General features: G+C 33.9%; 32 protein-coding genes (1 of these 32 only partly in view). 27 read left to right on the top strand and 5 right to left on the bottom strand.

What is annotated here, in order from left to right; translation table 11 throughout:
- Together H526_RS0119155 and H526_RS0119150 are read left to right on the top strand one after the other, a co-directional pair.
- Positions 1 to 999: hypothetical protein (locus H526_RS0119155; RefSeq protein ID WP_027394495.1), on the top strand; the 999-nt coding region annotated here is incomplete at its 5' end.
- A gap of 57 nt (positions 1,000 to 1,056) precedes the next feature.
- Positions 1,057 to 8,445: a beta strand repeat-containing protein gene (locus H526_RS0119150; protein WP_027394494.1), complete on the top strand. Its 7,389-nt coding sequence runs from the start codon at positions 1,057 to 1,059 to the stop codon at positions 8,443 to 8,445.
- Between the two features lie 11 nt (positions 8,446 to 8,456).
- Here H526_RS0119150 and H526_RS32525 read toward each other — a convergent pair whose 3' ends face one another.
- Entirely contained in the window at positions 8,457 to 8,579 is a 123-nt protein-coding gene (locus H526_RS32525; protein ID WP_281171960.1) for a hypothetical protein, read from the bottom strand.
- 19 nt (positions 8,580 to 8,598) lie between these two features.
- Here H526_RS32525 and H526_RS0119145 point away from each other — a divergent pair, with 19 nt between their 5' ends.
- From H526_RS0119145 to H526_RS0119135, 3 genes are all read left to right on the top strand, one after another.
- Complete coding sequence (locus tag H526_RS0119145; RefSeq protein ID WP_027394493.1) at positions 8,599 to 16,026, top strand: T9SS type B sorting domain-containing protein; 7,428 nt, start codon at positions 8,599 to 8,601, stop codon at positions 16,024 to 16,026.
- A gap of 5 nt (positions 16,027 to 16,031) precedes the next feature.
- Positions 16,032 to 17,009, top strand: a complete 978-nt coding sequence (locus H526_RS0119140; RefSeq protein WP_027394492.1) for a PorP/SprF family type IX secretion system membrane protein — start codon at positions 16,032 to 16,034, stop codon at positions 17,007 to 17,009.
- Positions 17,010 to 17,282: 273 nt separating this feature from the next.
- Entirely contained in the window at positions 17,283 to 23,834 is a 6,552-nt protein-coding gene (locus tag H526_RS0119135; RefSeq protein WP_027394491.1) for a PA domain-containing protein, read from the top strand.
- Positions 23,835 to 23,883: 49 nt separating this feature from the next.
- Here H526_RS0119135 and H526_RS0119130 read toward each other — a convergent pair whose 3' ends face one another.
- Together H526_RS0119130 and H526_RS0119125 are read right to left on the bottom strand one after the other, a co-directional pair.
- A complete protein-coding gene (locus H526_RS0119130; RefSeq protein WP_027394490.1) occupies positions 23,884 to 24,282 on the bottom strand; it encodes a hypothetical protein in 399 nt (132 codons plus the stop codon).
- A gap of 35 nt (positions 24,283 to 24,317) precedes the next feature.
- The gene (locus H526_RS0119125; RefSeq protein WP_027394489.1) at positions 24,318 to 25,472 is read right to left on the bottom strand and encodes a DNA polymerase III subunit; all 1,155 of its coding nucleotides are present in this window, start codon (positions 25,470 to 25,472) and stop codon (positions 24,318 to 24,320) included.
- A 204-nt stretch (positions 25,473 to 25,676) separates the two neighbouring features.
- Between H526_RS0119125 and H526_RS0119120 the strand changes: the two genes are divergently transcribed.
- The 4 genes from H526_RS0119120 (at position 25,677) to H526_RS0119105 (ending at position 31,992) form a co-directional block, all read left to right on the top strand.
- Positions 25,677 to 26,864 carry a phosphoglycerate kinase gene (locus H526_RS0119120; RefSeq protein ID WP_027394488.1) on the top strand — a complete coding sequence of 396 codons (1,188 nt, stop codon included), beginning with the start codon at positions 25,677 to 25,679 and terminating at the stop codon, positions 26,862 to 26,864.
- Positions 26,865 to 27,083: 219 nt separating this feature from the next.
- Entirely contained in the window at positions 27,084 to 28,715 is a 1,632-nt protein-coding gene (locus H526_RS0119115; protein ID WP_027394487.1) for a LysM peptidoglycan-binding domain-containing protein, read from the top strand.
- A 120-nt stretch (positions 28,716 to 28,835) separates the two neighbouring features.
- A complete protein-coding gene (locus tag H526_RS0119110) occupies positions 28,836 to 29,819 on the top strand; it encodes a DUF4837 family protein (protein ID WP_027394486.1) in 984 nt (327 codons plus the stop codon).
- 46 nt (positions 29,820 to 29,865) lie between these two features.
- A complete protein-coding gene (locus H526_RS0119105; protein WP_027394485.1) occupies positions 29,866 to 31,992 on the top strand; it encodes a Tex family protein in 2,127 nt (708 codons plus the stop codon).
- A 76-nt stretch (positions 31,993 to 32,068) separates the two neighbouring features.
- On the opposite strand, the gene H526_RS0119100 is transcribed toward H526_RS0119105, so the two are convergent.
- A complete protein-coding gene (locus H526_RS0119100) occupies positions 32,069 to 32,410 on the bottom strand; it encodes a hypothetical protein (RefSeq protein WP_027394484.1) in 342 nt (113 codons plus the stop codon).
- A gap of 388 nt (positions 32,411 to 32,798) precedes the next feature.
- Positions 32,799 to 32,990: a twin-arginine translocase TatA/TatE family subunit gene (tatA, locus tag H526_RS0119095; RefSeq protein ID WP_027394483.1), complete on the bottom strand. Its 192-nt coding sequence runs from the start codon at positions 32,988 to 32,990 to the stop codon at positions 32,799 to 32,801.
- Between the two features lie 209 nt (positions 32,991 to 33,199).
- Here tatA and H526_RS0119090 point away from each other — a divergent pair, with 209 nt between their 5' ends.
- The 18 genes from H526_RS0119090 to H526_RS0119005 all read left to right on the top strand — a co-directional run.
- Entirely contained in the window at positions 33,200 to 34,069 is an 870-nt protein-coding gene (locus H526_RS0119090; protein WP_027394482.1) for a M23 family metallopeptidase, read from the top strand.
- Positions 34,070 to 34,078: 9 nt separating this feature from the next.
- A complete protein-coding gene (locus tag H526_RS0119085; RefSeq protein ID WP_027394481.1) occupies positions 34,079 to 35,578 on the top strand; it encodes a GH3 auxin-responsive promoter family protein in 1,500 nt (499 codons plus the stop codon).
- 25 nt (positions 35,579 to 35,603) lie between these two features.
- Entirely contained in the window at positions 35,604 to 37,295 is a 1,692-nt protein-coding gene (locus H526_RS0119080; RefSeq protein ID WP_027394480.1) for a DUF6909 family protein, read from the top strand.
- A gap of 5 nt (positions 37,296 to 37,300) precedes the next feature.
- Positions 37,301 to 38,293: a hypothetical protein gene (locus H526_RS0119075; protein ID WP_027394479.1), complete on the top strand. Its 993-nt coding sequence runs from the start codon at positions 37,301 to 37,303 to the stop codon at positions 38,291 to 38,293.
- Between the two features lie 4 nt (positions 38,294 to 38,297).
- Positions 38,298 to 39,311, top strand: a complete 1,014-nt coding sequence (gene rfbB, locus H526_RS0119070; RefSeq protein ID WP_027394478.1) for a dTDP-glucose 4,6-dehydratase — start codon at positions 38,298 to 38,300, stop codon at positions 39,309 to 39,311.
- Between the two features lie 40 nt (positions 39,312 to 39,351).
- Entirely contained in the window at positions 39,352 to 40,209 is an 858-nt protein-coding gene (gene rfbA / locus H526_RS0119065; protein WP_027394477.1) for a glucose-1-phosphate thymidylyltransferase RfbA, read from the top strand.
- A gap of 2 nt (positions 40,210 to 40,211) precedes the next feature.
- Positions 40,212 to 40,757 (top strand): dTDP-4-dehydrorhamnose 3,5-epimerase, encoded by a 546-nt coding sequence (rfbC, locus tag H526_RS0119060; RefSeq protein WP_027394476.1) that lies wholly within the window; start codon positions 40,212 to 40,214, stop codon positions 40,755 to 40,757.
- 73 nt (positions 40,758 to 40,830) lie between these two features.
- A complete protein-coding gene (locus H526_RS0119055; protein WP_027394475.1) occupies positions 40,831 to 41,886 on the top strand; it encodes a GumC domain-containing protein in 1,056 nt (351 codons plus the stop codon).
- A gap of 50 nt (positions 41,887 to 41,936) precedes the next feature.
- On the top strand, positions 41,937 to 42,800 hold the full coding sequence (gene rfbD / locus H526_RS0119050) for a dTDP-4-dehydrorhamnose reductase (protein WP_211237849.1): 864 nt from the start codon (positions 41,937 to 41,939) through the stop codon (positions 42,798 to 42,800).
- The gene (wecB, locus tag H526_RS0119045) at positions 42,797 to 43,921 is read left to right on the top strand and encodes a non-hydrolyzing UDP-N-acetylglucosamine 2-epimerase (RefSeq protein ID WP_027394473.1); all 1,125 of its coding nucleotides are present in this window, start codon (positions 42,797 to 42,799) and stop codon (positions 43,919 to 43,921) included. Before rfbD ends, wecB begins: the two co-directional genes overlap by 4 nt.
- Positions 43,922 to 43,923: 2 nt before the next feature.
- Positions 43,924 to 45,138 carry a UDP-N-acetyl-D-mannosamine dehydrogenase gene (wecC, locus tag H526_RS0119040; RefSeq protein WP_027394472.1) on the top strand — a complete coding sequence of 405 codons (1,215 nt, stop codon included), beginning with the start codon at positions 43,924 to 43,926 and terminating at the stop codon, positions 45,136 to 45,138.
- A gap of 129 nt (positions 45,139 to 45,267) precedes the next feature.
- Complete coding sequence (locus H526_RS0119035) at positions 45,268 to 48,030, top strand: heparinase II/III family protein (RefSeq protein WP_027394471.1); 2,763 nt, start codon at positions 45,268 to 45,270, stop codon at positions 48,028 to 48,030.
- Positions 48,027 to 49,076: a dTDP-glucose 4,6-dehydratase gene (rfbB, locus tag H526_RS0119030; RefSeq protein WP_027394470.1), complete on the top strand. Its 1,050-nt coding sequence runs from the start codon at positions 48,027 to 48,029 to the stop codon at positions 49,074 to 49,076. Before H526_RS0119035 ends, rfbB (H526_RS0119030) begins: the two co-directional genes overlap by 4 nt.
- Before the next feature lies 1 nt (position 49,077).
- Entirely contained in the window at positions 49,078 to 49,773 is a 696-nt protein-coding gene (locus H526_RS0119025; RefSeq protein ID WP_027394469.1) for a hypothetical protein, read from the top strand.
- Between the two features lie 108 nt (positions 49,774 to 49,881).
- Positions 49,882 to 50,757 carry a glucose-1-phosphate thymidylyltransferase RfbA gene (gene rfbA, locus H526_RS0119020; protein ID WP_027394468.1) on the top strand — a complete coding sequence of 292 codons (876 nt, stop codon included), beginning with the start codon at positions 49,882 to 49,884 and terminating at the stop codon, positions 50,755 to 50,757.
- Positions 50,750 to 51,823 carry a DegT/DnrJ/EryC1/StrS family aminotransferase gene (locus H526_RS0119015; RefSeq protein ID WP_027394467.1) on the top strand — a complete coding sequence of 358 codons (1,074 nt, stop codon included), beginning with the start codon at positions 50,750 to 50,752 and terminating at the stop codon, positions 51,821 to 51,823. The genes rfbA (H526_RS0119020) and H526_RS0119015 overlap by 8 nt, the downstream gene beginning before the upstream one ends.
- A gap of 10 nt (positions 51,824 to 51,833) precedes the next feature.
- A complete protein-coding gene (locus H526_RS0119010) occupies positions 51,834 to 52,577 on the top strand; it encodes a dTDP-4-amino-4,6-dideoxyglucose formyltransferase (protein ID WP_035086059.1) in 744 nt (247 codons plus the stop codon).
- A protein-coding gene (locus H526_RS0119005; protein ID WP_027394465.1) for a TDP-N-acetylfucosamine:lipid II N-acetylfucosaminyltransferase family protein crosses the window boundary here: on the top strand, positions 52,570 to 52,609 show its 5' end (the start). The gene runs 1,076 nt beyond the window's last position; 40 of the gene's 1,116 nt are visible here — the first part of the coding sequence; the start codon lies at positions 52,570 to 52,572; its stop codon lies beyond the right edge, outside the window. The genes H526_RS0119010 and H526_RS0119005 overlap by 8 nt, the downstream gene beginning before the upstream one ends.

The following is a 52,609-nucleotide window of genomic DNA, read 5'->3' as shown; positions in this document are numbered from 1 at the left end:
AGACAAAGACAAGAGGCGGAAGCTGCAAGATTAGCTGAAGAAGAGAGACAAAGACAAGAAGCTGAAGCTGCAAGATTGGCAGAAGAAGAAAGACAGAGACAGGAAGCAGAGGCTGAAAATGATGGTGGTGAAGATTTAGAAGAAATACAAAAGGAGTTAGATAATAGTAGTAGAATTACTGATAAATTAATTGCATCGAGAGATTCTCTATTAACATCATCAAAAAACTTGGATAAGAGAGAGTTTAATAAACTTTTGGAGTCTTTAGTAAGTATGAGTGATGAAGCTGAAGAGGTTAAGAAAAACAATGACCCTACAAGCTCTAAAAGACTTACTTCTAAAAATAGATTTATAAAGTTCGCCGAAGCAACAAGACCCGAAGCTAAGTATGCTACTAAATATATACCAGGATATCCAGAAGGATTTTATTTGATTGGTAATGTGTTTAGAGGAGGAACTTACGCAGAAAGTTTTACTAATAAGTTAAAAGATTTAGGATTTAATGATTCTCAGGTAATCTTAAATCCGGAAAACCAATATCAATATGTTGCGATTAAGTATTATGCTAATAAAGAGGAAGCGGCAGAGAATTATTTAAACAACATAGGAAATAAATACTTTGGTGATATGTGGATATTAAATATTGCTAAGAGTAGGGTAGAATCTTTAAAAAGGCTAGTACAAGAATCAAGATTGATTAAGGATACAGTAAAAGATGACACGGTTTTAACGGAAAGTTTATCCTATATCGGAGGACATAATATAGAGAATGGTTATTATTTAATAACCAATATTTTCAAAAGAGAAAATTATTTTGAAAGAGGAATGGAAAGACTGAAATCTCAAGGTTTGGAGCCTAAGTTTTTTAGAAATCCAAAAGATAATTACATATATGTTTATTTAAACAAATTTGACACATTAGATAATGCAAAACAAAGTTTATTTTCTAACGTAAATAATACATATAACGGCGATCTATATATATTAAAAATAGAATAGTGAGCACCCCAAAAAAAATATTAGAATGAATAACTCAACTCAAATAAAAAGCAGCTTATGAAAACACTATTCCCCAAAAAAGCTGTACTGTTAATATTATTTATTATCAGTACCATAAGTAATATAAGTGCGCAAGAATCGGTCCCTCTTACTCCAAGACCAGGAGCTCAATTCAATAATATTAGAGGAAACATGGTAATGACCGGTAATGATATTGTCGGTGTAATAGAAGATGATAATGGGACCACCTTTACCAATCCAAATAGGAATTATAATGGTAATGATAATAATGGTAACTATGTTACGGCTTTTATAGATGTTGATAATGATGACTCTACTTTTAGCTCTAGTGAAGCGGGTTTAACTGTACCTAGAGAAGATTGTAGCCGTTTAGTATATGCCGGATTATATTGGTCGGCTAATTATTATATGGCAAGAGGTAATAGTCCAAATAATTTTAGTAATAATGAAATATCTAGTAACTCGGATACCAATACAGCTTTAATAATTAATAACGGTCCTCTCGCTCAACAGTATACTGCCAGAAACTCGGAGTTTAGTAATGACAATTCTGATATACAAAGAAATCCTGTAACTTCATATTTAGTAGTAGCTCAACCTGTCAATGGTTGTGGGATTACTAATGGAGCTCAGCTATCGGGGAATATAGCTGTGATTAGAGATGGTGGAAGCTGCTCACTAAGAGAAAAAGTAGTTAATGCACAAAATGCAGGTGCGGTTGGAGTTGTAATAGTAAATGATGGAGGGCTTTTGCCTAGACTTACAGGGAATGGTCCGGCAATAAACATTCCTTCTGTATCAGTAGGGAATGATGATATAAATAATGCCAATTTTGCCGGTGGAGATTTAATACCTTTACTACAGGCACAGAGTAATGTAGTTCTAGCTACGCTATCAACGGATGAAGGAAATGATATTTTAAACAACCTACCCCTTACAGATCCAAGAAAACAGGGTCCTGCAGATTTTAGAGATATAAAATTTAAGGTACCAGGAGGAACATATGTAGATGTAACGGCAAGCAGTGTTGTTTTTGATGGATATAGAAATACACCTACGAATCCTTTAGGAGATAATGCAAATGACGAACTTCCTTATGTTTGTTATGCGGATGTAACAAGTTTATTAGATCCTGACAATAATTTTGGTACTTATACGGTAGCTAACATGAATGCTACACAAGGTTTTACCAGTGGTGGTGATGGTGCCTGTGGAGGTTGGTTTATAGTTGCTATTTATGAAGATCAACAAGAATCGGCTAAGTTTATTAGTACGAGTGATGGGTTTGTTCAGATTTTTAGTGGTCAAACTCCATTACAGTTTACCTATAGTGGGTTTACGACACCTACAGGAGCTAGTGAACCTGTTAATGTAAGATTTGGTACTTCTTCATTAGAAGGTGATACTAGTTTGGGTGGAGATGAATTAAGAATAGTGAATACATCTGGAGGACTTACTGCCTTAGGACAAGGAAATGCAAGTGCTAATCCAACGACTAATTTTTTTAATGGATCTATATCTTTTGATGGTAATTATATTACAGACCGAACTCCTAATTCGGAGAATACGCAAGGGTTTGATATGGATTATTTTGAACTTCCAAATGTCACAAAAGATCTTGTAGGTAATGGACAAACATCTGCGACGTTTGAGTTGTTCACAGATCGAGATCGATATAGTGTTTTTTTTAATGCTTTTTCTGTTACTATTATAGAGCCTGAACTAAGAATTATTAAAAAGGTTTTTGATTTAGATGGTACTACGGAAATAACCGGAAATAATGTCGAACTGGGAGATGAAGTTTTTTACGATTTAGAAATAGAAAATATTGGTAATGAAGATTTTGTTGATGGAACAGTTATTATCACAGATATATTACCCCCTAATACAAATCTATTAGGAGTAGTTGATGCCACGTTACCACCTGGAGTAACTTATACAGAAACGTCACCAGGTGTACTAGAGTTCAATATACCTGCAAGTATTGTAGAAACTAGAAATGACGAACCAGTTGGAGTTGGAGATGGGCCAATTTTTATACGATTTAGAGCACAATTAGTAAGTAGTTGTGAAGAATTAAGAGATGCTTGTTCCGATGTTATTACAAATTCTGCCACGGCTACCTATACTGGATTACAGTCTGGTACTCTTGGAAGTACTACTAGTAGCTCTCAATTAGGAGTTTGTGGAGATCAATTAAACGAAGCTTCTAATATACTTGTTAATGTTCCTGCATGTCAATTAGACGTAACTTTTTGTGATGATGAGTTACTTTTAGTTGCAGGTACAGGTTATAATCAATATACTTGGTCGGGGCCTGGTATTGCTACACCTGTAGTTACTACGGTTAACTTTTTTAATGTACCAAACCCTCAAACAGGTGTTTATACAGTTATTAAAGAAGATACAGATGGTGTTGACCCTAGTTGTATGTCTCTTACAGAAGAATTTACAGTAACTGCTTTTAGAGATATTACGAATCCTGTTCTGGATTATGTAAATGGCACGACCATAGTTACTGAAGATTGTAGTGGTGTTCCTATACCGCAAATTTTATTATGTGGTGATCAGACACAATTACTCGAAACTAATTTTGATCCTTCTAGCTTAGATGATATTTCTTGGCAACGACTAACCCCTTCGGGATCATGTGTTTTAGATCCTAACGATCCTTGTTCCCTGTTAGATGGTAATTGTACTGATGCCAATTGGGTTGAGGTTGCAGGAGGAGATACAGAGGATTATACTGTTTCTGAAGCAGGTGATTATAGAATTCTTGCAGAGTTTGATGGTGGATGTATTATACCATTTTATTTTAGTGTATTTAAGAACGATTACCAGCCAGACTTAACCATGAACCCAATAGAATGTGGTAGTGATGGTAGTGTTAGTGTAATAAATGTACCTACTAATTTTGCGTTTAGTTTAACATCTGGAGGTCCTTATACAAATACCACTGGTGTTTTTCCTATATCTACTGCCGGTGATGTTACTGTGTATGCGATTGATACTACTTTTCCAGGATGTGAGTATTCTGAAACAATAAATGTTCCTTCGATTGACCCAACATTTAGTGTTACAGGAGTTGACCCATCTTGTGTTAATGATGATAATGGAACAGGTTTTGGAAGAATTAATATAACTGTTACAGGTGGAATACCTGAATATCAATATACGATTTCAAGTGCTGCATTAGGAGCCGCAGATCCTATAATTGTACCTAATAGTAGTGCAAACAACGGTAATTATACACAAAATAATTTACCAGCAGGTACGTATACTGTAGAGGTAATTTCAAATAGGCCGACACCAGAGTGTGTTTTTGATGCAACTGTTACGATTAATCCTGCTCCAGCTTTTGACGCGGAAGTAGTATTATTAGCACCTGAAACTTGTGATAGTGGAGCTTTAGTTCAAGTAAATGTTTTAAATGGTTCAGGTGATTATTTATATGATAACGGTGATGGTAATTTTGTAGCGTGTAATATTTTCGAGATTCCTAGTCCTGCAAATCCAGCTACTACATATACATTTAGAATAAGTGATAATAGTATTCCTAGTGGTTCACCAGCTTGTGTTATTTCTGCAAGTATTGATAATATATCACCATATGAGCCAATTGTAATTGACAATGTTACTGTTACTCAACCTCCTTGTCCTGGAGATACAGGACAAATACAGGTAGATGTTTCACCAACGGTAGCAGGAAGATTATATACATATCAACTTTGGGATTGTGCTGCGGATCCAAATTGTGGTAACGGTATTAGTGATCCTGCTGATCCGAGTGATGAAGATCCAAGTTTATGGACTTTGGTTAATGATATTAGTTCTACAGGAAGTCAAACGATTACATTTACGGGAGTTCCTGATGGTAATTCATATGTAGTTCAAGTAACCCATGCTAATACTACACCTGCAATTACAAATCCTGACTGTTCTTTTCCAGTACCAGAGGCAATAATATGTCCAGTTACACAATATGGATTTTCTATTAGTTCCCCAACAGGAATCACAGCTGATGTGACTCTTGAAAGACCACTAAGTTGTATCGTTGGTAGCGAAGACGCTATTATTCAAGTAGATAATATAGCAGGAGGTTCTGGTTCTTATGAGTGGAGTTTAGATAATGTTACTTTTACAAATGTAACAACTACTCCATTTGATATTTTGGTAAGTATAGATGGTTCTTATACAGTATACATTAGAAACCAAGGAAGTGCAGATTGTGCTGCTCCTTTTGTTATAGACGTACCTGCACTTGTTCCTATTGACTCTATTACTTTTACACCAGGAAATGGTGATTGTACTTCTCAAAGTTCAGAAGTTAGTTTCGAGGCGCAACCTCCATTATCAGCAGTTGATATAGCTGCTGGAGTGGTCTACGAATATGATGTGTCTCCTGACCCTTCAACTGGAACAGGTGCTACAGGAAACACAGGTTTTTTAACTACGAATACTTATACAATAGCTCAAGGTATTACGTATACCATTACCGCCAGAAGAAGTGATGATCAATGTACTTTTAATGATGATTATAGAGTAGATGTAATTGATCCTATAGATATAACAAGTGCTGTAGAAACTACTCCTGTTGTTTGTGTTGGAGAAAACAATGGAGCCTTATCTTTTACAGTAACAAATAGCACTTCTTTTGATTACACCGTTACATTGGGTGGAACTACAGTTGATTCTGGTAACGGTATCACTACAAGTCCGGTAAATGTTACTGGCTTAGTTGCGGGAACATATACAATAACGGTTACAGATACGAATCCTGGAGGTTCTGGCTCACCATTAAACTGTTCTGATACAGCAACGGTAGATGTAACAGAACCAGCAACACCACTTACTTTTACAACAGTAGCTACAGAGACAAATTGTGGTGCCAATACAGGTACTATTACAGTAACTGCAAGTGGTGGTAGAGGAAACTATCAATACAGATTATTGGATAGTGGAGGCGGAGTAATCGTAGATTATCCTAACACTAATAATATATTTACAGGGCTTGCAGTAGACACATACACTATTTTTGTTAGAGATGGTAATTCTGCAGCCGCTTGTGAGATTAATAATACTGAATCAATTACGCAGTCTGCTTCGCCAACAATAGCACTGGCAACAGGAGGAGATAATTGTTACGATGGAACAGATCAAGCAACGCAATGGGTAACAATTACTCCTGGAATACCTACTCCTTTAGGTCCTTTTGAGTATAGCCTTAATGGAGGAACTGGAGTTGCAATAACGTTTTTACCAGTTGCGACACCTGCTCCGGCAAATACTTTTGAAATTCCTAATCTTACACCAGGAAATTACACGGTAATTGTTACAAATACAGCAACAAATTGTTCGACTGCAGCATTGGCATTTACAATAAATCCGGAGTTGACGATTACCGCTGATTTGGCAAATGATATTAATTGTAATGAAAATGCTAATATAACCTTTACTCCTGCAGGAGGAAGTACGGTGTATACTCAGTTTGATTTATATGCTCAAGGTTCACCACCAACATTGGTGCAAGCAAATATTACATCTCCTCATACAATTTCGACACCAGGAACATATGTTGTTCAGGTTACGGATGATCAAGGATGTACAGCTTTTTCTAATCCAGAAACTGTTACAGCATACGAAGCTATTGCTACAAGTGCTCCTGTAGTTACAAATCCAGATTGTCCTACAGATAACGGAAGTATAGAAATTACGGTTACCGCGGGAGAAGGACCATTTACTTATGTACTGGATGGAGATGCAACCACTACGCAAGGACCAACTGGAACCGGACCAATAACGTTTAACAATGTTCCAGTAGGACCACATACAATAACTATAACTGATGGATCAGGAGCAAGTCCTGCTTGTACCTTGGATGTCAACGCTACAATTGTTGCTCCAGTTGCAATAACAGCAGATATAGCTATTACCCAAGAATATAGATGTGATGCTACGGGATCAAGTACAACTCCTCAATTAGGAACGATTACGGTATCTAATCCTGCAAACGGTACACCGCCATATGCATATAGTATAGATGGTGTAGACTTTAGTAATACAACAGGAATATTTACAGGATTAACAGATGGTACTTATACATTGTTTATTAGAGACGGAAATACAGTTTCTTGTCCAATAAACTTAGGTCAGTTAACAATTGATCCATTAGTACAAGTTACTGATCTTTCTTTTGCTGCGACACAAGTTCAATGTCCTGCGTTAGAAGCAGATGTTACATTGACTCCAACTCTAGATGGAACGAGCACTGTAATGTATGAAATTACAGCTCCAATAACAGTAGGTCCTCAGGTATCTAATGTGTTTACAGGGTTAACTTCTGGAACGACATATACTTTTTTAGCTAGAACAGATACGGATGGATGTGTATATACTGAAACTTTTACGGTTCCTACTATTGATTTAATAGCAGTGAATGCTACCTTAGTTAATGAGCCATTATGTAATGGACAAAGTACAGGAGAATTATCATTTACAGTTTCAGGAATTGATTTAACAACAGAGACTTATGAATACGAGGTTTCTATAGGAGGAACTATTGTTGCGCAAGCAACAGGTCAAAACACAGCAACTATTCCAACAGGAGATATATTGGCAGCTGGAACATATGATATTTTAGTTACAGATGAAAGAACTAATTGTACAGCAACAGATCAAGTAATTATTGGAGAACCTGATGTTATTACGTTTACTATAGATCCTATTGATCAAGATTGTGTTGCTAATACAAGTACTGTTACCATTAGTAATGTGATGGGTGGAAGTGGTGTTGGTTACACTTGGATATTAAATGATTCAGGAGGAACAGCTGTTGGTCCAAGTAGACCAGTTACTGATCCTTATTTAAATGTTCCTAATGGAACAGGGTATCAAATTATAGTAACGGATAGTAATTCTTGTGTATCTGCTACACAAACTTTAGATATTAATCAATTACCACAGATAGCAGCTACAGTAGATACGGGTTCTGATTTCTGTTTGGATGATGGGACAGTAAGTTTTACGATAAACATTGACGGAACAAACTCTGGAACCCCAGATTATATATATAATGTTGCATTAGGTGGAACGATAGTGATACCAGACACTAATGTGGGTGCCGTTACTACTTTTACTACAACGCCTGCATTAACACAAGCAGGTACGTATACAATTACAATAACAGACAGTAATGGTTGTCCAGTAACACTTACTGAAACTATTGCAGAGGCGGTTTCACTTGATGTTACCCAGGTGGCGGATATTACTTGTAATGCTGCAGGTACTCCTGTTGATGCTTCTTTTTCTTTTGTTGTGAATGGAGGATACACGCCTTATGACATTGCGGTTTCATTTAATGGAGGTGCTTTTGTAGATCATATTACTAATGGTACTACACCATTTGTAGATTATGTAGCTACTTAAGGAGCTGGAACTTATATTTTTAGAGTTACTGATGATAGAGGGTGTACATTTACTACTTCTCCTTTTACAGTTACAGATCCGGTTGCTCCGACAATCACAGCACCAACTGTAAATGTAGATTGTTTTGGTGACACAGGTACTGCTGTAGTAACTGTGACAGGAACAGAAACCCCTTATGAAATTGATTTCGGAAATACAGGAACATTTGTGGCAATTACAGGTACTCAAATAACTTTCCCTAATTTAGTAGAGAATACTTATAACTTTACTGTAAGAAGTAGTAGAGGATGTTTATATCCAGGAACTGTAGAAATTGCTGCACCGGACGAAATTTTGGAGGTAAGTAGAACAGAAACACCTGTTACTTGTGGTGGATCTGTTATTGTTACAGAGTTAGGAGCGATAGATTTAGAAATAGGTGGTGGTTCAGGAACATATACTTATACATTGGTAGATGCAAGTGATGTTTCAATAAGACCTATTGTTCCTTCTACTAATACTACTTCAACGAATCCTGTTGTACTAAGTGCTTCAACAACAGTTCGATTCGAAGGATTAAATTTTGGTCAGTATTTCATCTTTGTAGAAGATGATAATGGTTGCGTTTCTAACCCGGATCCTATAGGGCCGTTTAATATATTTTCACCACCAAGTGATTTAGTTCAGAATGTTGTTGCAACTGGTAATTGTCTTGCCGGTGTAATTTTTGATATAGATGTTGTTGGAGGTGTTGGTCAGGATAACACTACAAATCCACCTTTAGGATTTGATATTCGTATTGTTGGAGAAACTGGACCTTTAGGTACGTTTGTTCCTTTAAATGATGAACCATTGAACGCTACGGTTACAACTCCTACTAACCCAATAAGAATTCATCGATATGGAGGAATGACTGCTGGTGCTTTTGATGTTCTTCAATTTAATAGAACTTATATCTTAGAAGTAAGAGATAACGCTACGGGTTGTTTGTATCAGGAGTTGGTGCCACCTGTAACGCCTCCGTCTGATCCAGATATTATTAATTTTGTATCGACGGATGTTACATGTAATGAGGTGCCAGCACTGGATGATGGGGAAATAAGTTTTGATATTTCTGGATATGATGCTACTGTTACATCTGTTTCATGGGAAGTATTTGATCAGTTTACAAATGTTTCTTTAGGAGCAGCTTTTTCTGGTACTTCGGCGGTAGTATCTCCTGCGACAGTTCCAGTTACAATTTCTAATTTCCCACCAGGGAGATATTATGTGATTGTTAGAGAAGATGATGGAACTTTATGTTCGAACAGAGTAGATTTTGAAATAGATATCCCAGATCCATTAATTTCTGTAGCTACTAATCTTACTCCAGCTAATAGTTGTGGTACTAATGCACAGGTAATAATGGATACTGATGGTGGTACACCTTTTGGAATACCACCAACTACGGATGGATATACATATGCTGTAGTGGCCGATGGTGCTGGTGATCCAGGTACGTATCCATTAAATGATAACACAATTGATCTAGGTAATACTGCGGGAGATTTTGATATTTGGGTAGCAGATCTTAATGGATGTAGTTTTGGCCCTGTAGATGTTACCGTAGTGGTAAATCCACTACCAACTGTTACAGCGAGTTTTATTGATGATTGTGCATATGATAATAGTAATGTAATTGATGTAGATGGTACAGGTCTTGGAACATTATTGTATCAAATTGATGGAGGAACTGCGGTTACAGGTAGTATAGATAATAATAATCACCAATTTATTGTATCTACTCCTGGATCGTATATAATAACAATTACAGATGAAACAGGTTGTTCTGTAGATACGCTTCCGGTTGTGGTTTATGACGAACTAGTTATTAGTGCAGCATTTACAACTGCTCCAGATTGTGAAAACCCTACAGGTGTTATTACTACAACAATTACATCAGGTGTTGTACAAGGGACATTAACATATGTACTACAAGACGGAACTGGAACACCAACAGGAAATGTAACGGGTGATGTTAATGGAATTTATACTGGTGTTGCTCCAGGTGATTATATCGTAGTTGCTACGGATGATGGACGTGGAACTATTGCACCATTTTGTTCGTTCTCTGCTCCGGTAAGTATAGATGCTCCGACGCCTCCAGTACTTGTACCTGAAACTACTTTTGTTACTTGTATAGGTGATACGGATGGTGTTATAACGGCAGCATTAACAGCTGCATCGACGGATGCTGACCCAGCGGTTATTTATGAATATAGAATTTCTGCACCGATAGCAGATGTAACTCCATTCCAAACAAGTCCTGTATTCTCAGGTTTAGGTATTGGAACATATACTATTGAAGTAAGGGTTACTAAGCCAAACGGAGCTTTAAATGTGATTTGTTTGGATACTGAAGATTATATTATAGACCAACCTTCACTTCCTGTAGCAACTGTAGCATTGGAGACACCTTATGGATGTACTGGTGCTGCGATAAATCTTCCTGTAATTACTGTAGATAACTTTGCTGGAGGTAATTCACCATACACTATATCTTATACAGATCCATCAGGAAATACAGTTGGACCAGTAGATCCAGCTACATTGGATACTGATCTTGGTTTAGCAGGAATTCAGATTATAGCAAACGAATCTGGTAATTATACATTTACAGTATTTGACAGAAATGATTGTCCTAATGTCCTAGTACCATTTAATATTCCTGCGTTCCCTGTAATGACAGACGCGGTAGTAAATCTAGTAACAGGTATAAATTGTACTACCAACACCGAAGAGGTTACGGTTACAGTAACTGGAGGAACAGGTCCGTTTGATTTTATAGAAATCAATGGAGCAGTACCATCTCAGATAGGAGTTGCTTCCGGAGGAGCTACAACTACAAGTGGTTCATTCTTTTTACCTGGTGTAGGTAATTATATCTTTAGAGTGTTTGATCAAGGAACACAATGTTCTATAGAGACATTACCTTATGAAATTACTCCTTATGACACAATAGAGGCTAATATTGCTGTGGTTACTCCAAATATTTTATGTTTTGGTGATGCTACTGGTAATGTAGAGCTTACTGTTACAGGGCATACAGGTCCTTATAATTATACAGTAACAAATACGACTACAGGAACCGTTACAGGCCCTATAGGTGCAGATACCACTGTACAGAACCCTATTACCATAACTGGTTTAGAAGCAGGAAGTATTCAGGTTTCAATTATAGATCCTGTTTCTACTTGTAATGATACGTCTAATGTTGTCAATATTGCTCAACCTACAGAATTACTATTAGCCTTAGATTCTAATACTAATGCAAATTGTAATGAAGATGGAAGAGTTGTAGTAACAGCTTCTGGAGGAACATCTCCTTATACTTTTACTGCAACAGATGTGCCAAGTGGAGGAACATTTACAACTACAAACACAACAGGAATATTTGATTTACCTGTTACGGGCACTAGTACCGATTATACAATTAGTGTTGTGGATGATAATTCCTGTACTTCTAATCCTGCTTCTATAGTGGTTACGGTAAATAGAACTGATAATCCTGTACTTAATCCACTTACGGTGGATGATGTATGTACTCATGATGGAAGTTATGTAATATCTGCATCAGGAACTAGTAATGTTCCGGTACCGCCAGGTTCAGGAATATTAAGATTCCAATTAGATACAGGTGTTATAGAAGATGCTAATAACGGAAGTACTGCGCATACATTCACTGTAGCTACTCCTGGAACTTATACGGTTACTGCATATGATGAAAATGGATGTCCTTCTAATGTGGAATCAATAACGATATTACCAGAATTAACTGCTACTGCAGATTTCACGACGGACCCTACTTGTAGAGATGTTGATGGAACAATAACAGTAACAGTTAATGGTGGATCAGATTTTGCTGTCAATCCAGGTAATTTCACTTTTACCCTAAGAGATGAAGCTACAAACGCAATTGTTGCTGGACCTCAGGTAGGAAATAATATTTTTACTCCAATCGCTGCGGGTGATTATATAGTGGAAATTACAGATGTTAATATCGCTGCGATTACTACGCCGTGTACAATTACAATAGATGTTCCAGAATTAACGGTGCCGTTGGATCCTATTCCATCTGCAACGTCAACTGCTGTATCATGTATAGGAGCGACTGATGGAACAGTTACCGTGACATTACAAACAGGTACTGATTTAGATGGTCCTTACACATATCAAATATATGTTGATGATGGAACAGGAAACCCTGATTTAGCGCAACAGGTTGGAGTTGATCAAATAGATAATCCAGTATTTACTGATTTACCATTTGGAGATTACGTAGTTGTGGTAACCTCAGATAGAAGTTGTTCTGGTCAGGTTGCTATTACGGTTGCGAATGCTACGCAAGTTGCTGTAGCAATTTCTCAAAGTGCATATAGCTGTGCTCCAGATAATAGTTCAGTATTCCCTATAATTACTGTAACAATAACAGCTGGAACTGCACCATATAGTATTTCTTATGAAACACCTTCTGGAGTAGTTGTAACTGAATTAGATATCGCTGACGCTAATTTAGGTACTCCTGAAATAGATTATGAAATTACTGCTGATGAAGAAGGAGATTATTTAATTTCAGTTACGGATAGTAATAGCTGTGCTACAAATCCTGTAACTGAAACGGAAACAGTAGCACCATTCCCAATAATGACAAATCCTGCTGTTGCTATCGTAACAGATATCACTTGTGCTGTTGATGAAGAAGTTACTGTATCTGTACAGGGAGGTTCAGGGGATTTCTTGTTTGAATTAATTGACAATACTGGTACAGTGATTAATCCACCTGCACCTGTAGATACACCTGCTGGTGTGTCAACAGCTAATTTTCTGTTACCAAGACCTTTAGGTATTTATACATTTAGAATTACAGATCAGATTACGATGTGTACGATTACTGTTACTCATGAAATTGATCAATTCGATTTTGTAGAATTGGTAGCAGCGGAGGAAACACCTGAAACTTGTTTAGGAGATGCAGATGGTACGATCAATATATCGATAACTGGATATACAGGACCATATAATTTTACAATTCTTGATGAAAATGGGAATCCAACAGCGTTCTCTGGAACAGGAGATACAACAACGGATCCAAATCCATATATTTTACCGGTTAATTTACCACAAGGTGTATATATTGTAGAAATTGTAGAAACCGCGGATCCATTGTGTACAGAACGATCGAATGTTGTTGCAATTACAGGACCTGGTGCACCAATTGTAACAGCTATATCAGCTATCAACACGGTAGAGTCTTGTGTTCCTGGTAGTGATGGATCTTTCCAAGCGTCTGTTACTGGAGCTCAAGGAACAGTTACATATACGTTAACTCCTGGCGCTATTTCTAATACAACAGGGTTATTCGAAAATCTAACTGCTGGATTGTATACGGTTACTGCTGAAGATAGTCAAGGATGTACCGATGATGAGCAGTTTACCATACAGTCACCTAATGCTATAATTGTTGATCCAATAGCGGATAGCAGTGTTACCTGCTTTGAGGATGTTGATGGTAGTATTACTGTTGTTGCTAGTGGAGGTCAAGGACCAGGAACTTATTTGTATACTTTAACATTCCCTGATGGAGTTACTACTAGTGGACCACAGCCTACTAATGTATTCAATAATCTAGGTGCAGGAACTTATACGATTACAGTTTCTGATAATTTAAATTGTACAGCGACAACTACTGCTATTATAAATGAGCCAAATGAAGTTACTGTTAGTATAGATAGTGTTACAGAAGTTACGTGTGATATTAATACAATTGATGTAACAATCAGTGGAACAAGTGATGTAGCAATCATTGAATATTATTACGTTGATCAAGATGGTAATGAAGTAGCAAATGGAGGATCTGGAATTTTTACAGGCCTTGGAGCAGGAGAGTATCAATTCTTTGTAGAGGATGTAAATGGTTGTAGATCTCAATTATCTTCGCCAGTTCCTGTAATACCAATTAATCAGATAATGATTGCTTTAGATACAACTGCTGCAAATATTAACTGTTTTAATGAAGCTACAGCTGTTATTAATGCTACTGTTACCGGAGGTATTGGAGACTATATTTTTGAGTTAACGAATAATACTACTACTCAAACTTGGGGTCCTCAAAATAATAGTGAATTTATTGACTTACCACCAGGAAACTATACATATTTAGTAAGAAGTGATAGAAATTGTGTTGCTCAAGTAGATTTCGATATTATAAATCCTGCGGAGTTTGAAAATATTCCACCTCAAATTACAGATGTGGTTTGTTTCGGAGAGGATAATGGATCTATTATTGTATTTGCGGCTGGAGGTACACCAGATTATTCTTTTGCAATAAGTACAAATCCAGGTCAATTCTTTAACGATGAATCGGACAATGTTCCTAACCAACATACGTTTACCAATTTAGTTCCTGGAACGTATCAGGTATTTGCACAGGATGCTAATGGTTGTGGACAAGTATATGATGTAACTATCGGTGAGCCTGATCAGTTAATGGCTAATATTGTGGGAGCAATAACGCCAGAAACTTGTTTTGGTGATAGTGATGGAGCAGTTACTATCGATATTACCGGAGGTACACCACCGTATTCAACAAATATCACAAATAATGATGGAGATTTTATGGACGGAGTGTTGACTTATATGGACCTTCCAGGCGGAACTACTACGATCTTTATTAGAGATGCTAATGATTGTAGAATAAACTTACCAGTGGATATTCCAGAAGGAGCTATTCTTAATGGAGTAATGAGTCCTAGAGTTGATTGTCCAATAATAAATACAGATGGTTCGATAAATCAACCACCTATATATTACATAGACTTTATTTTAGGCGATGACTCTGTAGACACTGATATTCTTTACAACCTAGTATCACTAGATGGAGGTGTGAGTCCAGGAGATAGTTTATCTCCAACATTCATTGTACAACCAGGAGAATATCAAGGAACTATGACTTATACTCCTACAGGATGTGTGTTTGATTTAGGATCAATAACAATAGAAGAATATATTCCTTTAGCAACACCAATTGCTCAGATGACAAATAATCCTCAGGATCCTAATGAGTATGAAATTATTGTAACAGGAGGTAGTGGAGATTACACTTATTTTGTAGCAATCATACCTAATGGGCAAACGGTGAATGATTTAACCGATGCGGATTATAGAGAATTAGATGATAATATTTTCTCTATTGATGAAACTGCGGAGTATGCATTAAGAGTTGTAGATAATATGGGTTGTGAGGTAGTTGGAGTTCAAGAGTTGATTTTTATTAACATTATCATTCCGAATTACTTTACACCTGATGGTGATGGTACAAATGATACCTGGTATCCTAGACAAGATCCGTTTAGAGATCCATTCTTCTTTGATGATATGGAAGTTAAGGTATTCGATAGATATGGTAGATTATTAGCTGAGTTTGTTGGAGACCAAGGAACCAATAACGGTTGGGATGGAATTTACCAAGGAAGTGAGTTGCCATCAGGAGATTATTGGTTTACCATTATTCTTAATGACATTGATAACAGAGAGTTTACAGGTCACTTTACTTTATATAGATAATAAGTATGAGAACGTACACAAGACATATAATAATAGCTATAGTTTTAATAACAGCTATAGTTGGTAATAGAAGTTATGGTCAAGAGTTTTTTGCACCAGTTCAAAACCAATATATTGCAGATAATCCATATTTAATATCTAGTGCTTATGCAGGTATTGGAGATTGTTGGCAGGTTCGAGCTTCGGGATTTGAACAGTGGGTTGATATTGCTGATGCCCCAGGAACACAGTCAGTGTCTATAGATGGTCGTATTTCTGATCGTTCGGGTGTAGGAGCTATTTTATTTAATGATAAAAATGGAGCAACTTCTCAAAAAGGTGTACAATTATCTTTTGCACACCACTTGACACTAAATGAGTATACCAATCAATACCTATCCTTTGGTATTAGTTATAAGTTTACTCAGTTTGGAATAGACACATCTCAGTTCAATGATGGAGACCCTAATATGCCGCCTAGTGAAAGTTTAGAGAATGTTACAGTAAATAACTCCAACTTTGATATTGGAGTATTGTATCGATTAGGAAGATTCTTCTTAAGTGCTAATGCGGTGAATTTACTACAGAAGCAAATAGATGATTTTAATCCTACGGAACCTTCTTCTATACAGAACTACTATGTGTATTCTGGATATACTTTTTATGATCGCTTTAGCGATATAGAAGTAGAGCCTTCAGTGTTATATCAGAACTTTGCTGGTGATGGTAGAAGTACAGCGGATCTTAATTTAAAAGTACGTAAGTTACATAGAGGAGATTATTATTGGGCTGGAATAAGTTTAAGGTCATTAGTAGATCAGGATTTTAAACCGTTATCTGTTTCTCCGATGATTGGTATTAAAAAATCTAATTTCTATGTTGCCTATGGATATCAGGTAAATGTGAATGAAGTATTTGATGCAAGTAACGCAGCAGGATCGCATATGATTACTTTAGGAATAGATTTCGGATGTAGACAAAGTAAATGTGGATGTACTTATTAAAATAAATCGTAAATAACTACTCTTTTTACTACGATAAAATATAAATATTGGAAACACTTATCTATTAGATAGGTGTTTTTTTTGCCTTTAAAATGTAATTGTTACCATGTTTAAGAACATAAAATAACTGACTGAACCACTATTAAGATTAGTTATAGACATAAAAAAAGAGAATATTAATCTGTATAGGTCAAATAAAAAATAAAGTTATGGTAACATTTTCCTTTGTTATGATACTTACATTAAAAACCAGATTTATCAATTTTAGAAAAAATGAATAAAAAATTACGTCTCGAATTAATAGCGATATGCTTGTTACTTGTTAGCACCACAGTTTTTAGTCAAGAAACTGTTCCTTTTCAGATTAGAAAATCTATCTCAGGTGTTAAAGGAGATTTGATCATGACCGGTAACGATATTGTTGGTATGATTGAGGACAAGGATGGAAATAGATTTACAGATCCTAATGGAAATTATAACGGTATTGATAATAATGGTAATACTGTTACTGCTTATATAGATGTAGATGATGATCCAACTACTTTTAGTTCAAGTGAAGCTAGGTTAACAGCTCCGAGAGAAGAGTGCAGTAAATTGGTATATGCGGGATTATATTGGTCAGCAAATTATTATATGACAAGAGCGAGTAGTCCTAATAATTTTTTGGATGCTGAAATTGCAAGTAATTCCGATACGAATACAGCATTAATTATAAATAATGGCCCACTAGCTCAACAATATGCTGTAAGAAATGCTGAGTTTGATAATGATAATGTCGATATACAAAGAAGTCCGGTAACTTCTTATTTGGTGGTAGCTCAACCTATCGATGGTTGCAGTATTACTAATGAGGCAGAGTTAACTGGCAATATAGCAGTGCTTAGAAAAGGAGGTACTTGTTCTTTAAGAGAGAAAGCTGTAAATGCTCAAAATGCCGGTGCGGTAGGAGTAGTTATTGTAAATGATAATGGTCTTTTACCAAGACTTATTGGGAACGGACCAGAGATAACAGTACCCGTAGTATCTATAGGTAATGACGATATTAGTAATGCTAATTTTCTTGATGAAGATTTAGTAACGCTTCTTCAGTCACAAACTAACGTAGTGTTAGCTACTTTATCTACGGATCAGGGAGATGATGTTTTAACAGACCTTCCCCTTATTGATCCAAGAAAACAGGGGCCAGCAGACTTTAGAAATGTAAAATTTAAAATTCCCGGAGGTACCTATATAGATGTTGCTGCTACTAGTGTGGTTTTTGATGGATATAGCAATACACCTACGAATCCTTTGGGGAATACCGCAAATGATGAGTTTCCTTATGTATGTTATGCAGATGTTACTAGCTTATTGGATCTAGATAATCCTTTTGGAACGTATACTGTTGCCGATATGAATGCAACACAAGGTTTTACAAGTGGTGGAGATGGAGCTTGCGGAGGATGGGTTTTAGTGGCTATTTATGAAGACCCTCAAGATGATGCAAAATACATAAGTATTAGCGATGGATTTGCTCAGATATTTAGTGGAGATGCCCCAATAGAATTTACATATAATGGTTTTATGACACCACAAGGAAATCTACCAGTATCTACTAGATATGGAGTGGCATCATTGGAAGGAGACTTTAGTTTTGATGGAGACCAATTAAATGTATTGAATACAAGTGGTGATTATGTTGCATTAGGACAAGGGGCTGACACGGCTAATCCAGCTACAAATTTTTTTAATAGTTCAATTTCGTCTGATGGAGCATATGTTACGAGCAGAACTCCTAATTCTAGAAATACCCAAGGATTTGACATCGATATTTTTGATTTGCCAAACCCAAGTAATTCGATTATTGGAAATGGTCAAACTTCCGCAGTATTTCAATTAATAACGACTAGAGATAGATTTAGTGTTTTTTTAAATTCTTTTTCTACTACAACAATGGAACCAGAACTTAGTTTGGTACAACGTGTTTTTAACGCAGATGGAACCGTTGAAATTACTGGAGGAAATGTTGAGCTAGGAGACGAAATTATATATGATCTAGAAATAGAAAACGTTGGTAATGAAGATTTCATTGATGGATCGGTAATAATTACAGATATACTTCCGGTAAATACAAATTTATTAGGTATATCTGACGAAACGCTACCACCAGGAGTGACATATTCGGAGACATCTCCAGGAAGATTACAATTTCTGGTACCAAGTAGCCTATTGGAAGTAACAAGCGATGCGATATCCATACGATTTACAACCCAATTAGTAACTAGCTGTAATGATTTAGCAGATGCATGCTCTGACCAAGTTATTAACACAACTACTGTTTCATATACAGGGTTATTCTCAGGAATAGCAATTGTGGATGATAATGGAGTTTCATCAGACAGTTGTAACTCTATACCAGAGGTAATAGGAAATACGATTATAAATTTTGCTCCTTGTCAAATTGATGTGCCATTTTGTGGAGGAGAGTTATTATTAACAGCCGGAAATGGATATAGTAGTTATACTTGGTCGGGACCGAGTATTTCAACTCCTATAGTTACTACGAGTAATACATTTCAGGTTCCAAATCCTCAAACAGGTGTTTTTAAAGTAATAAAAGAAGATGTTGATGGGGCGGATCCACAATGTATAACATCAGTAGAAGAGTTTAATGTCGAAGGTTTTAGCGACATCCAGAATCCAATTTTGGACTATGTTAATGGAACCACTGTGGTAACAGAAGATTGTAATAGTCTTTCTATTCCACAAATTTTACTATGTGGTGATCAGAGCTTATTTTTAGAAACAAATTTCGATTCATCTGTTTTGGATGGTATTTCTTGGCAACGTTTAAGTTATTCAGGTACTTGTCAGGCAAATTTTAATGATCCTTGTTCTTTATTAGATGGTAATTGTACAGATGCTAACTGGGAAGAAGTTACAGGTGGTAATACTTCAAGTTATACAGTTTCAGAAGTAGGGGATTACAGAATTCTTGCAGAATTTGAAGGTGGATGCGTTATTCCATTTTATTTTAGTGTATTTAAAAATGAATATCAACCAGAACTCTCTATGAATCCTATAGGTTGTGATAATGAAGGTAGTGTTAGTGTTGTAAATGTACTAACTAATTTTGCTTTTAGCTTAACTTCTGGAGGACCTTACACTAATACTACAGGAACATTCGTTATTTCTGCAGAGGGAGATGTAACAGTATATGCTATAGATAGTAACTTTCCTGGATGTGAATATGTAGCTACGATTAATGTGCCTTCTGTTGATCCTGTAATTTCTGTAACTAGCGTAGATCCTGTATGTGCAGAAGAATTTGGACAAATAGAAGTTGTTATTACAGACGGAACACCTCCATTCACTTATATTTTGGATGGAAATGTGGAAATTGGCCCCATAGTAGAAGACACAATAACTTTTGATAATGTGGAAATTGGAGATCATGAGATTCAGATAATAGATGGTAACCAATGCGAAAATTTCGAAAATGTTAGTATTAATGCACCTAATGCTATTATTGAGGTGTCTAACGCTATTACGCCGGTAACTTGTGGAGGGTCAGATATTATTACTGATTTAGGAGCTATAGATTTAACTATAAGTGGAGGGACAGGACCATATACATATACCTTGGTAGATGCTGCGAATATAGCAATTACACCATTGATTCCTTCTATTACTATTTCTTCAAATCCAATTTTAACTACGGCTACAGAAGTTCGCTTTGAAGGGCTTAATTTTGGACAGTATTATATTTTCGTTCAAAGTACAGATAATATCAGTGGTTGTAGTCAGGTATCATTTGGACCATATGACATGGTATCACCACCAGATGATTTAATAACTAATATAACTGTAGGCCCTAGTTGTTCAGAAGGTATTATTCTAGATGTCGTTCTGCAAGGAGGTGCAGGTATAAGTCCTCCAACAGATCCGCCGCCAGGTTTTGATATACGCATTGTCGGTGAACCATCGCCAGGTCTTGGAGATTTTGTGCCGCTAAATGATGGTGAAGGAGGATCAACAATAGTAGATGCCAATACACCAATAAGAGATCATAAATATTCTGGTTTAGCATTTTATAAAGCTTACACGATTGAAGTTAGAGATAATGCTACAAAATGTATCTATAGGGAATTAATTTCACCAATTAACCCTCCGTCTGAACCAAAAATTTTGAATTTTACTGTTACTGATGCAAGTTGTGGACAAGTGCCAGATTCAGGAGACGGGGAAATTAGTTTTGAAATTTCGGAATACGACCCATTCGTAACTCAAGTCTCATGGGAAGTATTTTCTCAAATTACGAACGTTTCTTTAGGAGTTGCGTATTCTGGAACTGCAACGAACCTAACTGGAACCAACGTTCCCGTAGCTATATCAAATTTTTCAGCAGGTCAATATTACGTAATTGTTAGAGAAAATGGTACGAGTTGTCCAGCTAGACAAGATTTTGTGATAGATATTCCCGATTCATTAAATTCAGTTCCAACAAATATAACACCAGCGAATAGTTGTGGTGATAATGCACAGATAATAATGCAAACAGATGGTGGTACTCCGTTTGATATTTCTCAGACAGCTGATGGTTATACCTATGCACTTACTACTGATGGGGCTAGTAACCCAGGTGTTTATCCTATAAATAACAATGTAATTGATTTGGGTAACGTCGCTGGTGATTTTGATATCTGGGTTTCAGATGCTAATGGATGTAGTTTTGGACCTGTAGATGTTAGTGTAATAGTAAGCCCACTTCCGACAGTTGTAGCAAGTTTTATAGATGATTGTGTTTATGATAATAATAATGTAATAAGTGTTGAAGGAACAGGTTTTGGTACCTTATTGTATCAATTGGATGACGGAACTGCAGTAGTAGGTAATATAGATAATAATAATCACCAATTTATAGTAGCAACATCAGGAACTTATGTAGTAACGATTAAAGATGAATCCGGGTGTTCAGTGAACACAATCGTTAGGGTTTATGATGATTTAACAATTAGCGCGGCATTTACTACAGCTCCTACTTGTGGTGATGCTAATGGAGTGATAACAACGATGATAACTGCAGGTGCTGCCGAAGGAACATTATCCTATGAATTACAAGATAGCACTGGAACACCTGTTGCTAATACAACAGGAAATTCTACTGGAGAATATACTGGAGTCCCTTCTGGAGATTATATCGTTGTTACGACTGATGATGGACGAGGAACAACTTCTTATTGTTTTTTTAACGCAATGATATCTGCAGAGGATGTTATTCCGATTACGGCAGATATAGCAATCACCCAAGATTATAATTGTGATACATCTGGAGAAATCACAGTCTCAAACCCAACAGGAGGGAATGGTCAATATGAGTACAGCTTAGATGCTATAATTTGGTCGGTAAATAATCAATTTATTGGATTAATAGATGGAGATTATACGGTTTATATAAGAGATTCTAATACAATTACTTGTCCTGTTTTATTAGGAACCTTGACCATAGATCCAATTAATGAGGTAGTAGATCTTGATTTTACAGCTTCAGACATTACTTGTTCTGCTTCTTCTACGAGTATTACAGTAATTGCAACCGGAACTAATGGTGCTAGTATTTTTGAATATAGAATTAGTGCTCCGATAACAACTCCTTGGCAAATGTCAAATACATTTTCTAATTTGGAACAAGGATACACCTACACCTTTGAGGCAAGAACAGATGATAGCTGTAGTTATACAGAAGATTATGGAATAGACCCTATAGCTCCATTAGTTGTAACGGGGGAGTTAGTATCGGATATAAGTTGTAATGGTGATGCCGATGGAATTGTAAGATTGGAAGTTTCTGGAGGAATACCACCATATACGTTTACATCTTCTTTAAATCCAACTTTGTTCTATTCTGATAATGCGGATGGTGTTACTGGTCAACATATGTTTACAGATATTCCTACGGGATCTTATGAATTTTTAGCTCAAGATAGCCTAGGTTGTAGTTTTATTATTCCGATAACACTCATAGATCCATCAAAACTTTTGGTATCCGTGGATATCGATGAAACCGGAACAATTATCGTAAATGCCAGTGGAGGTACACCAGCTTATGCCTATCAATTATTAAGTGCCGATGGAATTACGACGCTCTTCCCAGAACAAACAAGTAATACTTTTGATGTTGATGTTTCAGGTGAATATGTGGTAAAAGCTCTAGATGTAAATCGTTGTGAAGTCCTAGAATCGATTACGGTAACAATAACTAACCAAAATCCAATCATTGATTATGCGGATGAAATTCTATTCTGTGCATTGATAGGACAGGGTTATCCGGTTATTAGTATTCAGGATGAAAATGGAGAAGAGGTCGATGTATCTTTTACCAATGCAGCATCTATTGTATGGCAAAGATTGGATGATATTTCTTGTAATAGACCATTTGATGAAACTTGTCCAACTACAGATGATAGTTGTAGTTCGGATTGGTTTGATTTTGAAACAGGGGCTGATTGTATGGTCTTAGAACCTGGAGAGTATAGAGTAGTTATTACATTTGCTAATAGAGTAGCACAAAGCACGGAAATATATTATTTTAGAGCAGAAGGGAACACATTAGATGTAATAGAAAATGAAAAGACAAATATTCATCTATATCCAAACCCAGCAAATACTTTAGTAAGTATTAATACAGATATAAGTTTAATAAAAGTTTTTGATGTATCTGGAAAGTTAGTGTTACAAAGTATCCAGAGCTCTTTTGATATTAGTTTACTAAAAAAAGGAGTGTATTTTACAGAAGTTGAAACTAGCAAAGGTGCTAAGAAAATTATAAAATTAGTAAAGCAATAACATTAATTGTTTTCATAGTACAAAAGAGCACTTTTATAGTGCTCTTTTTTTATGAGGTAATTACATATAACCCAAAAACAGCTACTATAAAATAGCATGTAATAGTTAAAGCACCTGGATAGTCCTTAGCAACTCGTTGACCAAACAGAAGCATTAAAAGAGTTATACATGCAGCGAACATTGCTGCAATTGCAAATCCAATATGATTATCCATTATTAAATGATAGATACCACCAATACATAGGATTGAAGTGATGATTTCAATAATTAAAACAGACCCTAGAAGGGTCGGTACCATATTTCTTAAAAATGTTTTTGAAAAATGCTCTTTTAACCAACCTAGATTTCCTTTCCAGTCTGCAATTTTATCGATACCAGATTGTAAAAAAGTGATAAGTAAAAACAGTAAAATCGTAATTGAAACAATATGAGTCATAAAATTGTCCATAAAATTGAGTTTAGTTTTGAAATTCTAAAAAATGCTTATAAAGCTTTTTTATGCAATAATCGAGTAAGTTTAATAGATAGATCAGTCAAGATGATTTTTGCGTTACCATTGCGTTCTATATGATAAATTGCGTCTTGTAATTCATTACTTATATCCATAATATTACCACCGTGAATGAATGGTGCGAAATTCTTAAGCTTAAAACCATTAGTTTTGGGTTCGAGGAATACAAGATCTTCTGCATTATAATTTAATAATAATGCTTGTCTAAAAAAATCAAGACAATAGTTTAAAAACCTTTTTTGTGTTTCCCTTCCTGATCCTGCGATAGATTCACTCCAATTGATTAAATCATTAACTGCAGGTTTATTTCCTTTAGCTCTAAAAGCTGTTCGCACCCATTGTATAAACCAGTCTTCAAACTGTTCATCACCACCATCGTGATGTAATAGGTGTAATGCTTTACTATAATCTCCATTTGCTTGGTGTGCAATTTTTAAAGCTTCTGTATCAGAAACATTTTCTGATGCTTTTAAGGCATCTTTTATAACTTGTTCACCCAAAGGAGGAAAGTGTAATACTTGACATCTAGACCTTATGGTTTGTATCAATTGCTCTTCGTCTTCCGTAATTAAGATGAAAACGGTTTTTTCTGGAGGTTCTTCAATTAGTTTAAGCAACTTATTAGAAGCAGCGATATTCATTTTGTCAGCCATCCAGATTAACATGACCTTAAAACCACCTTCGTAACTTTTTAACGATAACTTTTTTACAACATCCAATGCTTCATCAACACCTATCTGTCCTTGTTTTTTTTCAATACCTAGTGAAAGATACCAATCAAAAATACTTCCATAGGGGTTGTCATTTATAAAAGCTCTCCATTCTTCAGCGAAGTGATTGGCAGTAGGGTGTTTTTTTACTTTATCATTAGTGGCCACAGGATATGCAAAATGCAAATCTGGATGTGCTAAATGATCAAACTTTATATTACAAGAAGAATTACCTCCTGTGTTCTCACCTTCTTTATTTTGACATAAAATATATTGTGCATAGGCAATAGCCATTGGTAGTGTCCCGCTACCACTAGGTCCTACGAAAAGTTGAGCATGAGGAATACGACCTCTTTCTACACTAGTGGTGAGGTAGCTTTTGATATGTGAAAGCCCTAATATTTTTGAAAAAAGCATAAAGCAAATATAATTTAATAATGTACAATATGTATCGCGTGTAATAGATATAAATTAAATGTGATTTTTTCATTGAAAGCTCTCTTTTTGCTAAAAATCGATAAAAGTGGAAGTTTGCAGAAAAATTAGTTTAATTTTTCTAATAGTTTTCAGTGTTTTTGAGGAAATAAAATTATTTTCGTTTACCAAAATCAATCCAATCCGATGAAGACAATTAATGATTTCAATTTTGAAAATAAAAAAGCATTAATCAGAGTAGATTTTAATGTTCCACTTGATGAAAATTTTAAAGTAACTGATAGCACTAGAATTCAGGCTGCTAAACCAACTATTATTAAGATATTAGAAGATGGTGGAAGTGCTGTTTTAATGTCACATTTAGGTCGTCCTAAAGGAATTCAAGATGAGTTTTCATTAAATCATATTGTAGATCAAGTTGCGGATGTAATTGGGGTACAGGTAAAATTTGTATCTAATTGCGTAGGAGAAGAGGCGGAAACAGCAGTTGCTCAATTAAATCCAGGAGAGGTATTACTTTTGGAAAACTTAAGATTTCATAAGGAAGAAACAGCTGGTGACACTAATTTTGCAGAACGTTTATCAAAACTAGGAGATGTTTATGTTAATGATGCTTTTGGAACAGCGCATAGAGCACATGCCTCTACAACGATTGTGGCGCAATTTTTTCCAGAAAATAAATGTTTTGGAAGTTTATTAGCAAAAGAAATCGAGAGTATTGATAAAGTACTTAAAAGTGGAGAAAAACCAATTACGGCTGTTCTTGGAGGCTCTAAGGTTTCTTCTAAAATTACAATTATAGAAAACATCCTTGATAAAGTAGATAATTTGATTGTTGGTGGAGGGATGACGTATACATTTATTAAAGCGCAAGGAGGAAAAATAGGAGACTCTATTTGCGAAGATGATAAACAAGAATTAGCATTAGAGATTTTAAAGAAAGCTGAAGAAAAAGGAGTGCAAATACACTTGCCGGTTGATGTAATTGGGGCAGATGCATTTGATAATAATGCTAATACAAAGGCAATGAGTGTAGATGCAATTCCTGATGGGTGGCAAGGATTAGATGCAGGACCAGAAACGATAAAGAATTTTCATCAAGTAATTCTAGATTCTAAGACAATACTTTGGAATGGACCTTTAGGTGTTTTTGAAATGGAAAATTTTGCTAATGGAACAATTGCCTTAGGACATTCTATTGCCGAAGCTACAGAAAAAGGAGCTTTTTCTCTTGTAGGTGGTGGCGATTCTGTTGCTGCGGTAAAGCAATTTGGATTTGGTGACAAAGTGAGCTATGTTTCTACTGGTGGAGGAGCGATGTTAGAAAGTCTAGAAGGAAAAACACTTCCGGGTATTGCTGCTATAGAAAATTAACAATCGACTAAATTATTGTAAGAAAAGTCTTAATAAACTCAAAAGTTATTAAAAATCAGTCGTTTCGACTGATTTTTTTATGTTTTTAACTTGTTGATTTTTTGCGTTTTAGAAAAAAAATGCGATTTTCGCAGCAGCGTTGTTAATAACTTGTTGAAAGTTGACACTATTTACCCTTAAATATCCGTTAGTTTGAGTAATTGTAAACAATATCTGAAAATGATTAAAAATTGTTGGTTTTATCTTAGTTTTCTTTTTTGTCTAGTTTCGTTACAAGCACAAGATACAATCCCATCCGTAAGCTCTAAAGCGAAACCTTCAAGAATAGTAACACTTGATAAAGAATTAACATTACAAAAAGATACAGTTCAGGTAGTAGATACCACTAAAGTTATTAGTGCGGTCGGAGAGCTTAAAACAACTACATTTACTAAAACAAGTGTTAAAGATAGTGTGATGTATGCGATTGAGGATCATCCTCAATTGGCCAAGTTAGATTCTATTTGGAAACAAGAATTGTATAATTCTAGTTTATTTGATACTATTTATAAATCAGTTACCGAATTGGATTATAAGCCTGTCGAATATGTAGATCTTCCAACAGATACATTAAAGGCCAGATTAGCAAGATTAAATGCACGTACACCTTTTAACGTTGAATACAATACCTCATTAGAAAGTGTGATTAAAAATTACCTAAAAAATCGCCATGAGCATCTTGAGAGATTGATGGCATTGAGCGAGTTTTATTTTCCATTATTTGAACAAGAATTAGATAACCAAAATATTCCATTAGAAATAAAGTATTTAGCCATCGTAGAATCTGCGCTAAAACCTAGAGCGAAATCAAGAGTTGGAGCTACAGGATTATGGCAATTTATGTTTGGAACCGGAAAAATGTTTGGATTAGAGGTAAGTTCATATGTAGACGAACGAATGGACCCTATTATGGCTACGCAGGCTGCTTGTAAATATTTGGCAAGTCTTTATCGTGTATTTGGTGATTGGGATTTGGCATTAGCATCTTATAATTCAGGACCAGGAAATGTAACAAAGGCGATCAGACGAAGTGGGGGATACACAAATTACTGGAATATTCGTCATAATCTGCCAAGAGAAACTGCGGGGTATTTACCAGCATTTTTAGCTACAATGTATATTTTTGAATATGCGGAAGAACATGGTTTTAAACCAAGAAAACCAGAATTTGCTTATTTTGAAACAGATACAATTAAAGTGAAGCAGATGATTACCTTGGATCAGGTATCCGAGGTTATGGATATTAATATGGAGGAGTTACAATTTTTGAATCCTTCCTATAAGTTAGATATTATTCCTCACATAAAAGATGAAAACTATGTTTTGCGTTTGCCGTTGGATCAAGTAGGTAAATTCGTTGCTAATGAAAACCAAATATATGCGCTAGCACAAGAAGAGTTTAATAAGAGAGAAAAACCACTCCCTAAGCTTATTGAAGCTAATGATAAAATAAGATACCGTGTACGTAGCGGTGATTTTTTGGGAAAAATTGCCAGAAGATATGGTGTACGCGTTAGCCAAATAAAACGATGGAATGGGTTACGTAGTAACAATCTTAGAATAGGACAGCGATTAACTATTTATCCAAGACGCCCCGTAGTTGATAGACCAAAAAAGAAAATAAATACACAAAAAGCAGTTGCAAGTACGAATCCTAGTAGTTCCGAAACGTATACAGTAAAATCGGGTGATACCTTATGGAGCATTTCACAAAAATTCAAAGGAGTTTCGATAGAGAATCTGCGAAGTTGGAATAATATCAGCGGTACCGGAATCAAACCTGGTATGAAGTTAAAATTATCGAAATCTTAATCGTCATTTATTGATTAAAAAAATGCAATTGGAACGGTTTATGATGTTATAACGCGAAGTATATCCGTTATCTGGATAGTATTATTTTTAATATTATAACATCCCAAGTATATTTGTATTATGAAAAAACTAGCTCTAGCCATCATTTGTGTATTTTGTATAGTAAGTTGTACAGAAACTAAAAAGAATACTTCAGAAAAAATTAATGGTTCACTCGCACAATCCATAGGTAAGATTAATGAACTATCTGTAATTATAGATAATGAACTTTGGACAGGTAGTTTAGGAGATACAATACGTAAGTATTTTGGAGCAGAAGTTCCTGGTTTACCACAAGAAGAACCGTTGTTTTCTATGAGACAAATTCCTCCAGACGTTTTTACTGGTTTAGCTAGAAGATATCGTACGTTTCTAAAAATTCAAGAAGGCGATGAGTCTAAAGTATATGTTGCAAATAATAAATACGCAACTCCACAACTAGGATATGTAATTACTGGAACTAGTCAGGATGAGATTATTCGTCTGATCCAAGAACGGTCAGCAGGTATGATCGCAAAGTATAAAAAAGTAGAAATGCGAGAAAAACAATATCGAATTAAAAAATCGGTAGAATATATTCCGCAGCTAAAAGAAAAAATAGGTATTACGCTTAAAATACCTTCTGCATATCGCATTGCTAAAGAAGAAGATAAATTCTTTTGGTTGCGTAAAGATATTACTAATGGGGATATGAACCTGATGATATATGAACTTCCTCTAGGAAGTATCCCTAAAGATTCTAGTACAATTGCTAAAATTATTAAAGTAAGAGACTCTATAGGAGTATTAAAAATACCTACTAATTCCGGAAAATTTATTACAGAAGAAGCATATGCACCTTATCTTTATGAAACCAAGTTAGATGATAAATTTGCTTTCGAAACTAAGGGAACTTGGGAAATCAAAGATCGTTATATGGCAGGACCTTTTGTAAACTACGCAATCGATGATGTAGCGAATAATAGACAATTGGTAATAGAAGGTTTTGTTTTGGCTCCATCAGTAAGAAAAAGAAATTTCATGTTCGAATTGGAGGCGATTATCAAGTCCATTAAATTTGAGTAGAAATAGGTAATTTTATATATATTTAGCGGTTTAAAAAATGTAATTAATGAATATTGTTTCTTATATCGCTAAACAGGTTCCTGTTTCTGAAAAGCAAATCACCAAAACCATCGAATTATTAAATGATGGTGCCACAATTCCATTTATTTCTAGATATCGTAAAGAGATAACTGGTAATTTAGATGAGGTAGAAATTGGTGAAATTGTAAAGTATAAAACGGTTTTTGAGACCTTACAGAAAAGAAAGGAAAGTGTACTTGCTTCTATAACAGAGCAAGAAGCGCTTACACCAGAGTTACAAAAGCGAATAGAAGCTGCACAAACGCTATCCGAAGTAGAAGATCTATATCTTCCATATAAGAAAAAGAGAAAGACGAAAGCAACCGTTGCTAAGGAGCAAGGACTTGAGCCTCTGGCAAAAATAATCATGGAGCAACGAGAAGAGGAGATTCTTTTTGTGGCATCTCAATATCTTAATGATACGATCATTAATGAAGAACTAGCATTACAAGGCGCAAGGGACATCATTGCAGAGTGGGTAAATGAAAATGAAAAGATAAGAAACAGACTTCGAAGATTATACCAACGTAGAGCAGCAATAACTTCTGTGGTTATTAAGACAAAAAAAAACGAAGACGAAGCTCAGAAATATCAACAATATTTTGAGTGGGAAGAACCATTGCATAAATGCCCTTCGCATAGATTACTGGCCATTCTTAGAGCAGAAAACGAAAAGATAGTAAGAGTAAAAATTACAGTTCCAGAAAATGACGCATTAGATATTATTGATGATGTAATGATTACATCTAATGTAGAAACTTGTACGGATCAAGTATTTTTAGCAATTGCTGATGCATATAAAAGATTACTTGCACCAGCGATTTCTACCGAAGTATTAAATCTAGCAAAAGAAAAAGCTGATGATAATGCAATTAAAGTTTTCGCTCAAAACCTAAAACAATTGCTATTAGCATCTCCTTTAGGCCAAAAAAGAATATTAGCGTTAGATCCCGGTTTTAAATCTGGATGTAAAGTGGTTTGTTTGGATAAGCAAGGAGATTTACTTCATAATGAAAATATCTATCCACATCCGCCACAACGTGAAACGACCAATGCTATAAAAAAGATTAGATCTTTAGTAAATGCTTATAAAATTGAAGCGATAGCGATAGGAAATGGCACTGCTGCTAGAGAAACAGAAGCATTTATTAAAAAAATTCCATTCGAAGGACAGATTCAAGTTTTTATGGTTAATGAAAGTGGTGCATCTGTATATTCAGCTTCAAAAATTGCTAGAGCAGAATTTCCTAGTTATGATGTTACAGTTCGTGGAGCAGTTTCTATTGGAAGACGATTGGCAGACCCTCTAGCTGAATTGGTTAAAATTGACCCTAAAGCAATTGGAGTAGGACAATATCAGCATGATGTTGATCAAAACAAGCTAAAAAATGAATTGGATACGGTAGTGATGAGTTGTGTAAATAGTGTAGGTATTAATGTAAATACAGCCAGTGCACCATTATTAAGTTATGTATCCGGAATCGGAGACAAGCTTGCTGAAAATATTGTTAACTATCGATCGGAAAATGGAGCTTTAGCGTCCAGAGAGCAATTAAAAAAAGTGCCTAGACTTGGAGGAAAAGCATATGAACAAGCAGCAGCGTTCTTAAGAATAACAGAACCAAAAAACCCATTAGATAACTCAGCAGTACATCCAGAAAGATATAAGTTAGTCTCTAAGATGGCTAAAGATGCTGGAGTTTCCTTAAAAGAATTAATAGGAAATAAAACAGCAATTACTAAAATTAGGTTACAAGATTATATTTCTGAAGATGTTGGATTACCTACCTTAACAGATATTGTAAAAGAATTAGAAAAACCAGGTGTTGATCCTAGAAAGAAGGCAACCGTTTTTGAGTTTGATCCAAATGTAAAAACCATTAATGACTTAAAATCAGGAATGAAATTGCCAGGCATCGTAAACAACATCACTAATTTTGGATGTTTTGTCGACATAGGTATTAAAGAAAGTGGATTAATACATATTTCTAAACTTGCAAATGAGTATATAAGTGATGTGAATGCCGTGGTCCAATTAAACCAACATATAACGGTTACTGTGATGAGTGTGGATCTATCAAGAAAAAGGATTCAACTTTCGTTAGTTGATTAAAACGTTTAAATAAAGTCAAAAAAAATACTCCTTTTATATAAAAGGAGTATTTACTATATTTTTTATGCCCCAATAATTACGGTAGTAAACTTACAGTAGCATTTTTTTGAGTGATTCTTGTATTTTCTTCTTTGTTTACAAGATTTGTTAATCTTGTTGTTTTTTGAGTATCTGTATTAAAACCGTTTTTTTCTAATAAAAGGTTATAAAAGTCTTTTTTAGTAGTATTAGTAACTTCTTTCTTGTTTTCCTTGATAGTAATGTCAAAGTTATTTGCCTTTATAAGTGCATTATAAAAATCTACTTTTGATGCTTTAACAGTAGTTGCATTTTCATTAGTGTTTTGAACAGTAGTTTCTTGAGCACTAATAGTTGAGAAAGAAAATAAAATTACGATGGTAAAAAATATAGTTTTCATAGTTTGGGGCTTTATGAAGTTACTTACTTATTTGATTCAAATTTAACACGAAATAATGGTGTTATAAAACATATGAATAACTTTTAGATGAAGTGGTTTTTTATTTCGATGAAATACACAAATCTTATGGTTTTACCGTAAAAACAAAATGCTTTTTGTGTCAAAACAACGATTTTATTGATGTTTTTAGGAGAATATTTTTTATTTATATGCTGTAAATGAGCTAGATGTGAGATTTTTTAAAATGGAGGTATAATTTTCACAAATCGTTAACAGCTGTGGTGTTTTAATTACTATAAGAGTAAGTTCTTTTGGGAAAACAAGGATTTCATTAATAAAAAATGCCCAACTTAATAAGCCGGGCATTTTTCTACTATATACCTATAGGTTATTTTTTCTCTTCTATCTTATTCGGATCTTCTTCTTCTTTAGAGGCGTCTTTAAACTCTTTGATTCCGCTTCCTAAACCTCTCATCAATTCTGGAATTTTTTTACCTCCAAATAAAAGTAAAACCACAGCAACTATCAATGCAATTTGCCACGGGCCTAACATTCCTAAAAATACACTTAATGACATCATGTTCTTAAATTTAGAATACAAAGTTAATAAGATTTAGGTAAAAAAGGCATTTTTAGACAGCTAAAAACTTCTTTTAAGAGAATATTCACACCTTATAATAAGACTATTCACTTTTAAATAACGTTTTAATATAAAATTTGGCATTTTTATCCGCAAGGAGAATATGTATATTTGCGTATCTAACACAACTGTCGATATTAGATTGATGTATGGCTAAAAAGAAAAAAGAACCAAAAAGAATTACTAAGAAGCTATTAAACAAGTATCGATTGGTAATTCTTAATGAAGATACTTTCGAAGAACGAATATCATTTAAGCTGACCAGGCTTAACGTATTTGTATTGTTAATGATTACTTCTATTGTTTTGGTTTCTTGTACAACTATTTTGATAGCGTTTACACCACTGAGAGAATATATTCCTGGATATTCTTCGACCTCTCTTAATCAAAAAGCAACTAGATTGGTTTCTACGGCAGATTCATTAGAAACTGTATTAGCAGTTAATCAGGAATATTATAATTCTATTAAAAAAGTACTTAACGGAGATGTTAAAACTGTTGAGTTTGATATAGATTCTGCTGTACAGTCTCAAAAATTAAATCCAGATGAGGTTGATTTAAACCCATCCGAACAGGATATAAAACTTAGAGAAGAGGTATCTAGAGAAGATAAATATAGTTTGTTTGAGAGTGAAAAATCAAGTACTGATTTTTCGCTTTTTCCTCCTGTTAAAGGAAGTATTACATCTAAGTATAATGTTAATGAGAAACATTATGCCATTGATATTGCTGTACCAAAAGACACTCCAATTAAAGCTGCGGCAGCTGGAACTGTAATTTTTGCAGAATGGACTTCAGAAACAGGTCACGTGATTATATTGGAGCATGGAAACAGTCTTCTTACGGTTTATAAGCATAATGCTTCTTTAACCAAACAGCAAGGCGAGTTGGTAAAGTCAGGAGAAGTAATTGCAACCGCTGGATCTACGGGAGAACTTTCTACAGGTCCGCATTTGCATTTTGAATTATGGAGAGATGGATATCCGACAGATCCATCAAAGTTTATTGATTTTGAATAATAAGATACAATGTCTATTAAATCATTAGGGGCAAAGATTTTTGCAAAGCGCATTCGCAAAAAGATAAATAAATGGGCAAAGAATCCCGTAACTACACAAAAACGTGTTTTCGATAATTTGATAAGTTCAGCGAGTAATACTGCTTTTGGTAAAGACCATGATTTTGGTAGTATAAGAACTCATAATGATTTTATTAAAAAAGTACCTGTTCGGGATTATGAGCAGCTACGTTCGTATGTTGATCGAGTTGTAAAGGGAGAAAAGGACGTATTATGGCCGGGAAAACCGATATACTTTGCTAAAACTTCTGGAACCACTAGTGGAGTAAAGTATATTCCCTTAACACCGGATTCTATGCCAACTCACATTAGAGCGGCAAGGAATGCAATTCTATGTTATGTAGCAGAAAGTAAGAATGCGGCTTTTGTTGATGGAAAAATGATATTTCTACAAGGAAGTCCGGAACTTGTAGAAAAAAACGGAATTAATTTAGGTCGACTTTCGGGTATTGTTGCGCATTATGTTCCCAAATATCTTCAGAAAAATAGATTACCGAGTTGGGAAACGAATTGTATTGATGATTGGGAAACTAAGGTAGATGCTATTGTAGAGGAAACGGTTAATGAAAACATGACTATTATTAGCGGAATTCCTCCTTGGGTACAAATGTATTTTGAAAAACTTAAAAAGAAGACCGATAAACCAATTGGAGAGCTTTTTAAAAATTTCGAATTATTTATATACGGAGGTGTAAATTTTGAACCATATAAGGCTACTTTCGAAAAACTAATAGGAAGAAAAGTTCCCAGTATTGAGCTATATCCTGCTTCTGAAGGTTTTTTTGCTTTTCAGGATACACAAAATGAAAAAGGAATGCTTTTGCAGTTGGATTCTGGGATGTTTTATGAATTTATAAAAGCTGATGAGTTTTTTCAAGAAAACCCCAAGCGATTAACAATCGGCGAAGTTGAAGTTGGAGTAAATTATGTAATGCTTATTTCTTCTAATGCAGGTCTATGGGCTTATAATATTGGAGATACGGTTATGTTTACAGGGACTTCACCATACAGATTAGTGGTTTCTGGTAGAATCAAACACTTTATCTCTGCTTTTGGAGAACATGTAATTGGTAAAGAGGTAGAACAAGCAATTAAAGAAGCAACAGAAATAACAGGTACTATAATTAAAGAATTTACAGTAGCACCACAGATTAATCCAGAAGACTCAGAATTACCATATCACGAATGGTTTATAGAGTTTCAGGAAAATCCCCAAAACCTAGATGATTTTGCTATTGAGATTGACAATTCTTTGAGAAAACAAAATACGTATTATGATGATCTTATCGTTGGTAATGTATTGAGAACTTTAAAAGTTAGGTCGGTTCCAAGAGATGGTTTTAATTTATATATGAAATCTATTGGTAAACTGGGAGGACAAAATAAGTTACCAAGGCTTTCTAATGATAGAAAGATTGTAGATTCCTTAGGAATCAGTATAGGTAAATAAGTTATATATTTGTTAGGAAAAATTTATGACAAGTCAAAAATTAAAAGGAAGAACAAGAGCACAGGAAAGTTCCAGCGCAATAGAACGCATGTATATTACAATGCGACATTTATTCAATAGAGGTTTTTATAAACCGATGGGAGTTTCCGGTGATACTTTAAGAGAAGGATTGCTTACGCTTCGACCAGAAATTTATGGTTCTGTTGCTGAGGAAAAAGTAGAATTAGATGGTTTGTTGTATGTAATTGATCGTTTACCAATTGGTATTGAAGAGTGTAGATATATAAATCTTACTAGTGAAGAAGGTTATAAAAACTCTCATTTTAAAGCGATTGTCCCTCCAAAAAGAAGAAGAAACTGCTACAGGATTGATGAAGAGCAGATGAATATAGAGATCACTCGAGGTAGATCCGAGATATATGATATTCTTACCCACTTAACGTTTTTATTTGTAGAATCTCATAAGATAATGAATCGAGTGGTGATTAATGAAGAAGGAAATGTTACAAGGGATTGGGATAAATTAGAAAAAGCTGTTTCTTCTAAAAAAGAACTTACCAAGGCGCAAAGAGAAGTTGCACTTACACATACAGCAAATATTTTAGGAAGAACTTTCCAGGAGGTGACTTCTATTTACAATAGCTTTTCTTGCCCTGAAAATAAAGAGCGATTTCTTCATATAATATACTGGTTAGGTAAGTTAGCTATTGACGAATCTGTAAATGAAAATAAAAGGATTGTTACTTTTAGTCCAGTTCTAAGAGAACGGTTGGGGCATCATATTCATGGAGAAAGATGGGCAAATAGTATCAAAAACAAGTTAGAAGAGCTAGACCTGTTGGATAGACCGATACATGTTATAAGTGCCAATATGCATAGTGTAATGAACACAATGTATGCACCAATTGCCTTAAAAACGGAATTAAAGAATAAGACTACTTTTGATATTTATGAGTTGCTAAGTGAAGATAAGAGTGACAAGTTAAGAGCTAAGGTGGAAAAATTGGCTTTACAGAAAGGGATGACTTACATAGAAGATCAAAGCGGAACTAATATAAATGTTCAGATTTTTGATAGCGCTAATTATACGGGTGACACCTATGCTTCTTTTATAAAAGATGTTAAGAAAGAAGATAAACCAGTTATTATAGTAATGGATTATGCGTTTGGAGAGCAAGCGTATGAAACGATGGATGAACTTTTGAAACCTTATGTTAAACCTGATGGAGTAAAATATTTGAATGTCAAATCTGTTTCCCTAATGGGAAAAGCGGGTATTTTAGAAGGAGGAAAAGGTGATATTATGATACCGTCCGCTCACGTTTTTGAAGGTACTGCTGATAACTACCCTTTTGATAATGGATTAAAGAAGGGAGATTTAGAAGGTCAAGGTATTGATATATATGAAGGAGCAATGATAACTGTATTAGGAACATCGTTGCAAAACAGAGATATATTAAAGTTTTTTCATGATTCTACTTGGAATGTTATAGGGTTAGAAATGGAAGGAGCTCATTATCAAAAAGCCATTCAATCTGCTTCTAAGTTAAGAGGAAGCATAAGTTCTGATGTAAAAGTGAATTATGCTTATTACGCTTCTGATAATCCATTAGAAACAGGAAGTACATTAGCATCAGGAGGATTAGGGACTACAGGAGTAAAACCTACATATTTGATTACCGAAAAGATTTTAGAGCAAATATTTAAAGAAGGATAAGAATAATGACCCAGGAAAAAACAAATAATATAGAAATAGATCTAGGACAGTTTTTTAGGTCTCTCGTAAAAGGCTTGAAGGGGTTGTTAAAACTTTTGATAAAAGCTCTATTATTTTACAAGAAAAAATGGGTTTTGTTTTCAATTTTATTCATTTTGGGAGCTATTGGCGGCTATTTTATTGAGAAGGCTTTAGTTTTAAACAAGAGACATAAACAAGAAATTATTTTAGCTCCAAAATATAGTACTATTCCTTACATATATGATTTTGTTGAAAATTTACATATTAAATTTAAAGATAGACTTTTCCTAAAGGAAATAGATTTAGATTCATCTGATATAAAGGATCTTAAAAAGATAGTTATAGAGCCAATAATTGAATCAAAAGATGTTTTGGATAAACTACAAATCATTTATACGGGTCAAAATTATTTTAATAAATTTATGGACGGATATGAAGATGAGGTTTTAAAAAGTGAGAAGTATAAAAGTTTTTTTAAAAACCATAAATTGACCTTAGTATTTAAAAATGAGAATAAGAATAATGCTAAAATTTCTAAACAGTTATTAAGTTTTATAAGTGCTAATCAATATTACGCTAAAGAACTTTCTTTGATTCAAAAACAGACAAAATCCGATTTAGAAAAAAATAAAAACACATTGGTTTTTATTGAAGAATATTTAAATAAATTAAACAAAAACCCAATTGCTCAAACTAACGAAATGATAGTTGTTGGAGATGAATCAAAAATACCTACAATAGCTTCTTTAATAGATAAAAAAGCATCTTTATTAGAAACAATTAATGACCAAGAAAAAATTTTGGAATTAGATACTCAGTTGGTAGATGTTGTAGATTACGGAAATGTAGTAAGGGATCCTGTGGCAATACATAAGCGATTAATCTTTCTATTACCAATATTACTTTGTGTTCTTGTATCCTTTATTTTTTTAATAAAGAACTCTTCTAGAAAATTAGAAAATTTCATTAACAATTAGGTTTATGTTTAAAAGTGTGCTAGTAACCGGAGGAGCAGGGTTTATAGGTTCAAATTTTTTGAATTACCTATCGACCTTTTCAGACATCAAGATTGTTAATCTAGATAGGCTTACATATGCTGCCAACTTAGAAAATATTAAAATCCAGAAGGACTTCGATTATACTTTTGTAAAAGGAGATATCTGTGATGCTCAATTTGTACAAAAGGTTTTTGAAGAGCATAAAATTAATAGTGTAGTTCATTTTGCGGCAGAATCTCATGTGGATAATTCTATAACAAATCCAGGAGCTTTTATAGATACTAATATTGTTGGGACTTTTAATTTGCTTCAAGCTGCGTATAAAAATTGGATGGACGCTCCTAATGTTTTTAAAATGGGAATGGAAAATGCTAGATTTCTCCATGTTTCTACGGATGAGGTTTATGGAACTTTAGGAAAAACAGGATTGTTTACTGAAGAAACTTCATATGCTCCTAATAGTCCCTATAGCGCATCTAAAGCTTCTTCTGATATGTTGGTTAGAAGTTATTTTCACACATACGGTTTACCAGTTGTTACTACAAATTGTTCCAATAATTATGGACCCAGACAACATAATGAGAAGCTAATTCCAACGATTATAAGAAAAGCAATTTCCCAAGAAAGTATTCCTATTTATGGTGATGGCAAGAATATACGTGATTGGTTGTATGTTTTGGATCATTGTAAAGGAATTAATTTGGTTTTAGAAAAAGGTAAACTGGGTGAAACCTATAATATAGGGGGAAAAAATGAACGAGAGAATATATATATTGCTAAGACAATATGTAAAATTCTTGATAAGATTAAACCATTAGAAAGTCAGAAATCTTATTCAGACCTGATTACTTATGTAAAAGATAGACCAGGTCATGATTTTAGATATGCAATTGATGCTTCTAAAATTGAAAATGAATTGGGGTGGTGTGCAGAAGAGAATTTCGAATCAGGAATTGAAAAAACAATACACTGGTATTTAGAGAAGTACAATTTGTAATTGTCATTCCAGCGTAGGCTGGAATCTATAAATTTTAAAAATGAAAGGAATCGTATTAGCAGGAGGATCAGGAACGCGTTTACACCCATTAACTTTGGCGATTAGTAAGCAATTAATGCCTGTATATGATAAACCTATGATTTATTATCCACTTTCTACATTAATGTCCGCAGGTATAAGAGAAATACTGATAATATCTACTCCATTAGATTTACCGTTATTTAAGAAACTGTTAGGTGATGGTAAGAAATATGGATGTGTTTTCGAATATGCCGTTCAGGAAGAACCAAATGGATTAGCAGAAGCTTTTGTTATTGGCGAAAAATTTATTGGAGATGATAAAGTAGCATTAATTTTAGGAGATAATATTTTTTATGGTTCGGGTTTGGAAGAATTATTAGAGAGTAATAATGATCCCGATGGCGGAATCATATATGCATATCACGTACAGGACCCCGAACGATATGGAGTAGTAGATTTTGATGATAAAGGGAATGCTATTTCTATTGAGGAAAAACCAAGTAATCCTAAATCAAACTATGCTGTTCCTGGAATTTATTTTTATGATAATGAAGTGGTTCAAATAGCCAAAAATATTAAACCGAGTGATCGGGGAGAATTGGAAATAACGGACATTAATAATGCTTATTTAGAGAAAGGTAAGTTGAAGGTCAGTATTTTGGACAAAGGAACCGCTTGGCTAGATACTGGAACTTTTAATTCTCTTATGCAAGCTTCTCAATTTGTTCAGGTAATAGAAGAGCGACAAGGTTTAAAAATAGGGGCGATTGAAGAAATAGCCTATAAAAAAGAGTTTATAACTAAGAATGAACTTGAAAAGTTAGCAAAACCACTTATTAAAAGCGGGTATGGTAAATATTTATTGCAATTAGATTAAATATGGAAATTGAAAAAACGCCTCTAGAAGGTTGTTTTATAATAAAGCCAAGAATATTCGAAGACGAAAGGGGTTCTTTTTTCGAAAGTTTTAATTTGGAAAAGTTTAAAGAAATGACAAAACTAGAAATAGATTTTGTGCAAGATAATCAGTCAATTTCTTCAAAAGGAGTGTTAAGGGGATTACATTTTCAAAAAGGTAAATATGCGCAAGCAAAATTGGTAAGGGTTACAAAAGGTAGTGTGCTAGATGTTGCTGTAGACCTAAGACCCGATTCTAAAACTTTTGGAGAATACTTTTCGATTGAACTGAATGATCAAAATAATTATCAACTATTTGTTCCAAGAGGTTTTGCTCACGGTTTTATAGTATTAAGTGATGAAGCGATTTTTAATTATAAATGCGATAATTATTATAATAAAGAAGCTGAATCGGGTATAATTTTTAACGATGCTTATTTAGGAATTGATTGGAAATTAGAATCATCAGAAATTTTATTATCAGAGAAAGATAATATTTTACCTAATTTTAATGACTTAAATAAATAACACAAAGTTCTTTTTATTTTTAGAAAACAAAGTACCTTTGGGGCACTTTTAAAAAGATCAATAGTAACCGATTATGAGTAATAAAGAAAAGACTTCTGAAGAAATTGACCTTGGTCAATTATTTAAACTAATAGGTGATGGGTTCAATAATTTATTTCGATTTATAACTAATATTTTTAAAGGAATATTCCATACAATTGTTTTATTTCTTCAATTTATTCGAATTCATTTTTTGAAGTTTGTTATTGCCGGGGTAATTGGAGTTGCTATAGGATGGTATTGGGATTCGGTTTCAGAACCTATTTATAGATCTTCTATGATTGTTGAACCAAACTTTGACAGTTCTCAACAGCTATATAATAATATTGAGTTTTACAATGAATTGGCAAGGGAAGGAGCTTATAAAACGTTGGCAGCTTCTTTAAAAATATCTGATAAAGAAGCAGAAAGCATAACTAAAATTAAAATAGAATCATTTTCTGATGATAATCAAAAATTAAAACAGTTTAGTGACTTTGTTTCTACGTTAGATTCGATATCAAGAGCAAGTTTGAGTTATGAAGAATATTTAAAGAATTTTAATAACATCAATTCTAGGTTCCATAAGATTGAGTTAAAATCAAAGAATCCTAAAGTTGCTAAAAAATGTCAAAACGCGATAGTTCGTTCTATTGAAAATAATGATTATTTCAATATTCAAAAACAAACTAATGAATTAAATCTCAGAATTAGTGATTCAGTAACAAGAAAACAATTAGTTGAGCTAGATTCCCTTAAATTATTTTATCAAAACCTGAAATTACTAGAGCTTAAAAAACCCGAAAACCCAGCTGGAACGAATATAAATTTGAGTTCTGAAAATCAAAACTTAGATAGGTCGGAAATCACCTTGCTAAAAGAAGTTAAACAACTTAATGCAGAAATTATTAAGTTGAATGAAAGAAAAGCGGATTCAGGTAATATCATTAATGTAATTTCTGATTTTCCTGATAAAGGAGGGTTAGTAAATGATTTCTTTTTAAAGAAAAAGGTGTTATTGCCAATCAGCTTAGTTTTCTTGACTTTTTTATTTCTTATACTTCTATTAATTAATAAATATTTAAAAAACTATAATAGTGGTAATGATTAGAAGGTTTACTTAATTAGACATTGCTAAACTAAATAGAATGAGTTTTTAAAATGAGCCCTAAGGAAGAAAATATAAGAGTTCTCGTAACAGGTGGAGATGGTCAGTTGGGAAAATGTATAAAAGTATTAGAAAAGGATTATCCTACTTTGAACTTGTCTTTTACTAGTTCAAAAGATTTAGATATTACCAATAAAAAAAACATTGCTGAATTTTTCAAGAATAATTCCTTTGATTATGTAATTAATTGTGCTGCATGTACTAATGTCGAACAAGCGGAAAAAGAACCTGAAAAGGCTTTTTTAGTAAATGCTGAAGGAGTTAAGAATTTAGCTGAAACCTGTAAGAAACATTATATTACCTTAATCCACATTTCAACAGATTATGTTTTTGATGGTCATAAGAATACTCCATATGCCGAAGAAGATGTGCCTAATCCTATCAATGAATATGGTAAATCTAAATTACTAGGAGAGCAGTATGTTGAAGAAATTTTAGAGGAGTATTTGATCATCAGAACTTCTTGGTTATATTCGGAATATGGCAAGAATTTTTATAAAACGATCCTTGAAAAGTCAAAGACTCAAAACCATTTTACGATTACAACAGGTGAAATAGGTACCCCAACTAATGCCAACGATCTTGCTAAGTTTTTGCTAGAAATAATAGAATCTCGAAGTGAAAATTATGGAATTTATCATTTTAGTAATCTTGGTAAAGCTACCTGGTATGATTTTGCAAAAGAAATAGCTAAGAATCTAGGAAAACTGAATGTAATAAAGATAAAAAAAACAGATAATTACCCTACTTTTGCACAAAGACCAAAATATAGTGTTTTGGATAAAAGAAAAAGTTGTGAATCTTTTGGCATAAGTATTAAACACTGGAAAGATTCATTAGAAAAATTATTTTCATGATTAAAAATCTAATTGTTTTTGGAACAAGACCGGAGGCCATTAAAATGGCACCGTTAGTAAAAGAATTTCAGAAACATTTGAATACTTTTGAAACTAAAGTTTGTATTACTGCTCAGCATCGAGAAATGTTAGATCAGGTATTAGAGTTTTTTGAGATCACTCCTGACTATGATATGGATTTAATGAAGCATAATCAAAATTTATACAACCTTACGTCTGATATAATCAATGGACTAAAACCAATATTAGAAGAATTCAAGCCCGATTATGTGTGTGTTCATGGGGATACTACAACTACTATGGCATCTAGTATAGCTGCATTTTATTCTGGAGCAAAAGTGTGTCATGTAGAAGCGGGGCTTAGGACGTTTAATATGAAATCTCCATTTCCAGAAGAAATGAATAGATGTGTGACAGGAGTAGTTTCGAACATTCATTTTTCGCCTACAGAGACTTCCAGACAGAATTTGATAAATGAAAATAAATCTATTGACTCCATATTAGTAACAGGCAATACTGTAATTGATGCTTTACAATTTAGTGTAGATAAAGTTAATATTGATGGATTTAAGGATAAAGAAATTGAACTGCTTAAAAAAACTTTGAATCCTAGTAAAAGATTAATTCTTGTTACTGGACACAGAAGAGAAAATCATGGTCAAGGGTTTATAAATATTTGTGAAGCTTTAAAACAAATTGCAATTAATAATCCAGATACTCAAATCATTTATCCTGTACATTTAAATCCAAAAGTTCAAAAACCAGTTTATGAACTTTTGGGAGAGGTTGAAAATATTGATTTAATTTCTCCGTTGTCATATCCTGCTTTTGTGTGGTTGATGAATAAATCATATTTGATAATTACAGATAGTGGGGGTGTTCAGGAAGAGGCACCCAGCTTAGGTAAACCAGTTTTAGTTATGAGAAATACCACTGAAAGACCGGAAGCTGTAGATGCTGGAACAGTTATTCTTGTAGGTACTGATAAAGAAAAAATAATCTCTGAAGCTGAAAAATTATTACATGATGAAAACTCCTATGGAAGTATGAGTAAGCTCCATAACCCTTATGGAGATGGGAAAGCTTGTCAAAGAATAATAGAATATATTTTAAAACATTAAGAATGAATAATAAACCTAACGTGGTAATGGTTGGTTTAGGATACATAGGACTCCCTACAGCCGCTTTAATAGCCCAAAATAAGACGTATGTTCATGGGGTTGATATTAACCCTAAAGTTGTAGAAACGATAAACGCAGGAAAGATCCATATTGTCGAGCCGGAGTTGGATCAAGCTGTTGCAAATGCTGTAAAAGAGAATTATTTAAGAGCTTCTGTATTACCTGTTGAAGCGGATACTTATATAATTGTTGTTCCTACGCCATTCAAAGGAAAAAATGAACCCGATATTTCTTTTGTAGAGTCAGCCACTACAGCAATAATTTCTTTATTGAAAGAAGATGATCTGTATATTATAGAATCTACTTCTCCTGTGGGGACTACTGAGAAGATGATGGAATTAATCTATTCTGAAAGACCAGATTTAAAGGGAAAATTAAATATTGCCTATTGCCCGGAACGCGTTTTGCCGGGTAATGTTATGTATGAACTAGTGCATAATGATAGAGTTATTGGAGGGATAGATGAAAAATCAACTGCAAAGGCAGTATCTTTTTATCGTCAATTTATAAAAGGAGATCTACATAAAACAAATGCTAGAACTGCAGAAATGTGTAAGCTGGTAGAAAACTCTTCTAGAGATGTACAAATTGCTTTTGCAAATGAACTCTCTCTTATTTGTGACAAAGCAAATATCAATGTTTGGGAATTGATAGACCTAGCAAATAAACACCCAAGAGTCAATATTTTACAACCTGGATGTGGTGTTGGAGGCCACTGTATAGCAGTGGACCCTTATTTTATTGTAGCCGATTACCCAATGGAATCACAAATTATTGGTAAAGCCAGAGAAATTAATAATTATAAATCTTTTTGGTGTGCAGAGAAGGTTCAAAATGTAAAACTTGAGTTTGAAATCAAAAACGGGAGAAAGCCAAGTATTGCTATTATGGGACTTGCTTTTAAGCCCAATATTGATGACTTAAGAGAATCTCCAGCAAAATATATTGCACAAAAAGTGCTACAAAATGCTAATAATGAAGAGTACTATATTGTGGAACCAAATATAGAAACACATACAGTGTTTAAACTTACTGATTATAAAGAAGCAGCTAACAAAGCAGATATTGTTGTTTATTTGGTGGCGCACAAAGAATTTAAAAGTTTAGAACTATCAAAAGATAAAGTTGTATTGGATTTCTGTGGAGTTTTAAAATAATAATAAAACCGATTATTAAAAACACCTTTGGACAAATTGAGGTTTGTTTTTTCTGATTTTTCACATGTAATGTTAAGCAATTTTTATAAAAAGAGGAAAGAACAAATTTTATAAAAGACTGAATCATAAATGCAAAGACTTCTTGGATCTTTACTCCGTTTTTTCGTGGAAAAAAATGGCATTCTTAAATGGAGCCTATTTTTCTCTTTAATATTGGCTGTAACAAATATTAATTGTCAAGGAAAGATAGAGTACCCAGAGATTTCTAGTAATGTTTTGTTAAGAAGAGTTGAAGCCAAGGATCCTGATAAACTTATAAGTTATGCAAATACAATACTAGAAAACTATATTAATCTTAATGGAGGTTGGAGTTCAGTTAAATATGAAGATGAAATAGATTGGAATATAGATCCTTACAATAACCCTTCTTGGAAAAATTATTTTTATAGTTTACGTATGCTTGCAGTACTTTCGAAGGCCTATGAAATAAATCCTCGAAATGAATATTTGGAGAAAGGAAAACAAATTCTTCACTCGTGGAATTCGAACTATGATGATGATAAATTATTGACAAACAACTATATATATGTTTGGGGAGACCACGCGGTTGCAAATAGAGTTGTAAACCTAGTTCATTTTTATGCCGTTTTGAAATCTTCTGGATTATTAGATCAGAAGATTAAAAAGATAATAACCAATCATTTAATGGAATATGGTAAATGGTTAGCAGATCATAAAAATTATACAGGAGGAAACCATGCGGTAATGATGGATAGATCATTATTGTATCTTAGTTATATTTTTACCAATAATTCATTGTCCAAATCTTGGAAAGAAATTTCTTTAAGAAGATTTAATAAGATAATAGAAGAAGAAGTGACAAATGAGGGTGTATGTGTTGAAAATTCACCTCAGTACCACCCATTTATGATGGATTTATTGAGCGATTTCATTTCGATCATTAAAAATTTTGGAGATAACCCACCCAAAGAATACGTTAATTTATTCAATAAAATGAAATCCTACTTGGTTTACGTTTTAAAACCTAATCAAGTTTATCCCTTTCAAGGAGACACTTACCCAATAAATGAGCCACTCATTTATTCCAAGAGATATGAAGATCCAAGGTTTGACTTTATTGAAAGCAAAGGTGTTAATGGAACAAAACCGAAGAGTGCAGATGTAATATTCAAAGAAGCTGGTTATGCAATTTTTAGAGATGAGTGGAAAACTGATAAAAACTTTGACAAGGCGACCTATATAAATTTTATCGGAGGAGTGCCATCAAGAATTCATAAACATTCGGATAATCTTTCATTCTCGCTTTTTTCAAATAAAGAAGATTTGCTTATTGATCCTGGAAGTTGGGGCTATGCAAAAAATGATACTGTTAGCTACTTAAAAAGTACACTTGCACATAATACTTTTACAGTTAATGGGACTAATTATCAACATTTTCCTTTGAAGAGCTGTCGTATTTTGAGCTCAAAATTAGAGAAGGACTATGCTGTTGTAAATGCCGTCTTTGTTCCCAATCCTTTTCAAGAATTTCACAGATCTCTTATTTATATTAAACCGAATATTATTATACTGAATGATAATGTTTTTTCTAACAAACCAATTCATTCTGTTTCGCAGATATTTAATTTGGGATCGAATTTAAGGACTCTTGAAAAAGGGAAAGATAAAAAAAGTATAGAAGCTTTTTTTGAAAGTAGTACTTTAAGGATAAACCAAAAGGTTGATAATTCGTATGTAATTAATGAGTACACTGGTACTGGCGAAATAAGAGGAACCTACGCCTTAAGGGCGGAACGAACAAAGAAAGGAAATCAAATCGATTTTTTTACGAAATACGACAACCCTGTATATTACCACAATAATATTAGCACGATTGAAGTAAATAATGAAAATGACGATAATGTTTCTATAGTTGAGCTTGAAAATGATTCTACAAAGCTAAGGGTGATATGGAAAGACCCCGAAAATAATCACAAAGAAATATTAGTTGACAAAATTGATTTTAAAAAAGAAGTTTTTAAACGACACTTGGAAAAAGCAATTACATTTCAAATTAGTAACCAAAAAAAAATAGATGGTTTTAGTCTCAATTCATTTTCTATACTTAAATGGACTGAAAATGAATACGCATTAATTTTTAAGCTAGATAAAAATACCACGGAAGAACAGCTAAAGAAATTTACTATAGGTGTAAGAGGTTATGCCTATGAAGAAGATAAGGCGTTTCTTTCTACTTACGCCAGGCAAACCAAGAAAAACTTTGACGCCTGGAATATCAAAGAAAATGAAATTATTAGAACTCCCTATGGAAACTATATAAGTATAAATATAAACACGAACCTTAAGAAGTTAGAGAAATTAAAGATCTATTTATTTGATCGATCTGGTTATAAGAGAGAATTATGGAACTACGAATTAGATGATTTTTATGTTGATCAAAGCCTTAGAGGTGCTAATCTAAAGCAAAAAGGGATTAAAGTTTCAGATTCTACAAAAACCTTAAACGATAAATTCATAATTGAGGAAGCAATCGTAAGTAGGGAAAAAAAAGGCGAAATCATTTTTTTCTTCAGATTGAACAATGAAGTTACAGAGGAGATAATTCAATCATATAAACTTGGCTTTCATACCTATGTTAATCAGGAAGACAAAGAAATGCTAATGGGGTATTCTAAGTCAAAAAAGAGAGATTATGATGCGTGGGACTTCTTCCCTCAAATTACTGAAATTAATGGACATAAATATATAATTAAAAAGATAAAAACTCCTATAACAGAATTTCCAAAAATAAAGCTTTTTCTTTATAACCGAACTAGTTATGAAGGCGTTATAGGAAACAATGTAGAATTTAATAATATTACCATAAAATGAGTCAAAAAATATTGATTACCGGAGGAGCCGGATTTATTGGCTCACATGTAGTGAGAAGGTTTGTTCTTCAATATCCAGCATACCAAATTTTTAATTTGGATGCTCTTACATACGCAGGAAATTTAGAGAATTTAAAGGATATTGAGGCCCATAATAACTATTCCTTTATCAAAGGAGATATTGCAGACGAAAAGTTCATTAATGAGCTTTTTGAGAAGCAGAAGTTTGATGGTGTAATCCACCTAGCCGCCGAAAGTCACGTAGATCGTTCTATTACTGATCCGCTGGCATTTGCTAAAACCAATATTTTAGGAACTATGGTGTTGCTAAATGCCTTTAAAAACATTTGGCAAAGTAAGTGGCAAAGTAAACGCTTTTATCATATAAGTACGGATGAGGTGTATGGGGCACTAGGAGAAACAGGGCTTTTTACTGAAACCACGTCTTACGATCCTAATTCTCCCTATTCAGCATCAAAAGCAAGTTCAGACCATTTCGTAAGAGCATATGGTGAAACTTATGGATTACCTTATGTGATTAGTAATTGCTCTAATAATTATGGACCTAATCATTTCCCAGAAAAACTCATCCCTCTTTTTATTAATAATATTATTAATAAAAAACCTTTACCGGTCTATGGTGATGGTAACTATACCCGTGATTGGTTATATGTTAAGGATCATGCAGTCGTTATCGATTTATTGTATCACAAAGGAGGAAATGGACAAACGTACAATATTGGAGGTTTTAACGAATGGAAAAACATTGATTTGGTGAAGTTGCTATGCAAATTAATGGATAAATGTCTAGGTCAACCTGAAAACACATCACAACAATTGATTACTTTTGTAAAAGACCGCCCAGGACATGATCTCCGTTATGCAATAGATGCTTCAAAAATCAATAAAGAATTAGGTTGGGAACCATCGGTTACCTTTGAGCAAGGTTTATCCAAAACGATTGACTGGTATCTTGAAAATACAGAATGGCTTGATCATGTAACTTCTGGAGATTATCAAAAGTATTACGAACAGCAATATAATTAGCATGAAAAATATATTGAAAATCGTTTTTTTTATTGCTATTGGGATACTTTGCTCATGTAGTAATGATGATGAAAACAATACTAATGTAATCAAAATTGGAGATGAACATCAAGGAGGAATCGTTTATTATATCTTTAAAGAAGAAGATAAAGGTTTTATAGCCGGAGAAACGCACGGGTTGATTGCCTCTTACGAAGAAATAAGTGCAGCTGATGATGAATACTTTTGGTGGTACTGTTTTGAGGATGTAAGTAACCCATTTTCTCCTATTCCATCATATGATAATTTAGAATTGATAGGTGCTACTGGAGAAGATATTGGTGATGGAAAAGAAAACACATTAAAAATTATAAATTATTGTAGTAATACAGGAGGTGTTTTAACAATGGCTTATATCTGCGATAATTATCAAATTGATTATGATGGAGTAATTTACGATGATTGGTTTTTACCAAGCAGATTTGAAGTAGCTGTAATGGTAGCAATTGATGAGGACCCCAATAATAATGCCCTAGGTTTAAAACATGGCGATGGGTATCCTTCGTCAACAGAGTTAAACGCGGTATCTTATTATGCTGTGCAAAGATGGGTTGATCAATGTGGAGAATCTTTTTTTGATGCTTGTGCTCATCCTAGACTTTATGAGGAATTTAAAGGCTCTTGGGCAAGTTGGGTTAGACCAATACGTTATTTTTAACTAAAGCTCTTTAAAACAATTTTATAAAATGAGTACATTATTAGTTTCAAACTGAGCAAAAGTTTTATTGGTGAATCTCATCTGACAACTAAAAAGAATATATAATAAATGAAAGGAATCATATTAGCAGGAGGATCGGGAACTCGTTTACATCCTCTTACCAAAGTTGTTTCTAAACAACTTTTACCAATTTATGACAAACCGATGATATATTATCCACTATCGATATTAATGCTATCGGGTATCAAAGAGATTTTAATTATTTCTACACCACATGATTTGCCTAATTTTAGAAAGTTATTTGGAGATGGAAGTCACTTGGGAATACATATTTCATATGCAGAACAACCTTCTCCGGATGGTTTGGCACAAGCGTTTATAATAGGAGAGCAATTTATTGGTAATGATGATGTTTGTCTGGTTCTTGGAGATAATATTTTTTATGGAGCTGGATTACAAAAATTATTACTACAATCTGTCCAAGAGGTTAAAGAACAAAACAAAGCTGTTGTATTTGGGTATTATGTAGAGGATCCCGAGCGATACGGTGTGGCAGAATTTGATAAGCAAGGTAATGTTTTAAACATCGAGGAAAAACCCGAAAGTCCTAAGTCAAATTATGCAATTGTAGGATTGTATTACTATCCCAATTCTGTTGTAAATGTTGCAAAACAGGTAAAACCTTCTGCCAGAGGAGAGTTAGAAATTACTACTGTAAATCAAACATATTTGGATCAAAACAATTTAAAACTTCAAGTAATGAGTAGAGGGTACGCCTGGTTAGATACAGGAACTCATGAAGCTTTAACAGAGGCTACTGAATTTGTAAAAGCTGTAGAAAAAAGAACAAGTTTAAAAATAGCATGTATCGAGGAAATTGCCTTAAAACTTAATTGGATTGGTAAAGAACAGGTGCTTGCAAGAATCAAAAATCTAAAAGGAGATTATTTTGATTATATAAAAAGAATATTGAACCATGATTAATGTTACTAAGCCATTTTTACCTCCGTTAGAGGAGTATAATAATTATGTAAATGATATTTGGGGAAGAAACTGGCTTACAAATAATGGGCCTTTGGTAAACAAATTAGAGTCAGCACTTAAGGATTATCTGGAATTAGAAAATCTTTTGTTTGTGACCAATGGAACAATTGCTTTACAATTGGCGATTAAAGCATTAGATTTAAAAGGGGAAATTATTACAACCCCCTTCTCTTATGTAGCTACTACTTCTAGTATTGTATGGGAATCATGTAAACCAATATTTGTTGATATTATTCCCGATACTTATAATATCGATCCAGGTAAAATTGAGAGGGCCATTACGCCGAATACATCGGCTATATTAGCTACTCATGTGTTTGGTAACCCTTGTGATATTGAAGCAATTGAAGAAGTAGCGAAACGAAATGATTTAAAAGTTATTTATGACGCTGCACATTGCTTCGGAACAAAGTATAAAGGGAAATCTGTTTTTGAATATGGGGATATAAGCGTCACGAGTTTTCATGCAACAAAGCTATTTCATACTACAGAAGGAGGAGCAATTATGACAAGGTCTAAAGATCTAAATAAAAAGCTGACATATCTTAGAAACTTTGGACATGACGGCCCAGAAAAGTTTAATGGAGTCGGAATTAATGCAAAAAACTCAGAGTTTCATGCAGCAATGGGTTTATGTAACCTAAACTATGTTGATGATATATTAAGAAGTAGAAAAGAACAAAGTGAATACTATGACAAAGTTCTTAGTGGATTGGGGTATAAAAAAATGACTTTAGAAAAAGACAGTGATTTCAATTATGCCTATTATCCGCTACTATTTCCAAATGAAGAGCTTTTATTAGAGTGTATTAAGGCTTTGAATAAAAACCTTATTTACCCTAGAAGATATTTTTATCCTTCTCTCAATAAACTGGAATATGTAGATAAAATAAAATTATCAAGATCCGAAGATATATCAGAAAGAATTTTGTGCCTTCCTCTATATTATGAATTAACTAAAGATGAAATCGATATGATCGGAGATATTATATGCAGTATTAAATAATACAATTACAATGTACAATAAAGCTTTAGTAATATCAGATAATCCGCATATGGCAATTTCTTTTAAAGAAATATCAGATGAGTTGGATTTACCCGTTTCACTTTCATTTTCAATTAGCCCCTTTTCAAATCCAGATGACTTTCAGCAATTAGATGAAATAATGGTCTTTGATTTGAAAAAACATGAGGACGTTGACACAATCATGTCTACTTTTGATTTGGTTTTTTCAATTCATTGCAAACAGTTTTTCCCAGAGCATTTAGTTAGTGGTGTAAAGTGTATTAATGTTCATCCTGGATTTAATCCACATAATAGAGGATGGTACCCGCAGGTTTTTTCAATTATAGAAAATAATATTCTAGGAGCAACAATTCATGAAATTGATAATGAATTGGATAATGGTAATATAATAGCAAGAAAGCAAGTAGAGTTATTTGACTATGACACATCTTTAACGGCCTATAATAAGGTTTTAGAAGCAGAAAAAGAACTGCTTCTTCAGAATTTGCCTAATATTGTGAATAACAATTATGACACTATTAAACCAGAAATTAAGGGAGAACTAAAATTAAAAAAAGATTTTAATAATTTGTTAGAAATTGATTTAAACAAAAAAGTCACTTATAGAGAAGTCATTAATCATTTAAGGGCGTTAAATCATGGAGAGTATTTAAATGCATATTATATGGGAGATAATGGCAAAAAAGTATATTTAAAGTTAGACTTATTTACCAAAGAAGAAGATAATGAATAACCTTCATATAATTAATGATGAGAAGTTTGTAG

It is taken from the genome of Aquimarina latercula DSM 2041, assembly GCF_000430645.1.
Classification (GTDB): Bacteria; Bacteroidota; Bacteroidia; order Flavobacteriales; family Flavobacteriaceae; genus Aquimarina; species Aquimarina latercula.
Note: the sequence above shows the minus strand (reverse complement) of the source record. Positions and strands in the feature narration are given on the sequence as shown.

Excerpts from the sequence above, each read along its gene's own strand:
- H526_RS0119085 (WP_027394481.1), top strand. The coding sequence starts at position 34,079 with ATGTCTATTAAATCATTAGGGGCAAAGATTTTTGCAAAGCGCATTCGC.
- H526_RS0119055 (WP_027394475.1), top strand. The coding sequence starts at position 40,831 with ATGAGTAATAAAGAAAAGACTTCTGAAGAAATTGACCTTGGTCAATTA.
- H526_RS0119130 (WP_027394490.1), bottom strand. The coding sequence starts at position 24,282 with ATGGACAATTTTATGACTCATATTGTTTCAATTACGATTTTACTGTTT.
- H526_RS0119080 (WP_027394480.1), top strand. The coding sequence starts at position 35,604 with ATGACAAGTCAAAAATTAAAAGGAAGAACAAGAGCACAGGAAAGTTCC.
- H526_RS0119140 (WP_027394492.1), top strand. The coding sequence starts at position 16,032 with ATGAGAACGTACACAAGACATATAATAATAGCTATAGTTTTAATAACA.
- H526_RS0119075 (WP_027394479.1), top strand. The coding sequence starts at position 37,301 with ATGACCCAGGAAAAAACAAATAATATAGAAATAGATCTAGGACAGTTT.
- H526_RS0119100 (WP_027394484.1), bottom strand. The coding sequence starts at position 32,410 with ATGAAAACTATATTTTTTACCATCGTAATTTTATTTTCTTTCTCAACT.
- H526_RS0119010 (WP_035086059.1), top strand. The coding sequence starts at position 51,834 with ATGTACAATAAAGCTTTAGTAATATCAGATAATCCGCATATGGCAATT.
- H526_RS0119150 (WP_027394494.1), top strand. The coding sequence starts at position 1,057 with ATGAAAACACTATTCCCCAAAAAAGCTGTACTGTTAATATTATTTATT.
- H526_RS0119090 (WP_027394482.1), top strand. The coding sequence starts at position 33,200 with ATGGCTAAAAAGAAAAAAGAACCAAAAAGAATTACTAAGAAGCTATTA.
- tatA (WP_027394483.1), bottom strand. The coding sequence starts at position 32,990 with ATGATGTCATTAAGTGTATTTTTAGGAATGTTAGGCCCGTGGCAAATT.
- H526_RS0119135 (WP_027394491.1), top strand. The coding sequence starts at position 17,283 with ATGAATAAAAAATTACGTCTCGAATTAATAGCGATATGCTTGTTACTT.
- H526_RS0119025 (WP_027394469.1), top strand. The coding sequence starts at position 49,078 with ATGAAAAATATATTGAAAATCGTTTTTTTTATTGCTATTGGGATACTT.
- H526_RS0119015 (WP_027394467.1), top strand. The coding sequence starts at position 50,750 with ATGATTAATGTTACTAAGCCATTTTTACCTCCGTTAGAGGAGTATAAT.
- H526_RS0119035 (WP_027394471.1), top strand. The coding sequence starts at position 45,268 with ATGCAAAGACTTCTTGGATCTTTACTCCGTTTTTTCGTGGAAAAAAAT.
- H526_RS0119110 (WP_027394486.1), top strand. The coding sequence starts at position 28,836 with ATGAAAAAACTAGCTCTAGCCATCATTTGTGTATTTTGTATAGTAAGT.
- H526_RS0119115 (WP_027394487.1), top strand. The coding sequence starts at position 27,084 with ATGATTAAAAATTGTTGGTTTTATCTTAGTTTTCTTTTTTGTCTAGTT.
- H526_RS0119120 (WP_027394488.1), top strand. The coding sequence starts at position 25,677 with ATGAAGACAATTAATGATTTCAATTTTGAAAATAAAAAAGCATTAATC.
- H526_RS0119125 (WP_027394489.1), bottom strand. The coding sequence starts at position 25,472 with ATGCTTTTTTCAAAAATATTAGGGCTTTCACATATCAAAAGCTACCTC.
- rfbB (WP_027394470.1), top strand. The coding sequence starts at position 48,027 with ATGAGTCAAAAAATATTGATTACCGGAGGAGCCGGATTTATTGGCTCA.
- rfbD (WP_211237849.1), top strand. The coding sequence starts at position 41,937 with ATGAGCCCTAAGGAAGAAAATATAAGAGTTCTCGTAACAGGTGGAGAT.
- rfbA (WP_027394468.1), top strand. The coding sequence starts at position 49,882 with ATGAAAGGAATCATATTAGCAGGAGGATCGGGAACTCGTTTACATCCT.
- rfbA (WP_027394477.1), top strand. The coding sequence starts at position 39,352 with ATGAAAGGAATCGTATTAGCAGGAGGATCAGGAACGCGTTTACACCCA.
- wecC (WP_027394472.1), top strand. The coding sequence starts at position 43,924 with ATGAATAATAAACCTAACGTGGTAATGGTTGGTTTAGGATACATAGGA.
- rfbC (WP_027394476.1), top strand. The coding sequence starts at position 40,212 with ATGGAAATTGAAAAAACGCCTCTAGAAGGTTGTTTTATAATAAAGCCA.
- wecB (WP_027394473.1), top strand. The coding sequence starts at position 42,797 with ATGATTAAAAATCTAATTGTTTTTGGAACAAGACCGGAGGCCATTAAA.
- rfbB (WP_027394478.1), top strand. The coding sequence starts at position 38,298 with ATGTTTAAAAGTGTGCTAGTAACCGGAGGAGCAGGGTTTATAGGTTCA.
- H526_RS0119105 (WP_027394485.1), top strand. The coding sequence starts at position 29,866 with ATGAATATTGTTTCTTATATCGCTAAACAGGTTCCTGTTTCTGAAAAG.